Annotated in this window: 55 protein-coding genes, 2 tRNA genes and 1 riboswitch (1 of these 58 only partly in view); of the genes, 31 read left to right on the top strand and 26 right to left on the bottom strand. The window is 55.7% G+C overall.

The annotated features are described in order from the left end of the window. Positions 1 to 529, top strand: partial view of a TfoX/Sxy family DNA transformation protein gene (locus E0L20_RS20285; RefSeq protein WP_131635523.1) — the 3' portion only. Its footprint begins 98 nt before the window's first position; only the last 529 of its 627 coding nucleotides appear in the window; its start codon lies beyond the left edge, outside the window; its stop codon occupies positions 527 to 529. Here E0L20_RS20285 and yccS read toward each other — a convergent pair. Both yccS and E0L20_RS20275 read right to left on the bottom strand, forming a co-directional pair. Next, entirely contained in the window at positions 486 to 2,648 is a 2,163-nt protein-coding gene (yccS, locus tag E0L20_RS20280; protein ID WP_131635522.1) for a YccS family putative transporter, read from the bottom strand. The two genes, E0L20_RS20285 and yccS, sit on opposite strands and share 44 nt — an antisense overlap. 19 nt (positions 2,649 to 2,667) lie before the next feature. Continuing rightward, on the bottom strand, positions 2,668 to 3,114 hold the full coding sequence (locus E0L20_RS20275) for a YccF domain-containing protein (RefSeq protein WP_131635521.1): 447 nt from the start codon (positions 3,112 to 3,114) through the stop codon (positions 2,668 to 2,670). Positions 3,115 to 3,237: 123 nt separating this feature from the next. Between E0L20_RS20275 and helD the strand changes: the two genes are divergently transcribed. Beyond that, positions 3,238 to 5,292 (top strand): DNA helicase IV, encoded by a 2,055-nt coding sequence (helD, locus tag E0L20_RS20270; protein WP_131635520.1) that lies wholly within the window; start codon positions 3,238 to 3,240, stop codon positions 5,290 to 5,292. Between the two features lie 57 nt (positions 5,293 to 5,349). Here helD and mgsA read toward each other — a convergent pair whose 3' ends face one another. Next, positions 5,350 to 5,808 carry a methylglyoxal synthase gene (gene mgsA / locus E0L20_RS20265; RefSeq protein ID WP_131635519.1) on the bottom strand — a complete coding sequence of 153 codons (459 nt, stop codon included), beginning with the start codon at positions 5,806 to 5,808 and terminating at the stop codon, positions 5,350 to 5,352. 80 nt (positions 5,809 to 5,888) lie between these two features. Next, complete coding sequence (gene csgI, locus E0L20_RS20260; RefSeq protein WP_131635518.1) at positions 5,889 to 6,551, bottom strand: curli synthesis inhibitor; 663 nt, start codon at positions 6,549 to 6,551, stop codon at positions 5,889 to 5,891. A gap of 173 nt (positions 6,552 to 6,724) precedes the next feature. On the opposite strand from csgI, the gene E0L20_RS20255 reads away from it, so the two are divergent. After that, on the top strand, positions 6,725 to 7,138 hold the full coding sequence (locus tag E0L20_RS20255) for a CoA-binding protein (protein ID WP_131635517.1): 414 nt from the start codon (positions 6,725 to 6,727) through the stop codon (positions 7,136 to 7,138). A gap of 33 nt (positions 7,139 to 7,171) precedes the next feature. Here the strand turns inward: E0L20_RS20255 and hspQ are convergent, their stop codons facing one another. Next, a complete protein-coding gene (gene hspQ, locus E0L20_RS20250; protein ID WP_010429359.1) occupies positions 7,172 to 7,489 on the bottom strand; it encodes a heat shock protein HspQ in 318 nt (105 codons plus the stop codon). Positions 7,490 to 7,549: 60 nt separating this feature from the next. Continuing rightward, a complete protein-coding gene (gene rlmI / locus E0L20_RS20245; RefSeq protein ID WP_131635516.1) occupies positions 7,550 to 8,740 on the bottom strand; it encodes a 23S rRNA (cytosine(1962)-C(5))-methyltransferase RlmI in 1,191 nt (396 codons plus the stop codon). A 93-nt stretch (positions 8,741 to 8,833) separates the two neighbouring features. Here rlmI and yccX point away from each other — a divergent pair, with 93 nt between their 5' ends. Further along, the gene (yccX, locus tag E0L20_RS20240) at positions 8,834 to 9,115 is read left to right on the top strand and encodes an acylphosphatase (RefSeq protein WP_131635515.1); all 282 of its coding nucleotides are present in this window, start codon (positions 8,834 to 8,836) and stop codon (positions 9,113 to 9,115) included. Here yccX and tusE read toward each other — a convergent pair. The 6 genes from tusE to E0L20_RS20210 form a co-directional block, all read right to left on the bottom strand. After that, on the bottom strand, positions 9,112 to 9,441 hold the full coding sequence (gene tusE, locus E0L20_RS20235) for a sulfurtransferase TusE (RefSeq protein ID WP_008499913.1): 330 nt from the start codon (positions 9,439 to 9,441) through the stop codon (positions 9,112 to 9,114). The genes yccX and tusE overlap by 4 nt on opposite strands. 68 nt (positions 9,442 to 9,509) lie before the next feature. Continuing rightward, positions 9,510 to 10,061 (bottom strand): LuxR C-terminal-related transcriptional regulator, encoded by a 552-nt coding sequence (locus E0L20_RS20230; RefSeq protein ID WP_131635514.1) that lies wholly within the window; start codon positions 10,059 to 10,061, stop codon positions 9,510 to 9,512. Between the two features lie 10 nt (positions 10,062 to 10,071). Beyond that, a complete protein-coding gene (locus E0L20_RS20225) occupies positions 10,072 to 11,229 on the bottom strand; it encodes a CblD like pilus biogenesis initiator family protein (protein WP_131635513.1) in 1,158 nt (385 codons plus the stop codon). 1 nt (position 11,230) lies between these two features. Next, positions 11,231 to 13,948 (bottom strand): TcfC E-set like domain-containing protein, encoded by a 2,718-nt coding sequence (locus E0L20_RS20220; RefSeq protein WP_131635512.1) that lies wholly within the window; start codon positions 13,946 to 13,948, stop codon positions 11,231 to 11,233. A gap of 71 nt (positions 13,949 to 14,019) precedes the next feature. Then, positions 14,020 to 14,526 carry a CS1 type fimbrial major subunit gene (locus E0L20_RS20215; RefSeq protein ID WP_131635511.1) on the bottom strand — a complete coding sequence of 169 codons (507 nt, stop codon included), beginning with the start codon at positions 14,524 to 14,526 and terminating at the stop codon, positions 14,020 to 14,022. A 77-nt stretch (positions 14,527 to 14,603) separates the two neighbouring features. Continuing rightward, the gene (locus E0L20_RS20210; RefSeq protein ID WP_131635510.1) at positions 14,604 to 15,347 is read right to left on the bottom strand and encodes a fimbrial protein; all 744 of its coding nucleotides are present in this window, start codon (positions 15,345 to 15,347) and stop codon (positions 14,604 to 14,606) included. A gap of 308 nt (positions 15,348 to 15,655) precedes the next feature. On the opposite strand from E0L20_RS20210, the gene E0L20_RS20205 reads away from it, so the two are divergent. After that, positions 15,656 to 16,408, top strand: coding sequence for a winged helix-turn-helix domain-containing protein (locus E0L20_RS20205; protein ID WP_131635509.1), 753 nt, complete (start codon positions 15,656 to 15,658; stop codon positions 16,406 to 16,408). Then, positions 16,405 to 16,881 carry a hypothetical protein gene (locus E0L20_RS20200; RefSeq protein WP_131635508.1) on the top strand — a complete coding sequence of 159 codons (477 nt, stop codon included), beginning with the start codon at positions 16,405 to 16,407 and terminating at the stop codon, positions 16,879 to 16,881. The genes E0L20_RS20205 and E0L20_RS20200 overlap by 4 nt, the downstream gene beginning before the upstream one ends. Positions 16,882 to 16,935: 54 nt before the next feature. Here the strand turns inward: E0L20_RS20200 and yccA are convergent, their stop codons facing one another. After that, positions 16,936 to 17,595 (bottom strand): FtsH protease modulator YccA, encoded by a 660-nt coding sequence (yccA, locus tag E0L20_RS20195; RefSeq protein WP_131635507.1) that lies wholly within the window; start codon positions 17,593 to 17,595, stop codon positions 16,936 to 16,938. Positions 17,596 to 17,864: 269 nt separating this feature from the next. Between yccA and E0L20_RS20185 the strand changes: the two genes are divergently transcribed. Then, on the top strand, positions 17,865 to 19,493 hold the full coding sequence (locus E0L20_RS20185; RefSeq protein WP_131635506.1) for an ABC transporter substrate-binding protein: 1,629 nt from the start codon (positions 17,865 to 17,867) through the stop codon (positions 19,491 to 19,493). Between the two features lie 144 nt (positions 19,494 to 19,637). Continuing rightward, positions 19,638 to 19,725: transfer RNA gene (locus E0L20_RS20180), tRNA-Ser, on the top strand. A 43-nt stretch (positions 19,726 to 19,768) separates the two neighbouring features. On the opposite strand, the gene E0L20_RS20175 is transcribed toward E0L20_RS20180, so the two are convergent. The 3 genes from E0L20_RS20175 to E0L20_RS20165 form a co-directional block, all read right to left on the bottom strand. Continuing rightward, complete coding sequence (locus E0L20_RS20175) at positions 19,769 to 20,527, bottom strand: ABC transporter ATP-binding protein (protein ID WP_131635505.1); 759 nt, start codon at positions 20,525 to 20,527, stop codon at positions 19,769 to 19,771. Then, on the bottom strand, positions 20,524 to 21,486 hold the full coding sequence (locus E0L20_RS20170; protein ID WP_242673426.1) for a FecCD family ABC transporter permease: 963 nt from the start codon (positions 21,484 to 21,486) through the stop codon (positions 20,524 to 20,526). Before E0L20_RS20170 ends, E0L20_RS20175 begins: the two co-directional genes overlap by 4 nt. Before the next feature lie 65 nt (positions 21,487 to 21,551). Then, complete coding sequence (locus E0L20_RS20165; RefSeq protein WP_131635503.1) at positions 21,552 to 22,565, bottom strand: ABC transporter substrate-binding protein; 1,014 nt, start codon at positions 22,563 to 22,565, stop codon at positions 21,552 to 21,554. 158 nt (positions 22,566 to 22,723) lie between these two features. Here E0L20_RS20165 and E0L20_RS20160 point away from each other — a divergent pair. Further along, a tRNA-Ser gene (locus E0L20_RS20160) sits at positions 22,724 to 22,811 on the top strand. Between the two features lie 62 nt (positions 22,812 to 22,873). On the opposite strand, the gene E0L20_RS20155 is transcribed toward E0L20_RS20160, so the two are convergent. Then, positions 22,874 to 23,875, bottom strand: coding sequence for a magnesium transporter (locus E0L20_RS20155; RefSeq protein WP_131635502.1), 1,002 nt, complete (start codon positions 23,873 to 23,875; stop codon positions 22,874 to 22,876). Between the two features lie 60 nt (positions 23,876 to 23,935). Beyond that, positions 23,936 to 24,105: riboswitch (M-box (ykoK) riboswitch) on the bottom strand. 159 nt (positions 24,106 to 24,264) lie between these two features. On the opposite strand from E0L20_RS20155, the gene E0L20_RS20150 reads away from it, so the two are divergent. Beyond that, positions 24,265 to 24,768 carry a DedA family protein gene (locus E0L20_RS20150; protein ID WP_131635501.1) on the top strand — a complete coding sequence of 168 codons (504 nt, stop codon included), beginning with the start codon at positions 24,265 to 24,267 and terminating at the stop codon, positions 24,766 to 24,768. A gap of 1 nt (position 24,769) precedes the next feature. On the opposite strand, the gene E0L20_RS20145 is transcribed toward E0L20_RS20150, so the two are convergent. After that, positions 24,770 to 25,519 carry an SDR family oxidoreductase gene (locus E0L20_RS20145; RefSeq protein WP_131635500.1) on the bottom strand — a complete coding sequence of 250 codons (750 nt, stop codon included), beginning with the start codon at positions 25,517 to 25,519 and terminating at the stop codon, positions 24,770 to 24,772. A 100-nt stretch (positions 25,520 to 25,619) separates the two neighbouring features. Here E0L20_RS20145 and E0L20_RS20140 point away from each other — a divergent pair, with 100 nt between their 5' ends. Next, positions 25,620 to 25,979: a winged helix-turn-helix transcriptional regulator gene (locus E0L20_RS20140; RefSeq protein WP_042718861.1), complete on the top strand. Its 360-nt coding sequence runs from the start codon at positions 25,620 to 25,622 to the stop codon at positions 25,977 to 25,979. Between the two features lies 1 nt (position 25,980). On the opposite strand, the gene E0L20_RS20135 is transcribed toward E0L20_RS20140, so the two are convergent. Further along, on the bottom strand, positions 25,981 to 26,775 hold the full coding sequence (locus tag E0L20_RS20135) for an SDR family NAD(P)-dependent oxidoreductase (protein ID WP_131635499.1): 795 nt from the start codon (positions 26,773 to 26,775) through the stop codon (positions 25,981 to 25,983). A 126-nt stretch (positions 26,776 to 26,901) separates the two neighbouring features. Continuing rightward, positions 26,902 to 27,345, bottom strand: a complete 444-nt coding sequence (locus E0L20_RS20130) for a winged helix-turn-helix transcriptional regulator (protein ID WP_131635498.1) — start codon at positions 27,343 to 27,345, stop codon at positions 26,902 to 26,904. A gap of 154 nt (positions 27,346 to 27,499) precedes the next feature. Here E0L20_RS20130 and agp point away from each other — a divergent pair, with 154 nt between their 5' ends. Beyond that, positions 27,500 to 28,741: a bifunctional glucose-1-phosphatase/inositol phosphatase gene (agp, locus tag E0L20_RS20125; RefSeq protein ID WP_131635497.1), complete on the top strand. Its 1,242-nt coding sequence runs from the start codon at positions 27,500 to 27,502 to the stop codon at positions 28,739 to 28,741. A 32-nt stretch (positions 28,742 to 28,773) separates the two neighbouring features. On the opposite strand, the gene E0L20_RS20120 is transcribed toward agp, so the two are convergent. Next, positions 28,774 to 29,001 carry a YccJ family protein gene (locus E0L20_RS20120; RefSeq protein WP_131635496.1) on the bottom strand — a complete coding sequence of 76 codons (228 nt, stop codon included), beginning with the start codon at positions 28,999 to 29,001 and terminating at the stop codon, positions 28,774 to 28,776. 20 nt (positions 29,002 to 29,021) lie between these two features. After that, on the bottom strand, positions 29,022 to 29,618 hold the full coding sequence (gene wrbA, locus E0L20_RS20115) for an NAD(P)H:quinone oxidoreductase (RefSeq protein WP_131635495.1): 597 nt from the start codon (positions 29,616 to 29,618) through the stop codon (positions 29,022 to 29,024). Positions 29,619 to 30,009: 391 nt separating this feature from the next. On the opposite strand from wrbA, the gene E0L20_RS20110 reads away from it, so the two are divergent. The 3 genes from E0L20_RS20110 (at position 30,010) to rutR (ending at position 31,861) form a co-directional block, all read left to right on the top strand. Further along, positions 30,010 to 30,183: a con-10 family general stress protein gene (locus tag E0L20_RS20110; RefSeq protein ID WP_131635494.1), complete on the top strand. Its 174-nt coding sequence runs from the start codon at positions 30,010 to 30,012 to the stop codon at positions 30,181 to 30,183. Positions 30,184 to 30,299: 116 nt separating this feature from the next. Further along, on the top strand, positions 30,300 to 31,226 hold the full coding sequence (locus E0L20_RS20105; protein ID WP_131635493.1) for a DMT family transporter: 927 nt from the start codon (positions 30,300 to 30,302) through the stop codon (positions 31,224 to 31,226). After that, the gene (rutR, locus tag E0L20_RS20100; RefSeq protein ID WP_131635492.1) at positions 31,223 to 31,861 is read left to right on the top strand and encodes an HTH-type transcriptional regulator RutR; all 639 of its coding nucleotides are present in this window, start codon (positions 31,223 to 31,225) and stop codon (positions 31,859 to 31,861) included. The genes E0L20_RS20105 and rutR overlap by 4 nt, the downstream gene beginning before the upstream one ends. A gap of 70 nt (positions 31,862 to 31,931) precedes the next feature. Here the strand turns inward: rutR and E0L20_RS20095 are convergent, their stop codons facing one another. Then, complete coding sequence (locus E0L20_RS20095; protein WP_131635491.1) at positions 31,932 to 32,321, bottom strand: lysozyme inhibitor LprI family protein; 390 nt, start codon at positions 32,319 to 32,321, stop codon at positions 31,932 to 31,934. Positions 32,322 to 32,422: 101 nt separating this feature from the next. Then, positions 32,423 to 36,385, bottom strand: a complete 3,963-nt coding sequence (putA, locus tag E0L20_RS20090; protein WP_131635490.1) for a trifunctional transcriptional regulator/proline dehydrogenase/L-glutamate gamma-semialdehyde dehydrogenase — start codon at positions 36,383 to 36,385, stop codon at positions 32,423 to 32,425. Between the two features lie 423 nt (positions 36,386 to 36,808). Here putA and putP point away from each other — a divergent pair, with 423 nt between their 5' ends. Both putP and E0L20_RS20080 read left to right on the top strand, forming a co-directional pair. Further along, positions 36,809 to 38,317 (top strand): sodium/proline symporter PutP, encoded by a 1,509-nt coding sequence (gene putP, locus E0L20_RS20085; protein WP_131635489.1) that lies wholly within the window; start codon positions 36,809 to 36,811, stop codon positions 38,315 to 38,317. A 115-nt stretch (positions 38,318 to 38,432) separates the two neighbouring features. Then, entirely contained in the window at positions 38,433 to 38,852 is a 420-nt protein-coding gene (locus E0L20_RS20080) for a DUF3574 domain-containing protein (protein ID WP_131635488.1), read from the top strand. Positions 38,853 to 38,933: 81 nt separating this feature from the next. Here the strand turns inward: E0L20_RS20080 and E0L20_RS20075 are convergent, their stop codons facing one another. Beyond that, the gene (locus tag E0L20_RS20075; protein WP_131635487.1) at positions 38,934 to 40,118 is read right to left on the bottom strand and encodes a NupC/NupG family nucleoside CNT transporter; all 1,185 of its coding nucleotides are present in this window, start codon (positions 40,116 to 40,118) and stop codon (positions 38,934 to 38,936) included. 251 nt (positions 40,119 to 40,369) lie between these two features. On the opposite strand from E0L20_RS20075, the gene efeU reads away from it, so the two are divergent. From efeU to E0L20_RS20010, 13 genes are all read left to right on the top strand, one after another. Further along, a complete protein-coding gene (gene efeU, locus E0L20_RS20070) occupies positions 40,370 to 41,203 on the top strand; it encodes an iron uptake transporter permease EfeU (protein ID WP_131635486.1) in 834 nt (277 codons plus the stop codon). A gap of 42 nt (positions 41,204 to 41,245) precedes the next feature. Further along, complete coding sequence (efeO, locus tag E0L20_RS20065; RefSeq protein WP_131635485.1) at positions 41,246 to 42,373, top strand: iron uptake system protein EfeO; 1,128 nt, start codon at positions 41,246 to 41,248, stop codon at positions 42,371 to 42,373. Positions 42,374 to 42,378: 5 nt separating this feature from the next. Next, a complete protein-coding gene (gene efeB, locus E0L20_RS20060; protein ID WP_131635484.1) occupies positions 42,379 to 43,662 on the top strand; it encodes an iron uptake transporter deferrochelatase/peroxidase subunit in 1,284 nt (427 codons plus the stop codon). A gap of 498 nt (positions 43,663 to 44,160) precedes the next feature. After that, complete coding sequence (gene phoH / locus E0L20_RS20055) at positions 44,161 to 44,949, top strand: phosphate starvation-inducible protein PhoH (protein ID WP_024908976.1); 789 nt, start codon at positions 44,161 to 44,163, stop codon at positions 44,947 to 44,949. A gap of 482 nt (positions 44,950 to 45,431) precedes the next feature. Further along, on the top strand, positions 45,432 to 46,001 hold the full coding sequence (locus E0L20_RS20050; protein ID WP_131635482.1) for a fimbrial protein: 570 nt from the start codon (positions 45,432 to 45,434) through the stop codon (positions 45,999 to 46,001). 152 nt (positions 46,002 to 46,153) lie between these two features. Further along, positions 46,154 to 46,849, top strand: a complete 696-nt coding sequence (locus E0L20_RS20045; RefSeq protein ID WP_165500735.1) for a fimbria/pilus periplasmic chaperone — start codon at positions 46,154 to 46,156, stop codon at positions 46,847 to 46,849. A gap of 24 nt (positions 46,850 to 46,873) precedes the next feature. Beyond that, complete coding sequence (locus tag E0L20_RS20040) at positions 46,874 to 49,507, top strand: fimbrial biogenesis usher protein (protein ID WP_131635481.1); 2,634 nt, start codon at positions 46,874 to 46,876, stop codon at positions 49,505 to 49,507. Positions 49,508 to 49,531: 24 nt separating this feature from the next. Continuing rightward, positions 49,532 to 50,554 (top strand): fimbrial protein, encoded by a 1,023-nt coding sequence (locus tag E0L20_RS20035; RefSeq protein WP_131635480.1) that lies wholly within the window; start codon positions 49,532 to 49,534, stop codon positions 50,552 to 50,554. Positions 50,555 to 50,566: 12 nt separating this feature from the next. Then, positions 50,567 to 51,100, top strand: a complete 534-nt coding sequence (locus E0L20_RS20030; protein ID WP_131635479.1) for a fimbrial protein — start codon at positions 50,567 to 50,569, stop codon at positions 51,098 to 51,100. A gap of 8 nt (positions 51,101 to 51,108) precedes the next feature. Next, a complete protein-coding gene (locus E0L20_RS20025; RefSeq protein ID WP_165500733.1) occupies positions 51,109 to 51,636 on the top strand; it encodes a fimbrial protein in 528 nt (175 codons plus the stop codon). Continuing rightward, positions 51,633 to 52,151: a fimbrial protein gene (locus tag E0L20_RS20020; protein WP_131635477.1), complete on the top strand. Its 519-nt coding sequence runs from the start codon at positions 51,633 to 51,635 to the stop codon at positions 52,149 to 52,151. The genes E0L20_RS20025 and E0L20_RS20020 overlap by 4 nt, the downstream gene beginning before the upstream one ends. A 14-nt stretch (positions 52,152 to 52,165) precedes the next feature. Beyond that, positions 52,166 to 52,849: a fimbrial biogenesis chaperone gene (locus E0L20_RS20015; protein WP_131635476.1), complete on the top strand. Its 684-nt coding sequence runs from the start codon at positions 52,166 to 52,168 to the stop codon at positions 52,847 to 52,849. After that, complete coding sequence (locus E0L20_RS20010; RefSeq protein ID WP_131635475.1) at positions 52,839 to 54,554, top strand: O-antigen ligase family protein; 1,716 nt, start codon at positions 52,839 to 52,841, stop codon at positions 54,552 to 54,554. The genes E0L20_RS20015 and E0L20_RS20010 overlap by 11 nt, the downstream gene beginning before the upstream one ends. A gap of 36 nt (positions 54,555 to 54,590) precedes the next feature. Here the strand turns inward: E0L20_RS20010 and E0L20_RS20005 are convergent, their stop codons facing one another. Continuing rightward, entirely contained in the window at positions 54,591 to 55,280 is a 690-nt protein-coding gene (locus tag E0L20_RS20005; RefSeq protein WP_242673424.1) for a helix-turn-helix domain-containing protein, read from the bottom strand. 260 nt (positions 55,281 to 55,540) lie between these two features. Here E0L20_RS20005 and E0L20_RS20000 point away from each other — a divergent pair, with 260 nt between their 5' ends. Then, positions 55,541 to 55,738, top strand: a complete 198-nt coding sequence (locus E0L20_RS20000; protein WP_131635474.1) for a hypothetical protein — start codon at positions 55,541 to 55,543, stop codon at positions 55,736 to 55,738. The last annotated feature ends 215 nt before the right edge of the window (positions 55,739 to 55,953 follow it).

Here is a 55,953-nt window from a genome sequence, read left to right as displayed (position 1 = left end):
GGCCGTGGATGATGCGGTTTTCGCAATGGTGTCAGATGGCGAACTCTACCTGCGAGCCTGCGAAGAAAGCGCAAAATACTGTGTAAAGCATGCTTCCTCTTTCCTGACCCTCATGAAGCGGGGGCGCCCGGTGCTGCTTAATTATTATCGCGTCGATGACGGCCTCTGGCAGGACAGGCAAAGACTGCTTCAGCTTTCGTCATTTGCACTCGATGCGGCAAGAAAAGAGCGCTATCAGCGGCATCAGCGCAATCGGCTCAAAGATCTGCCCAACCTGACGTTTCAACTGGAGGTTTTGCTCTGTGAGGCCGGGATCACCAACGAAGAGACGTTGCGGCAGCTGGGTGCGAGAGAGAGCTGGCTGAAAATGCGGGCAAAAAACAAAGCGCTAAGTATGAAAATTCTGTTTGCGCTTGAGGGGGCAATAGAAGGGCTGCATGAGGCGGCGCTCCCGGCGCTGATTCGCCAGGAGCTAACCGAGTGGCTTAACGCGCTGCCCGATCTGCAGGAAAATCACTCCTCCAGGTAGCGATTTGCTGCTGCAGTCGGCAAATTTCTGGCAGCAGAGCGATAAGCAGGCCAATCTGCTGAAGAACCAGTGGCGCTTTGCTGTCGTTACCCGGATCAAGATGCGCAATGCGTTGTGCCAGTTCATCAAGTGCATGCTGAACGCGCGGCTCGTCGGCTGGCAGATGATGAAGCGCATCATCGACGTAACAGACGGCGTCATCCAACAAGGCGAGAATGCCCGGGTTGGTGAGTTTTTCCCGGTGTGCTCCAAGCGTGGAGATGTAGCTTGTAAACGTATGATTCAGGCAGAGCAGGCGGAAGGCCGTCTCTCGAATGTCTGCTGTAGCACGAGGTTCCGTAGACATGTTAGAGACAACCGACGCCAGTTCAGCATCACTGTTATGGGCATCCCGGCGGGCAATGCGGTACGCCAGGCGGTTATCGCGCCCCTGATGATACTGTTCCAGGATGGCGTCAAGGTATCTGCAGTTGGCATTCATTGCCCGGTCCAGCACGCGCGGTAGATTGCGAAAACGCCAGTCTGGCCAGATAAAGCTTACCGCCGCCCATGCGATCGCGCAGCCGAGCAGCGTATCGATCACTCGGGGAAGAGCGACTTCAAAACCCTCACCTAGCAGATTAAAACAGAGCAAAACCAGAAGCGTGATGAACATCGTTGCATGCGCATACTGGACGTTGCGAAAGGCGAAGAACAGCACGCCGGTAATCACGATCAGGATAAGCTGTCCTTCGATGGACGGCACGAAATAGAGTACCGGTAGCCCGATCGCAACCCCCACCAGCGTACCGATAATACGCAGCGCAAGGCGGTGACGGGTGGCGTTATAGTTTGGCTGGCAGACAAACAGGCTGGTCAGCAAGATCCAGTAGCCGTGATGCAACCCGGTAATCTGGATAAAGGCGTACCCCACGCAGAGCACCAGGGACATTCTTACCGCGTGGCGGAAGAGGGCCGATTCCGGCGTAAAGTTGCGGCTCAAGCGTAACCACATATCGCTAGCGCTGTGCACGCTGTCATCGGCAAGCTGATTTTCCGCATCATTACGCGGAAGTGCCATTGCCTGCTCGGACTCAATGGTAGCCAGCTGAGCGTCTATCGCCCGTAGGTTATTGAGCAGAAAACCCAGCGCTTTGATCTGTTCCGGCGACGTTCCGCTGGCCTGTACGCGGTCGAGCGCTGCATCGAGGTGGCTAAAGGCGCGTTCAAAAAGCGGATCGTGCTGGTAGGGGGTGCGCAGCAGTATTGAACGCGCCAGCTGCTGGCAGGCCTGGGACTGCATGGACAGCAAGCGCTGGAAGCGGAACATGACGTCGCTATAGCGGAACTTTTCGCGCAGAGCGGCATACTGTACATGCGAAGAGCTGGCACGTTCATGAATGTCCTGTGCGGCAAAGTAATAATGCAGCGTTCTTCGCGTGCCGCGCTGGCCGCGATCGCCCCGAAGGCGGGTGAGCAACGAGGCCTTCGTCTGGTTTAGGGTTGCGACCAGCTGGCCGTTTGCCAGGGCCAGATCGTAAAGCGGCGCCTGACTCTCCTCTTCAGAATCCGGGTCAAATAGCCTGGATTTGAGTTCAAGGTAGCGGGCTAGCTGCTCATAGCTGCGTGCGAGATTATCCTGCAGGGGACGCACCGGAAAGATGAGATGGCCGGTTAGCGTCAGCAGGTTATACCAGATAGCGCCCAGCAGCAGCAGAACGGGCTGCTGATACCACTGATCGTAAAGTGAAACCCCCAGCATTGTGTAAATGGCTATCAGCAGGGCCCCAAACGCGATGGTGGCATAGCGCTGCCCAAGGCCACCGAGCAGGATAAATCCGCTGGTGGAAAGCGTCAGGCCTAACGCGAACAGCCAGGGCCAGGGGAAAAGCAGTTCGACAGAAGCGGAAGCAATAAAGAAACAGATGAGGGTAATAACAAGGTTGCGAAGTCGCCCCGCTAAACGATCGTCCAGATCCGCAAGCGCCCCCGCCACCACGCCCAGAGTAAGCGGTATGGTGAGCTTCACGTCATTCAGCCACCATGGCAGGGCGACGGTACCGCATAGTGCAATAAAAATTCTGACGTTATAAAGCCAGGAGCTGTTCCAGGTATAGCGGCGTAGCAGTGGGCTTAGCATAAGCGCGGCCAGTCCTTATTTACTGAAAACGACGGCGAGCGTTCGCTTCTCGCGCCGCCTGTGCCACTTCAACCGGAACAACCCTGCGCCCGACGGGCCACAGCGCAATGGCGGCAATCTTGAAGTTCGCGATCCCCACCGGAATACCAATAATGGTGATGCACTGCGCAATACCGGCCAGAATATGCATCAGGCACAGCCACCAGCCAAAGAAAATCAGCCACAGCACGTTCAGCAGGGTGCCGCCCGTATTCATCAGCGCATTTTTTCTCTCTGGCTCCAGCTCGTCAACGTGGACAGCCTCATTCCCAAAGGGGATAAGCGAGAGTTTGGTGATTTCCCAGCAGGAGCGGGTCAGCGGAAGCGTAAAAATAAGTACGACGCTCACCAGGGTTGCAAAGAGCCAGGAAAGGGTGGTGGCAAAACCGCCCAGGACAAAATTCAAAATATTCAGAACGATACGCATAAACCCTCAGTTCCTTTCGATATGATTAACGCCTGGTGATTGTAACGTTTTTTTAGGCTGGAGCACCTTAAAACTGGCAGTTAAACTATCAGACAAATTATCTCTTCATGGATCCGGCTGGATATGGAACTGAAAGCAACTTCTATGGGCAAACGCCTGGCGCAGCACCCTTACGACAAGGTCGTCCTCCTGAACGCGGGGGTGAAGGTCTCGGGTGAACGCCACGAATACCTCATTCCGTTTAACCAGCTTCTCGCCATTCACTGCAAGCGCGGGCTGGTATGGGGCGAGCTGGAGTTTGTGTTGCCCGCCGATAAAGTTGTGCGCCTCCATGGTACCGAGTGGGCGGAAACGCAGCGCTTCCATCATCATCTGAATACGCTCTGGCAGCAGTGGAGCCATGATATGAGCGTGATTGCCGCGCAGGTACTGCAGCAGGTGCTGGACGATATTGCGCAGAGCAATGCGCAACAAAAATGGCTGACCCGTCAACAGACCGCCGGGCTGCAGCACAAGATCCGCCAGGCGCTTACGGCGTTGCCATTACCCGCAACGCGTCTCAACGAGTTTGATAATTGTCGTGACGCCTGGCAGCGGTGTCAGGCCTGGCTGACCGACATCGATAAGAGCCGTCTGGCGCACAATCAGGCGTGGACCGACGCCATGCTCACCGATTATGCCGATTTCTTCAGCACTGTCGAATCATCGCCGCTCAATCCTGCGCAGGCGCGCGCGGTGGTCAATGGCGAGCAGTCGCTGCTGGTGCTCGCGGGGGCCGGAAGCGGCAAAACGTCGGTGCTGGTCGCGCGCGCGGGCTGGTTACTGACCACCGGCGAGGCCGTTGCCGACCAGATTTTGCTCCTGGCTTTTGGGCGCAAGGCGGCACAGGAGATGGACGAACGTATTCAGGAACGCCTGCACACCCAGGATATTGCCGCCAGAACCTTCCATTCCCTTGCGCTGCATATCATTCAGCAGGGCAGCAAGAAAGTTCCTTCCATAAGCAAACTGGAAAACGATACCCAGGCGCGGCAGGCCCTGTTCATTAAAACGTGGCGGCAGCAGTGCAGTGAAAAAAAGGCGCAGGCAAAAGGGTGGCGTCAGTGGCTCGAGGAGGAGCTTGGCTGGGCGGTACCGGAGGGCAGCTTCTGGCAGGATGAGAAGCTGGCGCGTCGTCTGGGATCGCGCCTTGACCGCTGGGTCAGCCTGATGCGCATGCACGGGGGTTCCCAGGCAGAGATGATCGAAAACGCGCCGGAGGCGATCCGCGATCCGTTTTCAAAGCGCATTAAGCTGATGGCCCCGATGCTGAAAGCCTGGAAAACGGCCCTGAAGGATGAAAATGCCGTCGATTTCTCTGGCCTGATCCATCAGGCCATAATCATTCTCGAAAAAGGCCGCTTCGTCAGCCCGTGGAAACACATTCTGGTGGATGAATTCCAGGATATTTCCCCCCAGCGCGCCGCGCTGCTTTCGGCACTACGGGCGCAAAATAAGCACACGTCGCTGTTTGCCGTGGGCGACGACTGGCAGGCCATCTACCGGTTTAGCGGGGCGCAGCTCTCCCTGACCACTGCGTTTCATCACTATTTTGGTGAGGGGGATCGCAGCGATCTGGATACCACCTACCGTTTCAATTCCCGGATTGGCGAAATTGCCAACCGCTTTATTCAGCAGAATCCGCATCAGCTGGCCAAGCCGCTCAACAGCCTGACGCCGGGGGATAAAAAGGCGGTTACCCTGCTGGCAGAAGATCAGCTCGAGCCGCTGCTGGACAAGCTCAGCGGCTACGCAAAGCCCGATGAACGCATTCTGGTGCTGGCGCGCTATCATCATCTCAAACCGGCCGCGCTGGAAAAGGCCGCCACCCGTTGGCCGAAGCTGCAGCTTGATTTTATGACCATCCACGCCAGCAAAGGCCAGCAGGCGCATTACGTCATTGTGCTGGGACTCAAGGAGGGGAGCGACGGTTTCCCGGCTCCGGCGCGCGAATCAATAATGGAGCAGGCGCTGTTGCCGGCGCCCGAGGATTTCCCGGATGCGGAAGAGCGACGCCTGCTGTACGTGGCGATGACCCGCGCGCGCCATCGCGTCTGGCTGCTGTTCAATAAAGAGGAGCCATCCGTGTTTGTCGATATCCTGAAGAGTATTGATGTGCCGGTAGCGCGTAAACCATAAGGATGTCAGGCAAGATTTTGTAGGCCGGGTAAGGCGAAGCCGCCACCCGGCAAAAAGCTACTTCAGTCTCTCGGAAAGATAACGCTGATAATCCGGAATAAGGATCTCAACCGGGGAGTTAAACTGCGGTGATTCAATGATGAAATCCGCCGTCGACAGGTTCGTCGCCACCGGAATGTTCCAGACCGTAGCAAGACGCAGCAGCGCTTTCACATCCGGATCGTGCGGAACCGCATTCAGCGGGTCCCAGAAGAAAATCAGTACATCAATTTTCCCTTCCGAAATTTGCGCGCCCACCTGCTGGTCGCCACCCATCGGGCCGCTCAGCATGGCGTTAACCTCCAGGCCCGTTTCGCGGTGGATCAGGTTGCCGGTTGTGCCGGTCGCAGAGAGGTTATGTTTTTCCAGCAGCGGCTGATGGCGGCGAACCCAGTTCAGCAGCATCTGTTTACAGTGATCGTGCGCGACCAGCGCAATGTGTTTGCGTTCCGGGAGGGTGCGTGTTGTCAGTTCCATAAGCGTGTCCGTAAGATTAACCCATCACACGATGACGGGAACTGCCTGATGCTGCAAGAGAAAGGAGAAAAAAATGTGGCTTACGACGAAGGTTGTTGCTTTACCCACTGTAAAAAACGGGCTCGCGTATCGGGATCGGCCTGCTGGAACCAGAATTTCAGGCGCTGCTCGGTTAACGTTTGTGACTGAGGCGGTATAACATCCAGCTCGGATACGCCGGATAACAGCGTGCTGTCGTCCGCCATCATGGTGGCAAATTGCGGCAGCGAGGCGCGCTTATTCGCCTTGTTATAGTTTTCCGTATCGGCTTCGTAATTTGTTCCTTTCGGTGATTGGGTTATCGCCAGAATATCCAGCTTCACCGGGATCGGCATTGAATCGCCGTCCAGCAATTCAATGCGAGGAGCGGCGTCAAACGCGACGGCCTCTTTGTCCGTTTCCAGGCGCGGCAGGTTAAAATTGACCTTGTTGATGCGCTGGGTGTTAAAGCTGAGGATCAGCGGCGGGGAAATATACATCCGCTGCTCATGGTTAGCCAGGCGGATGGGTTTTTCGATGCGAAACACGACCTGATGCGGCCCGTTGTCCAGCTCGATGCTGTCCGCGCCGCGCAGTAACGAACTGGAGACTTTTTTTCCGTCCAGCACCAGCAGATCGATATCGGTCGACAGTCGAAGCGTCGTGGCAAAGACGCAAATCGGCATCACTAACGCAATCACAGCAGAGGCAAGGCCGGCTTTCATAGGGTGCTCCTGTCAGGAAAACCTTCTTCGCAATAATGTATCTAAATTTTTCGAAAATCATGTTTACTAACATATAGACATATTTTGCCGTTTTGCCCTCATACATCCGTATGGGATGAATGGTTGAGATGCGCGCTTTGGCGTACACTTTTAAAAAAGCCAGGAGGAAGACCATGAAAGAGAACGATATTGCCGAGATTTTGACGTCCACGCGCACCATTGCGCTGGTGGGGGCGAGCGATAAGCCGGATCGCCCAAGCTACAGGGTAATGAAGTACCTTCTCGATCAGGGCTACCACGTTATCCCTGTTTCACCCAAGGTGGCGGGCAAAACGCTGCTGGGCCAGCAGGGATACGCCACGCTGAATGACGTGCCGGAAAAAGTGGATATGGTGGATGTGTTCCGAAATTCTGAGGCCGCATGGGGAGTGGCGCAGGAAGCCATCGCCATTGGGGCAAAAACGCTGTGGATGCAGCTGGGCGTTATTAACGAGCAGGCCGCCGTGCTGGCGCGCGACGCGGGGTTGAACGTGGTGATGGATCGCTGTCCGGCGATTGATATTCCCCGACTTGGGCTGGCGAAATAAAAAAAGCCCGGTCGTCGGGCTTTTTTTTCACGCTTAGTTCCGCAGGCGAGGCGCCTGTAGCTGTTTGCGGATTGTCTGAGCAAGCTCGTCCATAGTGGGTTGTTCCGGATGCTCATCCTGCAGTTCACTACTCAGCTGCGCTTCGGCAAGATAGGTATGAACAGGCTGACCATCGTCACCTTCCATCACCACATGGTACCAGGGCGCGGCGCGAAGCTCTGCGTCAACCGCCAGCTCGTCTGCTGACGGTTCATCAAGGGAATACTCCGGGTCGATATCCACGACCACACCCAAATACCCAAGCAAGGTGTGGCGGACCTGCTGGCCGATACCGAATTTGCTGGCAATCATAGTCACCTCCCGGGAAACATTACATACACCTTATGTGCGGGCAATATTTCTCATTTCAAGTTACATGACGCGACAGGCAAACCCTTTCAGATACAGCCCTTCCGGGTAGGTAGCGATCACCGGGTGGTCGGCGGCCTGACGGAACTGCTCTATAAATTGTACATCACGACCGGCATCTATTGCGGCATCGGCGATGATTTTTTGGAATAAATCGGTCGTCATGAGGCCGGAGCAGGAGAAGGTCAGCAGCACGCCGCCCGGGTTCAGCAGCTGGATCGCCAGCATGTTGATGTCCTTATAGCCGCGGCAGGCGCCCATCAGCTGGCTTTTGTTTTCCACGAACTTTGGCGGGTCCATGACGATAACGTCGAATTTCTCACCCTGGTCGCGGTATTTACGCAGCAGCTTGAACACGTCATCGCGCACGAACTCCGCTTTGCTCAGATCCAGCCTGTTCAGCTCGACGTTCTGTTTCGCCACGTCCAGCGCTTCCTGGGAGGTGTCCACGCTGACAACCTGAGCGCAGCCGCCCATCAGGGCAGACACCGCAAAACCGCCAGTGTAGGAGAAGCAGTTCAGCACGCGCTTGTCGGCAACGTACTGACGGGTTGCCAGACGGCTGTCGCGCTGATCGAGGTAATAACCGGTTTTATGGCCGCCCTGAATGTCGACCAGCAGCTTCATGCCGTGCTCTTCGATAGGCAGCAGGGCAGGCGGCAGTTCGCCGGTGACCGGCCCCTGCGTCAGCTCCAGCCCCTCTTTTTTACGTACCGCCACGTCGCTGCGGTCGTAAATGGCGCATTCCGGGAAAACGGACTGAAGGGCGCTAATCAGCGCGGCGCGCTGATATTCTGCCCCGGCGCTCAGGAGCTGCAGCACCAGGAAGTTGCCGAAGCGGTCAATCGTCACGCCAGGCATACCGTCTGACTCACCGGCGATCAGGCGGTAGCTGTCCAGCCCGTCACGCTTTGCCAGCCAGTCACGCCACTGGCGGGCCTGCTGCAGGCGGCGAACGAAGAAATCGATGTCGATGGTTTCGTCTTTATCGAAGGTCCAGACGCGGGCGCGGATCTGAGACGCTGGCGAGTATGCGCCGCGCGCTAACCATTTCCCCTGATGGTCAACGATATCAATGGTTTCACCGAGGCTGGCTTTGCCTTCCATACGGGCAACGGCGCCGGAGAACACCCAGGGATGGCGGCGCAACAGTGACTTCTCGCGCCCTTTGGCTAACACTAAACGTACACTCATAATTTGCTATTCTGTCGATTCCAATGAAATGGCCGCCATTTTCCCGAGTTCGGTGGGGAATTGCAACGCGCCAGACGGATAAGGAGAAGGAAGATGTCAAAAGTCTGCACCATTGCCTGGGTTCACGGCGTCGTACAGGGCGTGGGATTTCGTTACAGCACGCAGCGTGAAGCCGTTCAGCTTGGCCTGACGGGATACGCGCGTAACATGGATGACGGCAGCGTGGAGGTGCTGGCGTGTGGTGAAGCGGAGCAGGTTGACAAGCTGGTGGCGTGGCTGAAGGCGGGCGGGCCGCGTAGCGCGCGGGTTGACAAGGTCTTAACGGAACCTCATCAACCCGGCAAGGAATACGTAAACTTCGGTATTCGCTATTAAATGCACTTCACCGGCTTAGGCAGTCCGGCGATTTTGGTCGCCTGTTTTGCCGGGCCTTTCGGGAAGAGGCGATACAGATAGCGGCTGTTGCCTTTCTCTTCGCCGAACTTATTCGCCATCGCCTTGACCAGCATGCGGATGGCGGGAGAGGTATTGAATTCAAGATAGAATTCGCGCACGAAGCGCACCACTTCCCAGTGTTCAGGGGAGAGGGTGATGCCTTCGTTCTCCGCAATTTTCTCCGCCAGCGGTTCGCTCCAGAGCGTCGTATCTTTCAGATAGCCTTCGCTATCGGTCTCAATTTCCTGGCCTGCAAAAATGAACATAATCTTCTGTCGTGTGAAAAATATCGGCCCCAGTGTAGCAAAAAAGGGCCGGGGGGATAAACCGCGACCTACAGGAGCAGCTGCAGCAGGTTGTTGGCGTTGAGTTTTTTCAGGGCATTGCATTTGTGCGTTGAAACCTGTTTTTCCGACATGTGGGTCACGATGGCTATATGGCGCACGGGCAGCCCGTTAAGCATCAGATCAAGCACGTTGAATTCAATCCCGGTCAGGCAGCAGTCAAGACTGCGGACGCGGCGAGGCTCTTTAGCCAGCAAATATGCCGCATCCGCAACGGAGATCCGGTCATCGATGATGTAAATCGGTAGCGTGGCGAAGCGTTTACGCAGGTGCGTGGCCAGCGCCCAGCCTTTTTCGTTACAGACCAGATAAAGGCTGCCCTGCCAGCGGGCGGCTTCCAGCCTGAGCAAGATGTTAATCAGCGCCTGATGCGTGGCCGCAACCGAGAAACGACAGCGGATGACCAGAACGCGCCTGGCGAGCAGCGACGGCTGCCACCTTACGGTGTCGCTCTGCACCTGACGCGGAACGCCACGGCGCAGCAGCGCATAGCGCAATCCTTCGGCGTAAAAACGGTTATTGTCGAGAATAGCGTAGCTCACGGGGACCTCGTTATAGCGTACTGGGGGTATAGATAACGCGCAGCGTGCCGGTGTAATCGCCCGCATTTTTGCTGCTGGCGGCAAACGAAGGCGTCTTCAGGACGATCGGCGCGGGGATGCAAAGCACGCTTTCGCGGCCGCCGGGCAGAATGACCTGGCGCAGATGCTGCGGATCGTTCGTGCCTTGCCATACCAGCGTTTTACCATTGGCAGCGGTTTCCGTTGCGCCGGTGATCGGATTGGTCACAAAAACCTGATAATCAAGACGATCCCGCGCGTCGGTCTGGCTTCCACCGCGACGGCGGATTGAAAACGCCCCCTCGGTCCGGCCAGCCGCGGCGAGCCCGTCGTCCTCAAACCGGAGGTACGCGCGGGTGCTGGCGCTGTTATTGCCGTCGTACAGGCACATATCCACCGTGCTTTCACCCTGGATCTCACTCCCGCCGGGCCGTCCCGGGAAGTTGGACAGGTTGAGGTTTACAATAGGCGTCGAGTGCGGAAATGCGGGCAGGTAAATCTGCTGATTGCCCGGGTCGACCACCTCGATACGCACCGTCGCCTGCCAGGTGGCGATGCTGAGATAGCCAGGGCATCCCACGTTCACATCGTTGAAGTTCCCGCCGCAGTCGGCGCTTCCCCATTGACGCAGGTCCTGCCTCAGCGTGGCGGTCCAGATGCCCGGCTGGGCGAGCTTGTCCAGTTCGCTTCTCACAATGTAGTAATCGAAATAGGGCTCTCTGTTCCAGGCGGTGATATCGCCCGTCCCGCCGGTAACAAAGCTGGCGAAGGTAAAGACTTTACTGTTGATAAACATGTGGTGTTCGCCGTACACCTTGATATCCACCGTTTTTTTGGTGAGGGCATGGGTAAAACGGAGCGAGATGGGATAAGGCGCAGCCGGGTTTGCCGAAAACCAGACCGGGGCAGTCATGCAGGCCCCGTAGGTGGGGTCGGTGCGGGAACGACAGGTCAGGGTATTTCGCCCCCATTTTTGCGGATCGGCGGTATCGTAGCCGCTCGGCTCATGCACCCAGATGTCAAAGCGTGCCGGTGGCGCGGAGCGATCGTAGCTAATTCCCACGCTGGTATTACGCCCGGCAGGGGCGCCCGCCTGCGCCTGGCCTGCCCACAGGATAAAGATCGTTAAAATTAAGAGAGACTTATTCACATCATTTCCCTTTGGTAAGGTTCTCTGTATTCATTGCGGTTGGGCCAGTCGGCACCGAACGTCCGGCAAGCATCAGCTGCGCCTGCTGCTGGACGGCATCCGGCAGGGCAGAGAAGGTCAATTCCCGACAGGGGATCGAACCCACGTAACGCACCACGTCGCGCATGCTTTTCACGTTCAGCGCGCATTGATAAAACTGCTGCTGACGCACCAGGTAGAGGTTATGCAGCAGCGCATCGCTGTGGGCGCTAAACCCACCGTTGCCGAGATCGCTCCAGCCGTTCACGTTCAGCGGCACGCCGCCGATAAACGGCGTATGGCGCTCGTCGGTGAGCTGGCCGAGCCAGGTGTAGCTCGCGGTGGTTTGCACGTCCCGGCGCAGCATTTTGCCCGGCACCATAAACAGCGTTCTACTGCCCGAACCCTGCGTAATTTCACTGCTGACGCCGTGGGAAACATTCAGCGATTCGTTCACCGTCAGCGTGGTTTGCTGATAGCCCGGCACGGCGAACATGGCGCGGCTGTTTGCCGGAATATCCGCGCTGCCGCCGTTGTCCAGCGACACGGCGACGCGAGGGTCCTGCGAATCCTCAGGCGTAGCGACCTGCACGGCGACCGCAGACGCAGGGCGCCCGTCGCTCCAGCGGCCCATCCACAGCCCCGAGCGCGAGAGGGCGAGGGTAGAGCTGTAGTTACCGCTGCTGCTCAGCGTATGCCGCTGCTCCTGACGATCCCAGGCGTCGCTCACCGTCAGGCTTCCGTTGCCGTATCGCCCACCCTGGCGCGTGTAGGCCGAGGTATTGAGCGAATCGCCGTTAATGCCCGAGGCGCTCAGGCCATACTCATTCTCGCCGCGCGCGTCGGCATACCAGTTATGCGCCACGTTATAGCTCAGCTGATTCTTTTCCCGCTGCTGGTGCTGCCAGGTCGCGCCCACAGAGGTATAGCTTGAGGCATCGCCCTGGCGGTTATGCGCCAGCGACACGCTCACGCTCAGGTAGCCGCCTTTGTCCTTGCCCTCGCGGGAATCATCCCGACGCATGAACAGGTTGATGCTGCTGTTGACGTTCAGGCCGCGGGCGCTAAACGCGTTGCTCAGACCGCCCTGCCAGGCCCGCGTGCGGGAGCGGGTCATATAGACCGACTCCCACGGCAGGCCCGCGTCATGGCGATCGTCATTGTCCGGCAGCTCTCGCCGGGAGACGTACCGCCCTTCGTTGCGGTTGTCCGAATACCCCAGGCTGGCATACCAGGAACCGACGGGGACGGAGAACATCACCGACAGGCTGCGATAACAGCCGTTCACCGCGTCGAATCCCGCGCTGCGGGTATTGCAATTGTCCGCCGACAGCGCGTTGCGATAGACGCTCAGGGAAAATCCATCGCTGTAGCTGATTTGCTGAATATTGCCGCGTTGTCCTTCGCTGCCGTAGAGGTAGCTAAACCGGGTGCTTAACACGCCGTCGACGGGGCCCGCATTGAAGCCGCGGCTCCAGTCGAGGGCGTTTTCGATAAAGCGCTGGTTTCTCATCACCGTTGCGCCGCTGGTCAGTGCCAGCGTCGGCGTGACGGGCAGGCGCACGCCCGCCTGCGCGACGGCGCGGCGCTGTTCGTCTGCGTCGCTATTGTCCGTTTCGCCCGCCTGCAGGAACCACTCGACGCGGTCAAACGGCGTAATGCCCGTTCGGGTAAACGGCACCTGCTCGGTGCGCGTCAGCCGGTTATTTTCGTAGATGGACAGCGTCACGGTATAGCTTCCGTCCGGGAACGCGCGGGTATCCAGGTTTTGCGCACCGGCGTTGAGATAAAAGCTCGCCAGCAGCTGGTTGCCCCGGCGTGCGTCAATGCGGGCATCGTGGGAAAGCAGCACGGTGATGGGCGTTCCCTTCGACTGTTGAACCGGGTTGATCCATGCTCTAGTTGAGCCCGTGCGCAGGCCGCGAATTTTACCCAGCGGAAGTTGGCTGAGCGTAATATTCCCCCCGGCGTTGCTGAACAGGTCTCGCGTATCCATCGCGCCCATCTGCACATAATATTGACGCAGTAAATCCTGGCGGAACCAGGCGTTATTGACGGTCATTTCCTGCTGTTGCTCGTGGCGGGAACGCTGGCCCAGCCAGGTCCAGTCCAGATTGAGGTAGCCATCCTGCGTGACGGCCAGCGCGCCGTTGCCCTGAACCGTCGCCGACTGGTAATCCCGGTCGGCGACAAAGTTGATGTTTTGCTGATGTATCAGCGCATTTTCGGTGCCCTGCGTGGGCTGATACCACTGATTCTCCGCCGTCGGTTTTGGCAGGAATTTTTTGTCCAAAAACAGGCTGATACGGGCGTTGTTTTCGTCATAAATAATGGCCGCGCGCCGGGTGTCGATATAATCGCATCCCGTCGCCGAGCCGTTGCTGCTGCAGGCAAGGTTGCCGTTACGGGCAAGCGGAACGGCCAGTGCGGCAGAGACGGTGGCGATCAGGGCAGGGTCGTCATTAAACTGGCGCTTGATGGCCGCGACTACGGTATCCGGCGCGACAAAGCTCACCGTTTCAAGATTAATATCCGTTTCAAAAAGGCCAAGCGATTCGCCGTACAGGCTGACTTCCGTCCACAGGCGCTGCGTTTTTGCGAGATCTTCAAACCCTGCCGGAACGGCCATCTCGGCGCAGGCGAGTTGGATAGATGCGGGTAACAAAGCAACAAAGAGGAGAGTATTTCTGTGAAACGCCATGAACGAGCCTCGACATCATCCTGACGTCAGAGGGTGAATACCCTCTGACGTTATTCCTTAGGTGCTGGGTGTTACGCACCGCCTTCCGTGGTGGTCGCCTGAGTCAGCATCAGGCTAACAACGCCGCTGTACTGGCCGGTTTTCAGAATGCCTTTGGTGGTCTGAGAAATGGTCAGAGGCAGTACCGCAGAACCGTTTTCAATGCTGCCCGGGAACAGTTCAGTTCCGGTAAATTCGGCATCGGCGGTGGTCAGGGTTTTATCACCCAGCTTCACGGTCATAGGTACGGCCTGATCGCCTTCCGTATTGCTCAGCTGTGCAGCGCTTACCAGGCGAACCTTGACGTTGCTGGTGGCGGAGTTTGACCATACCTTGGTATTCACGCGGTAGCTTTCCAGCCCGCGGCCAGGCAGATACTGCATATCGATGCTGGCCGGCAGAGGCGTATTATCGGCCTGGGTCAGGTCCAGCTGCGAATCAACGCTGGCGTTGACGGTAATATCTTTCTGGATCGCCAGGACGCTAACGGACGTGGTCATCGCGGCAGCAATCATCAGAGGTTTAATTAATTTACGCATTGATATCTCCATATTTACAAATGAGCACCTTGGCTCTTTAAACAAACCACACGTGGTTTTTTTACAGTGACGTCGTGTTATTGCACGACGGGTAAATCAGCTTCCTCAGCGGTCTTTTTCACCCAGTTGAAGTAGCGGAATTTATATTTTTGGCCTTTAACCTGCGCGAGCGTTTTTAATTTCCGCTCGGTATCCGGGTAAATCGTGGCGTCTTCTTTCACCCATTTGCAGGTTTCATCCGACTGACAAATACCGATCTCCCTGAGCGGTACGCGCAGCGTGCCGCTGTTCTTTAACGTCCCGCGTGCCGGGTCGATTGACAGCGAAACGAGGCTTTTTTCCGGGGCGAGATGGACGAGCGCGCCCCATATAACGTTGACCCCCAATTTTGCCGTTGCGCCAGATTCTTCTGAATGCCCTGGAATAATGCTGTCAGGCTGCTTCACGCCTTCAAAATAGACCCGCCAGGTACTCTCCTTCGCCGGCGGCGTGAGAGATACCAGACGAACCACGCGCATTGCGCCTGCCGAGAGGGCGAATTTTTCGGGCGTGACCACGACGCCGCCTTCTTTCCACGAAGCCACGTCAATCTCTTTTTCCTGCGGCGTTCCCGGATTAAGAATTTTCTTTTGCCTCACTCGAATGAACTGAATATCATCCGTTTTAGATGCCACTTTTATTTGCGCCGCACCGGAACTGTCCACGTTGAGTTCCATGGGATACACGCTCATATTGGCCATTGTCATTTCCGAGAAAAATGACGCTGACAGCGCGGCGATATAAAAGGCAGTTTTCTTATTCACACTATTTTTCTGTTTCACTTTCGGTCCGCCTGCGTTGAGTTCTTTCCCGGCGCATTCACAACGGGACACCCTCTGCTAACGTATTGCTTCAGGGCAGGGAAACTTTAACCAGAACAGCGGTTTGTGAAAATTTGTATTAATTAACTCGTTATATACAGTTTTTTATCCTGCTTTCCTGGCTTTAAGGTTGTATAGTTAAGCGAAAATACCGCGACCCGGGATGGGGAGAAAACTCCTTCTGATGAAAAAATAATCAGTTCAGGAGGCGATTTTCTTGTCGTTGTATCAGGGATTAAAAAGCATGCGGTAACAGCCGAGAATGAAAGATGTTTTTTATATGCAATAATTCGTTGTTATTCGATCCTGAAGCACATGCAATAAGTATTGTTGGGCAACCCGAGTCTGTATTAACGCTTTCGGCTCCGGCCGTTCGTCTTTTACAGGAATTTATTCGCCATAAAGGGCGCGACCTGAGCCGGGAGGAATTGATCACTCGCGTATGGGAGGAGTTCGGCTTTACGCCATCGGGAAATAACCTCAACAAGGCGGTAAGCGAATTACGCAAAAGTTTCCACGCCCTGGGCGACAGCCACGAGTTTATCGTGACCGTGCCCCGGTTTGGATTCCGCTTTGACGCCGACGTTATTTTTAAGCCCGTAGAGAGCGTTACGCCCGAAGTGCCTCAGCCGTCCGTCGAACAGCCGTCAGGATATAAGCGTTTATCCAAAAAGTGGTGGCTGGTTTTAGCGGTATTAACGACGTCAGCCGTGGGGCTTAGCCTGTTTTTTAGCCGACAGCTTGAGATAACCGTGCCCGCGACCCTAAAACCCGTTAAGGAAAAAATAGCCGGCTGTCGGCTCTGGGTGGTTAACGATCATGGCCGACCGCTGGTGTTATCGAAACTGACCGAGCTGCTGAAGAAAAATAACGTCGCGTGCGAGCGTGAGGAGTACAACATTTATTATTTCAGCGCCCGCTTTTCGCTTGCCGCCGCCGATGAGGTGTTCATCGGTGCCTGCCCGGTAAGTGAAGCCAGCCTGTGTAAAACTATTCGCTATAAAAGCGGGGCGGAAGAATGAAAAACAAACTTCTGTTCGGGCTGGGTGGCGCGGTTATTGGCGGAGCGTTTGCGCTCTTTATCTACACGGGCGGGGCCTTTAAGCGCGATGCGCTGGCCTGCAGCACCGAGTTTAATTTTACGCGCAATGAAGGAAAGGCAAATGAAGTGAAGGTCAACGCCGTTGCCCAGTTCTATTTTCATCGTAACGGCACCGGCCTGACCACCTACAAAGGCGCGGCAAAGGCTGAGGGCCGGAGCCTGATCGTTGACAGGGACGTGGATTTTACGTGGGAGCGACGGGACGATGATAAGGTGATTGTCCTGAGCTACACCAAAACCTGGCGTCGACACAATGACAATACCCCCGATGCCCAGTGGGGAAGCTTCGCCTGGCCGACCGCCCGCTACTATCTCACGATCTCCGAGCTTTCGCCCTCGGTGTGGCTGATTCAGGACCGGCGTTACCCCACCTATATTTGCCGGGGTGATTAAGGCATAAAAAAGGAGAATGCCGGGGCATTCTCCTTTTTATTATTCACGTTCTGCTTAATCGCGGCTTGCGAAGCCCAGGATGCTCAGCAGGCTGACGAAGATGTTGTACAGCGACACGTACAGGCTCACGGTTGCGCGAATGTAGTTCGTCTCGCCGCCGCGAATAATGTTGCTGGTTTCAAACAGGATGGCACCCGATGAAATCAGGATAAACACGGCGCTGATCGCCAGATGCAGAGCAGGCAGCTGCAGGAAGATGTTCGCCACCATACCGACCAGCACCACCACGATACCCGCCATCAGCATCCCGCCGAGGAAGGACATATCCTTACGCGTGGTCAGCACGTAGGCCGAGCAGCAGAAGAACACCAGCGCGGTGCCGCCCAGCGCCATACCGATCAGGTCACCCATTCCGGCAGACAGGTAAGCGTTAAGGATTGGCCCCAGGATATAGCCCAGGAAGCCGGTGAAGGCGAATGCAGACAAAATACCGACCGGTTTGTCAGCGGTTTTATAGGTCAGGAACATCAGGCCATACATGCCGACCAGCGTCAGGATAAGCCCCGGAGACGGCAGCATCAGCACGGTGCTGGCGGTTGCGGTGATTGCGGAAAACGCCAGCGTCAGGCTAAGCATAAAATAGGTATTGCGCAGCACCTTGTGGGTGCTGAGTAGCGATGTGCGGTCGCGTGAAGACGTAATGATACGATCCATGAGTCACTCTCTTATGACAGATGTAATTAACGGCAAGAATAGGAAACGGGACGCCAGACTCAAAATGGTTTTACCCATCTTTACTCAGCACGTTAGCGCTGAAGCTGGTGATTTATTCTAAAGAAATCCTTTTCAACGGTATGAACAGCGGTTTGACGGTTTTATTCAGATCAACCTCTTATAGGTTACTGAAATATATTGCCTTATTTAAGCCCGAGCGCTAAGAGTTATTTCCGGATCGTCATAAAACAGACAATAAGGCGAAGGAAATGAAACCACAAACACGCACTAACTTTACACTCTCTTTGTTAGCCGCCGCCATACTGTGCGCCAGCACGGCAGGTCGGGCGGCTAACGTGCCGGCAGGAACCCCGCTGGCGGACAGGCAGGAACTGGTCAGGAATAACGGCAGTGAGCCCTCATCGCTGGACCCGCATAAAGTCGAAAGCGATGTTGAATTCAATATTATCAGCGATTTATTCGACGGGCTGGTGAGCGTATCCCCGCAGGGCGAGATACAGCCGCGTCTGGCGGAGAAATGGGAGAACAAGGACAACACCGTCTGGACGTTCCATCTGCGCCCGGGCATCACCTGGAGCGACGGCACCGCGATTACCGCCGAGGACATCGTCTGGAGCTGGCAGCGTCTGGTCGATCCTAAAACGGCCTCACCGTACGCCAGCTATCCGGGCAATATGCACATTGTGAACGGGGCGGATATTGCCCAGGGCAAAAAAGCCCCCGACACGCTCGGCGTGAAGGCGGTCAACGACACCACGCTGGAAGTGACGCTCACGCAGCCCAACGCGGCCTTCCTGGCGATGCTGGCGCACCCGTCGCTGGTCCCGGTGGATAAGGTCCTGATTGGTCGCTACGGTGATAAGTGGACCAAACCAGACCATTTTGTCAGCAGCGGCGCGTATAAACTGTCGCAGTGGGTGGTTAACGAGCGCATCGTGGCCGAGCGTAACCCGCGCTACTGGGATAACGAACATACCGTTATCAACAAAGTGACCTATCTGCCCATTACGTCCGAAGCGTCGGACGTCAACCGCTATAAGGCGGGTGAAATCGACATCGTTTATACGGTGCCGATCAACCAGTTTGCCCAGCTGAAGAAAACGCTGGGCAGCGAACTGGACGTTTCTCCGCAGCTTGCCACTTATTATTACGAGTTCAACACCACCCGACCGCCGTTCAACGACGTTCGCGTGCGTAAGGCGCTGAACATGGCGCTGGATAAGGACATCATCGCAGAGAAAGTCCTGGGGCAGGGGCAGCGCCCGGCGTGGCTAATTAGCCAGCCGGATATCGGTGGCGTGAAGTTACAGAACCCGGACTACGCCAGCTGGCCGATGGACAAACGCATCGCCGAGGCGAAAAAGCTGCTGGCCGAGGCCGGATTTAACGCCGATCATCCGCTCAGCTTCAACCTGCTCTATAACACCTCTGAATCGCACCAGCGTATCGCCATTGCCGCCAGCTCGATGTGGAAGAAAAATCTCGGCGTGGACGCGAAGCTGCAAAATCAGGAGTGGAAAACCATGCTGGACACCATGCACACCCACAACTTTGACGCCGTGCGCTATGCCTGGATCGCCGATTACGACGACGCGGCAACCTTCCTGAATAACTTCCGCACCGGCGACAGCGAAAACACCAGCCAGTACAGCAACCCGGACTACGACAAGGCGTTGATGGATGCTGCCAAAGCGAAAACTCCGCAAGAGCGCGGTAAGTTCTACCAGCAGGCAGAAGATCTGCTCGGGCGAGATGTTCCCGCGATCCCGGTTTATCACTATGTTCGCACGCACCTGGTGAAGCCGTGGGTGGGGGGATTCACGCCGGACAAGCTCGGGTACTATTTCACTAAAGATATGTACATCAAAAAGCACTAAGGCTGGACGGTGTATTTTATGCTGAGAAAATGGCCAATATGTTGTCTATTCAACCGATTAAACTCATTTTGTCTATTTTTAAAGCGAACGAATGGGCGTGCTCTTTACAGCACGCGGTGAGGTGTTTATAGTGCGCCTCACTTAGGAAGCGTGGCCGAGCGGTTGAAGGCACCGGTCTTGAAAACCGGCGACCCGAAAGGGTTCTAGAGTTCGAATCTCTACGCTTCCGCCAAATTCGAAAACCCTGCGATAGCAATATCGCAGGGTTTTTTCGTTTACGCCATCTGATACCCAATCGCGATCCGTGCCGCTTCCCGCCTGACCAGGGCTTTGACGTTCCAGGTCATTTCAATTTTCTCCGGGGTCAGGACTTCGTCCGGTTCTCCTGCGGCGGAAACCCGCCCGGATTTCAGAAGCACCAGTCTCTGACAGAAATTTGCCGCCAGGTTAAGGTCGTGCAGTGCGACGACCACCGTGAGCGGGAGGCGAGAAATGAGCCGCATCAGCTCCAGCTGGTGCTGAATGTCCAGGTGGTTTGTCGGTTCATCAAGCAACAGCACGCGCGGCTGCTGGGCCAGCGCGCGGGCGATCTGGGTTCGCTGGCGCTCGCCTCCCGATAATTGCCGCCACCTTTTCTTACGCAGTTCGCACAGCTGCATCTGGATTAAGGATGCATTCACCGCCGCTTCATCCTCGCGGCTGGTGCCCTGAAATGGCCTTTTGTAAGGCGTACGCCCCAGGCGCACAATCTCCTCGACGGACGGATCGCCGTCGACCTCCACGTGTTGAGGGTCAAACGCCATGCAGCGGGCGCGCGCTTTTAGCGGCATTTCCCCCAGCGCCACGTCCCCGATCGCAACGTGATGGGCGTGGCGCGGAAAAAGGCCGGCAAGGCAGCGCAGCAGCGTGGATTTTCCCGAGCCGTTAGGGCCCAGAAGGCCGGTAATTTGCCCGGATGAAAACTCGAGGGTGATATTGTTCAGCACGGTCTGGGCCTGCCGGGTCATCGTCAGTCCGGAAACAGAAATATTCATTTTTTATCCTCCCTGTTGCGATAGAGAAGTATGACGAACGCAGGAGCGCCCACCAGGGCCGTCACCACGCCGATGGGGAGCACCTGGTTTGCGATAAGGGTTCGCGACACAATATCGGCCAGAATCATAAAGTGGGCGCCAGTGAGAAACGTCAGCGGGATGGAATGGCGATGGCCCGATCCGCTCAGCATGCGCGTCGCGTGCGGGATAACCAGCCCAACAAATCCTACGGCTCCGATAGCGCTTACCAGCGTTGCCGTGACCAATGCGCAGACCAGCAGTAGCGCGATGCGCACCAGGGTCACCGGAATACCCAGCGTCGTTGAAACCTCATCCCCAAAGGTGAAGGTATCCAGCGCCCGGGAAAAGATGAACACGGCGAGCAAGCCGGAAAGCGTGACGGCCAGCGCCAGCAGCGCGTCGGGCCAGCGAACGCCGCTCAGGCTTCCCAAAAGCCAGAACATTACGCTACGGGACTGTTCGGCATTGGCGGACGTACTGACGACATACGCCGTCAGGGCGTTGAAAAGCTGCGTACCGGCTATCCCCGCCAGCAAAATCCGTGGCGGACTGGCGGTCATGCCGTTGGTAATCACCATGATAAGCGCAAAAGCGGCGCAGGAGCCGATAAAGGCACCGCTGCTGACGCCCAGCGTGCTGCCGCCGAGCCCCAGGAGCATAACGCACACCGCGCCCAGCGAGGCGCCAGCGGAAATGCCCAGCAGATAGGGTTCCGCCAGCGGGTTGCGCAGTATCGACTGCAGAACCAGACCGCAGAGCGCCAGGCCGCCGCCGCTGCACGCCGCCATCAGGGCCCGACTCATGCGGTATTGCCAGATAATGCCTTCCTCAATCTGCGGCAGGTCGAACGAGGTGAGTCCCAGCCCGTTGAGGATGGCTTTACCCGTACTCGTGAAAGAGATGGTAATATCGCCAATGCTGGCGGCGAAAATCAGCATCAGGGGCAATGCCAGGACGCCAGCCGCCAGCAGCCCGTGCTGGCGGGAAGTGGATGACAATTTTCTCATTGTTCGCGCTGAAACGCTGCCAGCCGCTGGCTGATGTGTTCAACCGCATCGACGTTGCGCAGCGAGGGATTTAGCGACATCGCCGGGACCACGATAATGCGGCCTTTCTGAACGGCTGGAATGTTCTTTGTCACCGGATCGCTTCGCAGAAACGCTTCTTTTACCGCCACGTCGTCGGCCGGATAGAGTCGGCGGGACATATCCGCAATCACGATGACGTCCGGCTGCGACCGGGCGATATGTTCCCAGGTCACGGCGGGCCACTCATCGTGGGAATCGATGACGTTCTGTAAACCGAGCGTGCTGGCGATCCAGCCGGGCGCGCCGTAATTACCCGCAACCCAGGGATCGCCGTTCAGGCGGCTGCTGGAGAACCAAAAGACGACCTTCAGCGGCGTGGAGGAGGCGCGCGCCCGGGCTTTTGCCTTATCAATGCGCGCCGTCAGCTCGCGGTTGAGCTGCTCGCCTCGCGCTGAAACATTAAAAATGGCCGCCAGCTCCGTAACTTCGCGTTTGATTTCCGTCAGCGTAAAGGGTGCGGTGCGCGCCCCGTCAGCGTTCGAATTCTCCGTAACCCCTTTGTTCATGCAGTCGGCAGGGGAGATCCACGTCTTTACTCCCAGCGACGAAAACTGTTCGCGGGTGCCCACTTCACCCTGCGGGCCGATATGCCAGTGATACTGCGCGAGGACGAGGTCGGGTTTCTGCGCCACAACGGATTCAAATGACGGCGAATTATCGGCAAGCTTATGAAGGTTTTTGCCTTTCTCAGCCAGCGCGTCCGGCAGCTTGCCAAACCAAACCGACGTGGCGCTGATGTTGCTTTCCAGGCCTAACGCTAGCAGCAGTTCAGTTTCGTGTTGGCCGACGGTTACGACCCGCTGAGGCGGCTGCGTAAACGTCTCCTTGAGCCCGCAGTTTTCCATAGTTAACGGATAACTTGTTGATGCAAAAGTGATATGCGTAAACGTCAGCAGTGTAGCCAGCAGCAGCGCTTTATTGATAGACACGATCCTGAACTCCAAATTGTTATGTTATAACATAATACATAATTTTATGTTCAGAGCAACAGAGAGCAGTAAAGGGGGATTTCTGACGGAAGACATTCAAATTCCTTCATTTCCCGCTTTACATAGCGCCGAGAGATGTTTATAGTGCGCCTCACTTTGGAAGCGTGGCCGAGCGGTTGAAGGCACCGGTCTTGAAAACCGGCGACCCGAAAGGGTTCTAGAGTTCGAATCTCTACGCTTCCGCCAAATTAGAAAACCCCTGCGATAGCAATATCGCAGGGGTTTTTGCTTTGGGGCGGTGCGGTGGGTTATTCCAGTCCCAGCGTGTACTGGGCAATTTTGAAGTAGATAATCAGCCCGGTGCCGTCAATCAGCGTGGCGATGAACGGCGCGGAGACCACGGCAGGATCGATACGGCAGCGTTTGAGGACCATCGGGATAATGGATGACACAATCGCGCTCCACAGCGTAATGCACACCAGCGTCAGGCTGACGATGAGCGTGATTTCCAGCCCTATACCCATCATCCAGGCGCGAATACAGCCGGCAATGCCCAGCGTAACGGCGATCATTAGCGAGGTGGTCATCTCTTTACGCAGCACGCGCCCGACGTCGCGCAGATGGACTTCGCCCAGCGCCATCGCGCGCACCAGCGTCGAGGTGATCTGCGTGCCGCTGTTCCCGCCCGTGCCAATCAGCAGCGGAATGAAAAACGCCAGCGCAATGGCGGATTCCAGCGCCTCTTCGAAATGCTGGATAACCGAGCTGGTGTAGGCTTCCGCGACAAACAGCAGCAGCAGCCAGACGGAGCGTTTCTTCCACAGACTGTACGGGCTGGTGTCCAGATAGGGCTTCTCCAGCGGCAGCGTCGCCCCCTGAAGCTGGGCGTCTTCGGTGACGTCATCTTCCAGCAGGTGGGCAATTTCACGCTCGGTCAGGCAGCCGACCAGCTTGCCGTGCGTCACCACTGGCACCACATCCGCGCTGCCGTGAGCCAGCAGTCCGGCAACATCGGCACGTTCATCGTCGGGTTTAACCTGGATAAATTCCGATATCATCAGTGCCTTCACCGGCTGTAGCGTATCCGCGGTCTGCAATAATTTGCGCACCGCAATCATGCCCGCCAGGCGTCCGTTATCTTCAATAAAAATATGCGACGGAATATCATCGTCTTTTAATTTTTCGAAAAACTGCTCGCGCGCCAGCGCCACGCATAATGAAATATCGAGGACGATAAAATCGGTATTCATATATTGCGCGACCGCGCTGTCGTTGAATGCCAGATTTTGGTTGTGAATAGCGTAAGACATAGTGAATTCCCTTTGAATAATAACATCTCTCAGGGGCGAGCAAGACAGGGCATGTCGAAGAGGAGATCCCCACGTCCTGGGTTCAGCACTGTACACCGTATCCCGCAAGGGAAGTTATACTGACAAAGCCTTGATTCGACAGTGCCTGTTTTACCCTGTGCCGGTTCTCTCGAACCCACCAGAGCGATAACGTGTATTTGTACAGGAGCCTCGCCATAACGAGATCGTTGTAAAACGAGAGGGATAATACGCTTATTTAATATTGCCGCTCGGGAAATTAAATAATGTTTAAGAACGGTTTAGAAGAATCTTATTAATAAAGCGTTGAGGATTTATTTAAGGTGATTCATTTCTAATGAAGAATTAAATAATCAATGGAGGAGAGGAAAATGACGTGGCTTGATAATTTGCTGAATCATTTTGCGCTCTACCCGGCACATCTTTTCGCGCTGTTATTTGTGATGGCGCTGAGTAAATCGACGGTGCTGATCTCCTCCGTGCTGCCGCCCGCCTCGGTGATGCTGCTGGCGGGCATAACCGTCAGCCAGGCGAGCATGCATCCTGCGCTGGCGTGGCTGGCCGTGGTGTTGGGCGCAGCGGCGGGTTCGGTGCTGAACTACCATATCGGCCAGCTGATGGGGCACTCCCGGCTGGTCACGCGTTTCACCTCAAAGCATGCCGACAAGTTCTTGCGGGTACAGCATCAGCTGCAAAAGAACGGTGTCATCGTGCTGTTTACGTCGCGCTTTCTGGCGGTGTTGCGTTACATCGTCCCGCTGGCGGCGGGGATGCTCAGGCTGAATGTAGCAAAGGCCTACGCCGTCAGCCTGCTTTCCGCCTGCGTATGGGCGGCGCTGTATGTCGGCATCGTCACCGGCATCAGCGCCTTTTGAGTTACAGACTCCCCATTCCGCCGTCCACCAGCAGCTCCGTTCCTAACGTGTAGCTCGACTCGTCGGACGCCAGATAGAGCGCGGCTTTTGCCAGCTCCGTCGTCGAACCCATTCTGCCGAGCGGGACCAGCTTGATGACCTCAGCCATCATCGCGTTAAGCGCCTCGTCGCTCAGGCCCGTCTTCGTAAACGCCGGGGTTTCTACCGGGCCGGGGCTCAGGCCGTTGACGCGGATCCCGCGCGGTAGCAGCTCCGCCGACAGCGTGCGCGCCAGCGACAGCAGGGCGGCCTTGCTCGCGGCATACACGCTGCTGGTGGGCAGGCCAATGCGGGCGCTCACGGAGCCGCAGAGGATCACCGAGGACGGGTTATTCAGCAGCGGCAGCAAAGCCTGAATGAGAAAGAACGGTCCCTTCAGGTTGATGTTCATCAGGCGGTCCCAGGCATCCTCCTGCCAGGCTTCCAGCGGCGCGTGCGTCACGTCGCCCGCGTTGAGAAACACCGCGTCCAGGCGCGGCCAGCGGGCGGCGAGAGTTTCCGCCAGCGCTTTTTGCGAGGTGATATCTCCCGCATCGGTCGGGATCACCCAGGCCTTATCGCCCAGAATGCGCTCTGCTTCGGCAAGGGTATCCGGATTACGTCCGGTAACGGCAACGTGCGCGCCTTCGGCGATAAACGCCTGCGCGGTGGCGAGGCCGATGCCGCTGGTGCCGCCGGTAATCAGCGTATATTTCTCTGTTAAACGACCCATGTTGTTCTCCTGAAATGTCACTGGAGAAAGCACTATAGAAACGTTAGTATCGAAAGGGAACTAGGTACCAAATGGATACTAAAGCGGCAAGAGGTGTGCTATGGCAGAAATGCTGGACGTGTCATGCGAAAAAAAATCTGAGGTTTACACCTGCCCCATGACGCAGTTTGTGAACCTGATTTCCGGTAAATGGGCGATCCCGATCCTCTATCGCCTGATTATCCTCAATACGCCCGTGCGGTTTGGCGAGCTGCTCAGGGCGGCCGCGCCCATCACCCAAAAAGAGTTGACCAAACAGCTTCGCCTGTTTGAACAGCGCGGGCTGGTAACGCGGACGGTCTATCCGGAGATCCCGCCGCGCGTGGAGTATCAGATAACCGACCTGGGGCTAACCCTTCAGGGAGCGCTCTCCCCGCTGGCCGCCTGGGTAAGCGAGTACGGCGACCAGCTGGAGCGTTAGGCTAGCGTTTGACGTAGCGCGGTGCCGGAATGCCGGTGCGCGCGCTGCCAAACAGCTCAAGGCGCGCCGCTTCGTAGCGATCCCACAGGCCGGCGTCGTGCATCGGCGGGATGGTGATGAGCTCGCCCTGATCCAGACCCGCCAGCGACGCGTCGACCATATCGTCGGTGGTCATCACCGACCCTTCCGGCAGATCGTTCACCGTGACGCCTGAATGGCTCCAGATTTCCGTCGCCGTGGCGGCGGGCAGCACGGCCTGAATGCGCACGCTGCTGTCGGCAAATTCTTCCTGTAACCCACGGGTAAAGCTCAGTACCCACGCCTTGGTGGCGCTGTAGAGGGCGCTACCGGCGCGGACGTGTAGCGCTAACACCGAGGCGATATTGATCAGCGTCCCGCGGTTTTTCTGCGCAAGGCGGGGCAGGATAGCGTAGGTTAAGCGCATCAGCGCCGTGGTGTTCAGGGTGTTAATGGCCTGATGCTGCGCCACCTCGCCCGAGAGGAACGGGGCCATTTGCGCCGTGCCCGCGTTGTTGATAAGCGTATCAATCGCGGTATTGCTGCGCAGCTCCTCTTCCACGGCGCGGATCCCGGTCTCGTCGGTGAGATCGGCCACCAGAATATCGACGGCCACACCGTAGCGCGTGCGCAGGTCGGCAGCGAGGGTTTTCAGGCGATCCTCGCGGCGGGCGACCAGCACCAGGTTAGCACCGCGCGCGGCAAGACGATCGGCATAAACGGCACCGATTCCGGAGGAGGCACCCGTGATCAGGGCGGTGGTGATTTGCGTAGTCATCGTGCGTTACCTCAAAGCAAAGTGGGTTATTTGGTTTCAATATGAAACTGAATTAACTCTCTGTCATTTGGTTTTATAATGCAACCATATTGCACGCAATTTTTTACTTTTGCCGGGCGGGGGCGATCAGGAGGGGAGCTTAGGCACGATCTCTTCTGGGGAAAGCTGGCGGCCGTCGTCGGCGATAAGCGCCAGTTTACGCAGGGGTTTACGCTGTTGGGTATCAACCAGCACGGTGCCGCATTCGTTGTCGGCAAACAAAAATTCATTGCCCCACTGCGACAGGGCGACCAGCACCGTTTGCAGGGCGCGGCCTTTGTCGGTCAGGACATACTCCTGCCAGGCGCTGCCGTCGGACGCGGGCTGGAGCGTCAGGATGCCTTCCTCCACCAGCAGCTTCAGGCGCGTGGTCAGCATGTTCTTGGCGATACCGAGGCTTTTTTGAAACTCGCCGAAGCGTTTGATGCCGCGCAGCGCGTCGCGAACAATCAGCAATGACCACCAGTCCCCCACGATATCCAGCGAACGGGCGACGGGGCAGGTGCTCTCTTCAAGGCGGGTACGTTTCACAATACGGTCTCCAGCGGGGGCATGGTTTTATTATAAAACTGTTTTACGCCATCCGTAAGCGAGTTAATCATCAGTTTGAGAAATGCTTCCCGGAAAATTGTCACGGATCTGTCACACTCAGTGCGACATTAAAAAAACGCATGAGGAAAAAGGGATGAGAAAAGCACTACTTGCTGTTGCAGTGGCTGGCAGCCTTTCACTGACGTTTGCCGCACAGGCGCAGGACACGCCGGACGGGTATCAGTTAGAACAGGTCCTGATCATGAGTCGCCACAACCTGCGCGCGCCGCTCGCCAATAACGGCAGCGTGCTGGAGCAGTCCACGCCGAAGCAGTGGCCGGAGTGGGAGGTGCCGGGTGGTCAGCTCACGACCAAAGGCGGCGTGCTGGAGGTCTATATGGGGCACTATATGCGCGAGTGGCTGGCGCAGCAGGGAATGGTGACCAGCGGCGAATGCCCGCCAGCGGATAGCGTTTATGCCTACGCCAACAGCCTGCAGCGTACCGTCGCCACCGCGCAGTTCTTTATCACCGGCGCGTTCCCGGGGTGTGACATTCCCGTCCATCACCAGGAAAAAATGGGCACCATGGACCCAACCTTCAATCCGGTGATCACCGACAATTCGCCGGAATTCCGCGAAAAAGCGCTCAAGGCGATGGAGTCCGAGCGGCAGAAAATGCAGCTTGATGAGAGCTACAGGCTGCTGGAACAGCTGACGAATTACGCCGACTCGCCGTCCTGCAAGGAGAAAAAAGTCTGCTCCCTGACGGAGGCGAAAGATACCTTCAGCGCCGACTATGAAAAAGAGCCCGGCGTTTCCGGGCCGCTCAAGGTGGGGAACTCGCTGGTGGATGCCTTCACCCTGCAGTATTACGAAGGCTTCCCTACGGACCAGGTGGCCTGGGGCGAAATCAAAACCGACCAGCAGTGGCGCGTGCTGTCTAAGCTGAAAAACGGCTATCAGGATTCGCTGTTCACCTCCACCGACGTGGCGCAAAACGTCGCCAAACCGCTGGTGAAGTATATCGACAAAGCGCTGGTGACCGAGCAGGCTAAAGCGCCAAAAATCACTCTTCTGGCCGGGCATGATTCGAACATCGCCTCGCTGCTCACCGCGCTGGACTTCAAAACTTACCAGCTGCATGACCAGCAGGAGCGCACGCCGATTGGGGGCAAAATTGTCTTCCAGCGCTGGCATGACAAAAACGCCAACCGCGAGCTGATGAAGATTGAGTATGTTTACCAAAGCTCGGAACAGCTGCGAAACGCCAGCGTGCTGTCGCTGGAATCCCCGGCACAGCGCGTGACGCTGGAGCTAAAAGGGTGCCCGATTGATGCAAACGGCTTCTGCCCAATCGATAAATTCAATGCGGTGATGAACGACGCGGCGAAATAGAAGAAAACCCCCCGCTGCGGCGGGGGGGAACGTTAGACGTTTTTACGTTCGATGGTTTGCTCACCCCAGAAGAGCGAGTCTTTGTCCGTTTTTTCAAAGGCGCGGATCAGCACCTCATCGCTGCCTTCTTCCCAAATCTGCTCTGCCAGCTTTTCGTCATATTTCGCGACTTCAAAGATAGCCTCGGCAATTTCCGGTGAAGTATTACGTAAGCTTGCCCATTCGCCCACGTGGTGAGCTTTAGATTCTTGCGTTGGCATACTTGTCCTCCTGTTGGGGTTTAGCCGTGCAGTTTTTTGGCAATACCCGCGACGTGTTCACCCTGATAGCGGGCGATAGCCAGTTCTTCTTCACTTGGCTGGCGCGAGCCGTCGCCACCGGCAATGGTGGTTGCACCGTACGGCGTACCGCCGCGCACCTGAGAAACATCAAACAGTTCCTGTGCGCCGTAGCCAATCGGCACAATGACCATCCCATGATGTGCAAGGGTAGTCCAGGTTGAGGTGATCGTCTGCTCCTGGCCGCCGCCGGTGCCGGTAGAGCTGAATACGCTGGCGACCTTGCCGTACAGCGCGCCAGAGGCCCAGAGTCCGCCCGTCTGGTCGAGGAAGGTTCGCATCTGGCCGGACATATTGCCAAAGCGGGTAGGGGTGCCGAAGATGATGGCATCGTAGTCAGCCAGTTCCTGCGGAGTTGCCTGAGGTGCGTTTTGCGTTTTACCGCCCGCTTTTAAGAACGCCTCGGCATTCATGGTTTCCGGTACGCGTTTCACCACCACCTCAACGCCGTCCACCCGGTTTGCGCCTTCGGCAACGGCGTGAGCCATGGTTTCAATGTGTCCATACATGGAATAATAGAGCACCAGAACTTTTGCCATTTTGCATCACTCCTCGTTTGTTTTTTCTGGCAGCGAATCGCTGCGTTCATTTAAAGATAAGTCGTGATAGCCAGACTGCAAATTTTAACGCCACTTCTTTGATTTATAACAATATGTTAACGATTGTGCCTTGTAGCAATATGAAACATATTCACCGGGTGAATTTTTCAGAATGATAAGAAAGACTTATGGATAATCTCTTGCTGCGTGTCTCCAAATCACGCGGATGTTATTGCAGAATATTACCTTCGGCTTGCCGGATGGCCTCATTCCACTAAGCTTAGTTTCACGCGGCGCAGTTAAAGGTACTGAACTTTTGTCGCGAGGTGAAAGAATCCTCTTTTACTGAATGCAGTATGATGTCTAATGTTTCACATTCTGGAGGTTAGAGATGGCAAACCATCGTGGTGGTTCCGGTAATTTCGCTGAAGACCGTGACAGAGCATCAGAAGCAGGTCGTAAAGGTGGCCAGCATAGCGGAGGTAACTTCAAGAATGATCCGCAACGTGCATCAGAAGCTGGCAAAAAAGGGGGTAAAAACAGCCATGGCAGCAATAGCAAGTAATACGCCGGGCTAACTCCCTGCCGCCGGGTCTCCCGGCGGTTTTTTTATTTCTGCAACATTGAACTGTAACCAAAGGCATCGCACACTACAGGATTGTTTCTTAGTGCTGGTGTCTCATGTCTCTCTCCCGTTTCAAATTCTCCGTCAAACCTCAGGAAGCGATCCTTATTCTGATCACCATGTTCTGGGGCGGAACCTTCCTTGCCGTCCAGTATGCGGTTACGCTGAGCGATCCCTTCTTCTTTGTCGGCCTGCGCTTTGCGACGGCGGCGATTGCCGTGGCCTTAATCTCGCTAAAAACCCTGCGCGGATTAACCCTCAGGGAGCTGAAGGCCGGGGTGGCGATTGGCGTTGCGATTGCGATGGGCTACAGCCTGCAGACGTGGGGACTACAGACCATCTCCAGCAGCAAATCGGCGTTTATCACCGCCATGTATGTGCCGCTGGTGCCGCTCCTGCAGTGGCTGTGTCTGGGAAGAATGCCGGGTTTGATGTCCTGTATCGGTATCGTGCTGGCGTTTATCGGGCTGATTTTACTGGCCGGGCCGGAAAACAACCTGCTGGCGCTGGGGCCTGGCGAAATGATCACCCTGGTGGGGGCGATCGCCATTGCGGCGGAAATTATTCTGATCAGCGCCTGGGCGGGAAAAGTTGACGTCAAGCGCGTCACGGTCGTGCAGCTGGCGACGGCGTCGCTGGTAGCCTTTGCCGCTATGGTTCCCGCAGGGGAATCAGTGCCGCCGATGTCCACCGGGCTGGTGGTGGTGGCTCTCGGGCTTGGGATCTTCAGCGCCATTATTCAGGTCACCATGAACTGGGCGCAGCGCAGCGTATCCCCGACCCGGGCAACGGTCATCTACACCGGCGAGCCGGTGTGGGCCGGTATCTTCGGACGCATTGCCGGGGAGCGCTTGCCGCTGCTGGCGCTGGTTGGGGCGGCGTTTATCGTTGCCGGGGTGCTGGTGAGCGAGCTAAAGCTCAAGCGGAAGAAAAAAACGCTGCCGGAGAATGACGGCGCGGTGGCCTATGGAGAGCAGGAATGACGCAAGGCGCGGTGAAAGTACCCGGCAAACGTTCGCGGGCGGTAAGCGCCAAAAAGCAGGCGATCCTCAGCGCGGCGCTGGAGACCTTTTCGCAGTTTGGCATTCACGGCACGCGCCTTGAGCAGGTCGCGGAGCAGGCCGGCGTGTCGAAAACCAATCTCCTCTATTACTATCCCTCAAAAGAGGCGCTTTATGTGGCGGTGATGCAGCAGATCCTCGATATCTGGCTGGCGCCGTTAAAAGCGTTCCGCGAAGAGCTGGCTCCGCTGGTGGCAATCGAGGAGTACATCCGTCTGAAGCTTGAGGTATCGCGCGATTACCCGCAGGCGTCGCGGCTGTTCTGTCTGGAGATGCTGCAGGGCGCGCCGCTGCTGCAGGAAGCGCTGACCGGCGATCTAAAACAGCTGGTGGAAGATAAGTCGGCCATTATTGCCGGATGGGTCGCCAGCGGAAAATTGGCTCCCGTCGACCCGCATCATCTGATCTTTATGATTTGGGCCGCAACGCAGCATTACGCTGACTTTGCGGCCCAGGTTGAAGCGGTGACCGGTAAAACCTTGCAGGATGAAGCGTTTTTCCAGAGTACGCTGGACAACGTGCAGCGGATGATTATCGAAGGGATCCGCGTGCGCTAGTTCCCCTCACCCTAACCCTCTCCCCAAAGGGGAGAGGGTACTGTTCTGTGCTGTCTTTTCTCCCTTGCCCCTATGGGGAGAGGGGACAGCTTAAATTGCCCTCTTCACATTGCATCAGGGAGGCCAGAAAGGCTTCGCGCTCCACCGTTTTCTCCGCCAGGCACTGGTTGATAATCATCGGCTGAACGGTGCCGCCTTCGGTTCCTGAACCCATCAACTTACAGTCCGCATCACGCAGGGCGATCCACGACTGCTGCGCCTTTTTCAGCAGGTCGCGCTGCGGGGCAGCCGCGCGCTTCATAGCCGCCTGGTAGGTCTGGTTAAGCTTTTTATCCGCAGCCTGGTACTGCCCCGCCGCGCAGGCGTTAAGCTCCGACTGGGTGCTGGCCTTAGCGCATCCATCGGCCAGCGCGTTTACGCTCATAAGCAGGGCTGCACCTGCGATCAGACAGTATTTCATCATCCCCTCCATGTAAAAAAGCCGGATGCGCTGCGCATATCCGGCCTACGGTTGTTGCGTAGCCCCGATAAGCGTAGCGCCACCGGGGAGAATTTACACGATTAGCCGATGGTCATCAGGCTGGCGTTACCGCCCGCCGCCGCGGTGTTGACGCTGAGCGAGCGCTCCACGTACAGACGCTCCAGCAGCAGGTTGGTTTCCCCGCACGCAAAGCCCTGCACCGAAACGATCGCGCCGCTGCGGGCCGCCACCTGCTCGCACAGTTCGCGCAGCTGGTCGGAATCACCGTGATAGATCGCCGCGTCGAACGGCTGATCCATGAGGGCATCGGCCTTCGCAAAGTGAATGCGGGCAGAAACGGCTTTCGGCAGCTGTTTTGCCAGGTCACGATGCAGACCGTCTTCCGGCCACAGCACCTCACAGCCCGCGGCGGCGGCGGCGGCCAGCTGCACCAGCGCGTCCTGTTCGTTATCCGCCACGCACAGTACGCGCTCGCGCGGCATCAGCGTCCAGGTGTTGCGCTCGCCGGTTGGCCCCGGCAGCAGACGCTGCGTACCGGCCTGAGCCAGCTCGCCGTACTGCTCTGCAACGGCACGCAGTTCCGGGCGCTTATCTGCCCACTTGATGAGTGCGTTCAGCGGCTGGGTCAGCACGGCTTTCACCTGCGTATCCACCGGATAATCCGCGTCCTGACGCGCCAGCGTCACGCCCAGCGCGTTTTCCGGACGGTTCGCCAACAGGCGGTACAGGTAGAGCGGGCCGCCCGCCTTCGGACCGGTGCCGGAGAGGCCTTCGCCGCCGAACGGCTGCACGCCAACCACGGCGCCGACCATGTTGCGGTTGACGTACAGGTTGCCCACTTTGGCGCTACCGGTCACGTGTGCAATGGTTTCGTCGATGCGGGTATGCACGCCGAGCGTCAGGCCGTAGCCGGAGGCGTTGATCTGCTCAATCAGCTCGTTGAGGTTGTTACGGTTATAGCGCACCACGTGCAGCACCGGGCCGAAGACCTCTTTTTTCAGCTCGTCAAAGCTCGCCAGCTCAATCAGCGTTGGCGGTACAAAGGTGCCGGACTGCCATTCGCGGGCGTCTTCGCTGTTCTCACGCACCGCCTGGAATACCGGACGGCCCTTGGCGCGCATGGTCTGAATGTGATTTTCAATATTCGCTTTGGCTTCCGCGTCGATCACCGGCCCGATGTCGGTGGTGAGACGGCCCGGGTTGCCCATGCGGCATTCGCCCATCGCGCCGCGCAGCATCTTCAGGGTGTGATCCGCCACGTCGTCCTGCAGGCACAGCACGCGCAGGGCGGAGCAGCGCTGGCCGGCGCTGTCGAACGCCGAGGCCAGCACGTCAACCACTACCTGCTCGGTGAGCGCGGAGGAGTCCACGATCATGGCGTTCATGCCGCCGGTTTCCGCGATGAGCGGGGTTGGGCGTCCCTGGGCATCCAGGCGGGTAGCGATGTTGCGCTGCAGCAGGGAGGCTACCTCGGTTGAGCCGGTAAACATCACGCCGCGCACGCGGTTATCGGAGGTCAGTTTGGCACCGACCGTTTCACCGCGGCCCGGCAGCAGCTGAATAACGCCCGCCGGCACGCCGGCTTCCAGCAGAATGTTGATGCCCTGTGCGGCAATCAGCGGGGTCTGCTCGGCAGGTTTTGCAAGCACGCTGTTGCCTGCGGCAAGGGCGGCGGCAATCTGGCCGGAGAAGATCGCCAGCGGGAAGTTCCACGGGCTGATACAGACGACAGGGCCGAGCGGACGGTGCGTTTCATTATCGAAATCATCACGAACCTGGCCGGCGTAGTAGTGCAGGAAGTCAACGGCCTCGCGCACTTCGGCAATGGCGTTGCTGAAGGTTTTACCCGCTTCGCGCACCAGGATGCCGATGAGCTGCTGCATCTGATCTTCCATCAGCACCGCCGCGCGCTCCAGAATGGCGGCACGCTCCTGCGGCGGGGTGGCGAACCAGATTGGCGCGTTGTTCACCGCGTTGTCCAGCGCCTGGTCCACTTCCGCTTCCGTGGCCTCACGCACGTAGCCGACGATATCCTTCGGCTCCGCCGGGTTGATCACCGGCTGCATCTCGCCGTCCTCGACGGGCTGCTCAAGAATCGGTTTGGCCTGCCACTTCTGCAGTGCGCTGTTGAGCAGAGCAGAGGAGAGGGAGGCCAGACGGTGCTCGTTCGACAGGTCCAGACCCGCAGAGTTGACGCGGCCTGCGCCGTACAGCTCGCGCGGCAGGGCAATCTTCGGATGCGGCAGGCCGATCTGACCCTCCTGCGCCGCCATCTTCTCAACGGCCTGCACCGGATCGGCCACCAGCTCGTCCAGCGGCAGCGTGGTGTCGGCAATGCGGTTAACGAAGGAGGTGTTCGCCCCGTTTTCCAGCAGACGACGCACCAGATACGCCAGCAGGGTTTCGTGAGTGCCCACCGGAGCATAGATACGGCACGGGCGGTTCAGCTTGCCGTCCGCCACTTTCCCGGTCACCTGCTCGTACAGCGGTTCACCCATGCCGTGCAGGCACTGGAACTCGTACTGGCCCGGATAGTAGTTCTGACCCGCCAGGCTGTAGATCGCCGCCAGAGTGTGGGCGTTGTGGGTCGCAAACTGCGGATAGATCAGGTTCGGCACGCCGAGCAGCTTTTTCGCACAGGCGAGGTAGGAGACGTCGGTGTAAACCTTGCGGGTGTAGACCGGATAGCCTTCCAGACCTTCCATCTGGGCGCGTTTGATTTCGCTGTCCCAGTAGGCGCCCTTCACCAGGCGGATCATCAGGCGACGGCGGCTGCGGCTTGCCAGGTCAATCAGGTAGTCGATGACGAACGGGCAGCGCTTCTGGTAGGCCTGGATCACGAAGCCGATGCCGTTCCAGCCCGCCAGCTCCGGCTCGAAGCACAGCTTTTCCAGCAGATCGAGGGAGATCTCCAGGCGGTCGGCCTCTTCGGCGTCGATGTTAATACCGATGTCGTACTGGCGCGCCAGCAGGGTCAGGGACTTCAGGCGCGGGTAGAGTTCTTCCATTACGCGGTCATACTGCGCGCGGCTGTAGCGCGGGTGCAGGGCGGAGAGCTTAATGGAGATGCCCGGGCCTTCATAAATCCCGCGGCCGTTAGAGGCTTTGCCGATGGCGTGGATCGCCTGCTGGTAAGAGACCATATAGGCCTGCGCGTCGGCGGCGGTCAGCGCCGCTTCGCCCAGCATGTCGTAGGAGTAGCGGAAGCCTTTGTCTTCCAGCTTGCGGGCGTTCGCCAGCGCTTCGGCAATGGTTTCGCCGGTGACGAACTGCTCGCCCATCAGGCGCATCGCCATGTCCACGCCCTTGCGGATCAGCGGCTCGCCGCTCTTGCCGATGATGCGGTTCAGGGAGCGCGACAGATTGGCTTCGTTGTGGGTAGAGACCAGCTTGCCGGTAAACAGCAGGCCCCAGGTTGCGGCGTTCACAAACAGCGACGGGCTGCGGCCAATGTGGGAATGCCAGTTACCGTTGCTGATCTTGTCGCGGATCAGCGCGTCGCGGGTGGCTTTGTCGGGAATGCGCAGCAGCGCTTCCGCGAGGCACATCAGCGCCACGCCTTCCTGTGAGGAGAGGGAAAACTCCTGCAGCAGCCCCTGCACCATCCCGGCGCGGCCGGATGCGGTTTTCTGGTTGCGCAGCTTGTCGGCTAACTGATAGGCCAGGCTATGCGCCTGTGCGGCAATGGCGTCCGGCAGGCGGGCCTGCTCCAGCAGCATCGGCACGGCGTCGGTTTCGGCACGGCGGTAGGCGCCGGTGATGGCGGCACGGCTGACGGACTGGGGCAGGATCTGCTCGGCGAAGTCGAGGAACGGCTGGTGGTTCTCTTCGGCAGCGGCTGTCGCTTCTTCGCTCTCATTGGCGGCACCCGCCAGCAGGGCAGGCAGCTCCGGCAGACCTTCGTCGCTCTCCAGTCTTTCCAGATAGTTAAAAATCGCCTGTTTGATTAGCCAGTGCGGCGTGCGGTCAATTCGGGTGGCTGCGGACTTAATCCGTTCGCGCGTTGCGTCATCCAGCTTAACCCCCATGGTGGTCATCCCCATGCCAAAACTCCTGTTGTTCTTTAATTACGTTTGGTCGTTAGCGTGAAATATCCACCATGTTGCAACTTTGTGCAACCGTGTTAAATGTGACCTGGTCTGCAAGCTGGGAAATGAATGGATTGTTAACGAATAGTTAGCTGGAAAAAATAGCGGGCTTCTGCATGTGAGGCCTGTTTTTATGCGGAACTTAACACTTTTAAAAGGTGCAACCCGTAAAAGCGTGAGCGAGTGCAACCTATAGGAAAGTCGTATCAAACCGGGGATGAATTTGATGTAAATGCAGTGTTAAATCGTTTGTCAGCGCGATGCGCATACGGCAGGATAGCGCGCCCAACAGAAACACAAGATACATTCACCTCGTTCCGGTGATCATATAACAAGGCAGCCCGGACGGTTGTCGCTCGACACATTTGGAGAATTTAAATGGCTATTAGCACACCGATGCTGGTGACATTTCTCGTTTATATATTTGGCATGATCCTGATAGGGTTTTTGGCATGGCGTTCAACGAAGAACTTTGACGACTACATCCTGGGCGGCCGCAGCCTGGGCCCAATGGTGACCGCACTCTCTGCGGGCGCATCCGACATGAGCGGCTGGCTGCTGATGGGGCTGCCGGGCGCGATTTTCATCTCTGGTATTTCCGAAAGCTGGATTGCCATCGGCCTGACCGTGGGCGCGTGGGTCAACTGGAAGCTGGTGGCAGGCCGTCTGCGCGTGCACACCGAAGCCAACAACAACGCCCTGACGCTGCCGGACTACTTCACCGGTCGCTTCGAAGATAACAGCCGCGTTCTGCGCATTATCTCTGCGGTCGTTATTCTTCTGTTCTTCACCATCTACTGTGCCTCCGGCATCGTGGCGGGGGCGCGCCTGTTCGAAAGCACCTTCGGCATGAGCTATGAAACGGCGCTGTGGGCCGGTGCGGCGGCAACCATTCTGTATACCTTCGTGGGCGGCTTCCTGGCGGTGAGCTGGACCGACACCGTGCAGGCGAGCCTGATGATTTTCGCCCTGATCCTGACGCCGGTGATTGTGATTTTCACCGTCGGCGGCTTTGGCGATTCGCTGGAAGTGATCAAGCAGAAGAGCATCGAAAACGTCGACATGCTGAAGGGGCTGAACTTCGTTGCCATCGTCTCCCTGATGGGCTGGGGGCTGGGCTACTTTGGTCAGCCGCACATTCTGGCGCGCTTCATGGCGGCGGATTCTCACCACACCATCGTTCACGCGCGTCGCATCAGCATGACGTGGATGATCCTGTGCCTGGCGGGCGCGTGTGCGGTCGGCTTCTTCGGCATCGCCTACTTCAACAACAACCCGGCGCAGGCGGGTGCGGTGAACCAGAACGCCGAGCGCGTGTTCATCGAGCTGGCGCAGATCCTGTTCAACCCGTGGATTGCCGGTATCCTGCTCTCCGCGATCCTGGCGGCGGTCATGTCCACCCTGAGCTGCCAGCTGCTGGTCTGCTCCAGCGCAATCACCGAAGATCTCTACAAGGCCTTCCTGCGTAAAAACGCGAGCCAGAAAGAGCTGGTATGGGTAGGGCGCTTTATGGTGCTGGTGGTGGCGCTGATTGCCATCGCGCTGGCGGCCAACCCGGAAAACCGCGTGCTGGGACTGGTGAGCTACGCGTGGGCGGGCTTTGGTGCGGCGTTTGGTCCTGTCGTTCTGTTCTCCGTCATGTGGTCACGTATGACCCGTAACGGCGCGCTGGCGGGCATGATCATCGGTGCGGTGACCGTCATCGTCTGGAAGCAGTTCGCGTGGCTGGGCCTGTACGAAATCATCCCGGGCTTCATCTTCGGCAGCATTGGTATCGTGGTGTTCAGCCTGCTGGGTAAAGCGCCTTCTGCCTCCATGCAGAAACGCTTTGCGGAAGCGGACGCGCATTACCACTCCGCACCTCCGTCTAAGCTGCAGCCGGAATAATTTTCCCACGTAACACCATAGGCCGGGTAAGCGTTAGCGCCACCCGGCTTTTTCTTGCAAATTTTCCAGAATTACGTTGATATCGCTACACTTATAACAATGAGGATAGCGAAGCATGACAATCAAAACAGGGTTGATGGCGGCGGCATTTTTGATGCTGGCTGGCTGTACTGCGCCATCGCAGCACGCGGCGGTAGAGAGCTGCAGGGCGGATAACCAGATGCAGCAGACCACGCTCTATTTCGGCTTGAATCGTCCGGCCGGGGCACAAATCACAGGCAACGAATGGCAGCAGTTTGTTGACCAGGACGTGACGCCGCGCTTCCGCGATGGCTTAACGGTGTTTGACGCGCGCGGGCAGTGGCTGGGGAACGACGGGAAAGTGGCGCGCGAGCCGAGCAAAGCGCTGATGCTGATCCACGGTAAAGATGCCCAGAGCGAGAAGAACATCGAAGCGCTGCGCGGGATCTATAAGTCGCGCTTCGCGCAGGAGTCGGTGATGCGGGTCGACCAGCCGGTGTGCGTGCAGTTTTAATGAAAACGGCGGGATAACCCGCCGTTATTGTATCGTAGGCCCGTGCAAGCGAAGCGCCGCCGGGCACAAACGGCACAAAACTTACAACACCAACCCCGCAAAGCTCGCCGACAGCAGGCTCACCAGCGTCGCGCCGTACACCAGACGCAGGCCAAACCGCGACACCACGTTGCCCTGCTGCTCGTTCAGGCCCTTAATCGCCCCGGCCACAATGCCGATGGAGGCAAAGTTAGCGAACGACACCAGGAAGATGGATAAAATCCCCAGCCCGCGCGGTGACATCTGATGGGCAATTTTTTGCAGCTCGATCATCGACACAAATTCATTCGCCACCAGCTTGGTCGCCATAATGCTGCCCGCGTTCAGGGCATCGCTCAGCGGAATACCCACCAGCCACGCCAGCGGATAAAACACATAGCCCAAAATCTGCTGGAAGCTCATGCCGAACAGGCTGGAGAAAAGGGCGTTCACGGCGCTAATAAGGGCGATAAAGCCGATCAGCATTGCCAGAATAATCATCGCCACCTTGAAGCCGGCCAGAATATACTCGCCCAGCATTTCAAAGAAGCTCTGGGACTCGTGCAGTTTTTCCAGCTTGATATCCGGCTCCGCCTCCGGGCGCACAGGGTTAATGACGGAGAGAATAATAAAGGTGCTGAACATGTTCAGGATCAGCGCCGCCACGACAAATTTGGCGTCCAGCATCGTCATGTAGGCACCGACAATCGACAGGGAGACGGTCGACATCGCCGTAGCGGCCATGGTGAACAGACGGCGCGAGGAGAGATCCCCCAGCACGCCCTTGTAGGCAATGAAGTTTTCCGACTGGCCAAGGATCAGCGAGCTTACCGCATTGAAGGATTCCAGCTTGCCCATGCCGTTCAGTTTTGACAGCAGCGTGCCAATTACCCGAATAAAGATCGGCAGAATTCGCCAGTGCTGAAGAATACCGATCAGTGCGGAAATAAAAATAATCGGACACAGTACGCCGAGGAAAATGAACGCCAGCCCTTTTTCAGCCATTCCGCCAAAGACAAAATTGGTCCCTTCGGCGGCAAATTTAAGCAGCGACTCAAAGAAGCCGGAAACATATTTAATAATGAACAGGCCGCTTTCGGCGTGCAGGAAAAAGAACGCCAGCGCAATTTCAATAACAATCAGCTGGAGAATAAAGCGAATGCGAATTTTTCGGCGGTCGAAACTCACCAGCCAGGCGAGCGCGAGGATGATCACCAGCGCCAGCAGGAAATGGACAATCTTGAACATGGTTTATTTTCGGTTGGTTTTCGAGGCGGATATTTAGCCACAGCGCCGCTTAACCGTAAACGGGCATTTTCGTTATAACTTATAAACTTAACGGTTACGATCGCAACTATTACCTCGCGATGCGTTTACATCTCGTCATTAAAACACCACACATTTCGCTTGTTTTTCTTACTGCCGTAATGATAATCACTATCACAAGAATTTACCTTTCTTTGCATCACTTGACCGCGTTAAACATTTAAGGTGTCGGCATGTTTGTTCCATTTCTCATTATGTTACGTGAAGGCCTCGAAGCGGCCCTGATTGTCAGCCTTATCGCCAGCTATCTGAAGCGAACCCAGCGCGGGCGCTGGATTGGGGTGATGTGGATTGGGGTGTTTCTTCCCGCGGCGCTCTGCCTGGGCCTGGGTATCCTCATCAATGAAACTACCGGCGAATTCCCGCAGAAGGAGCAAGAGCTGTTTGAGGGCATCGTCGCCGTGATTGCGGTGGTGATACTCACCTGGATGGTGTTCTGGATGCGCAAAGTCTCCCGCAACGTGAAGGTGCAGCTGGAGCAGGCGGTCGATAATGCCCTGCAGAAAGGCAATAACCACGGCTGGGCGCTGATCCTGATGGTGTTTTTTGCCGTGGCGCGCGAGGGGCTGGAATCGGTCTTCTTCCTGCTGGCCGCGTTCCAGCAGGACGTGGGCATCTGGCCGCCAATCGGCGCAATGCTGGGGCTGGCAACCGCCGTTGTTCTGGGCTTCCTCCTCTACTGGGGCGGCATTCGTCTTAACCTCGGGGCGTTCTTCAAGTGGACCAGCCTGTTCATTCTGCTGGTGGCGGCCGGGCTGGCGGCGGGCGCAATCCGCGCCTTCCATGAAGCGGGCCTGTGGAACCACTTCCAGGACGTGGCGTTCGATCTCAGCAACGTTCTCACCACCCATTCACTGACCGGCACCCTGCTCGAAGGTATCTTCGGCTATCAGGAAACGCCGAGCGTTAGCGAAGTGGCGATGTACTTTATTTATCTGATTCCGGCGCTGGTGCTGTTCTTTATGCCATCGCGCCCCAGCGCTCAGCCGTCGCGTACTGCGCCCTGAAGTGCTCATTGTAGTTACAACATACTTTTAAAGGGAAGGGTCATGACAATTCAATTCCGTCGTAGTGCGTTACAGGCTGGCGTGGCAGCGCTGATTGCATCTGCCTTCGCCGCTCAGGCTGCCGATGTTCCTCAGGTGAAAGTCACCGTCAATGATAAACAGTGTGAACCGATGACCCTCACGGTCAACAGCGGTAAAACCCAGTTCATTATCCAGAACCACAGCCAGAAGGCGCTGGAGTGGGAAATCCTCAAAGGCGTGATGGTGGTGGAAGAGCGTGAAAACATCGCCCCCGGCTTCAGCCAGAAGATGACCGCCAACCTGCAGCCGGGTGAATATGAGATGACCTGCGGCCTGCTGACCAACCCGAAAGGCAAGCTGATTGTGAAAGGCGAAGCCACGAAGGATGCCGCGAAGGGCGAAGCGCTGCTCAGCCTGGGCGAGGCCATCACCGCCTATAAAGCCTACGTCACCAAAGAGACGGCGGACCTGGTCGCGGGCACCAAAGCCTTTACCGACGCGGTGAAAGCGGGGGATCTCGAAAAGGCGAAATCCTTGTACGCGCCAACTCGTCAGCACTACGAGCGCATCGAGCCGATTGCCGAGCTGTTCTCTGACCTTGATGGCAGCATCGATGCCCGTGAGGACGATTACGAGCAGAAGGCCGCCGATCCGAAATTCACCGGCTTCCACCGTCTGGAAAAAGCCCTGTTTGGCGACAACTCGACCAAAGGGATGGAGAAGTACGCCGAGCAGCTGAACGGCGACGTGCTGGAGCTGCAGAAGCGCATCAGCGAGCTGGCGTTCCCGCCGTCGAAAGTGGTGGGCGGCGCGGCAGGCCTGATTGAAGAAGTGGCCGCGAGCAAAATCAGCGGTGAAGAAGATCGCTACAGCCACACCGACCTGTGGGACTTCCAGGCCAACGTCGACGGCGCGCAGAAAATTGTCGACCTGCTGCGCCCTCAGCTGCAAAAAGAGAACGGTGAACTGCTGGCGAAAGTCGATGCCAACTTCAAGAAAGTCGACACCATTCTGGCGAAGTACCGCACCAAAGACGGCTTCGAAACCTACGACAAGCTGACCGATGCCGACCGTAACGCGCTGAAAGGGCCGATTACCACGCTGGCGGAAGATCTGGCTCAGCTGCGCGGCGTTCTGGGTCTGGACTAAGCACAATGAACAAGCATGACGAGCACGACGTGGCGGAACCATCCCGACGTCGTTTGTTAAAAGGGGTAGGGGCGCTGGGCGGCGCGCTTGCCCTGGCCGGTGGCTGTCCGGTGGCGCATGCGGCTAAGCCGCAGAGCGCGCCCGGCACGCTGTCGCCGGATGCCCGCATGGAGACGCAGCCGTTTTATGGCGAGCACCAGTCGGGCATTCTGACCCCGCAGCAGGCCGCTATGATGCTGGTGGCGTTTGATTCGCTCGCGAGCGATAAGGCCGATCTGGAGCGCCTCTTCCGCCTGCTGACGGCGCGTATTGCGTTTCTGACGGCGGGCGGCCCGGCGCCGGATACGCCGAACCCGCGCCTGCCGCCGAGGGATTCCGGTATCCTGGGCGCGTTTATCGCGCCGGATAATCTGACCATTACCGTCTCACTCGGAGAATCGCTGTTTGACGCGCGCTACGGCCTGGCACAGCACAAGCCGAAAGCGCTGCAAAAAATGTCGCGCTTCCCGAATGATTCTCTGGACGCGGCGCTGTGTCACGGCGATCTGCTCCTGCAGATATGCGCCAACACGCAGGACACGGTGATCCACGCCCTGCGCGATATCATCAAGCACACGCCGGATCTGCTCAGCGTGCGCTGGAAGCGGGAAGGGTTTATCTCTGACCACGCGGCCCGCAGCAAAGGGAAAGAGACGCCAGTTAACCTGCTGGGCTTTAAGGACGGCACGGCCAACCCGGACAGCAGCGACGCGGCCCTGATGAAAGACGTGGTGTGGGTGACGGCGAACCAGGGCGAACCGGCATGGGCGGTAGGCGGCAGCTACCAGGCGGTACGGATTATTCAGTTCCACGTCGAGTTCTGGGACCGCACGCCGCTGAAAGAGCAGCAGACCATATTCGGCCGCGACAAGCAGAGCGGGGCACCGCTGGGCATGAAGCACGAGCACGATGTGCCGGACTACGCGAACGATCCTGACGGGAACACCATCGCGCTCGACAGCCACATTCGCCTTGCCAACCCGCGCACCAAAGAGACGCAGTCGAGCCTGATGATGCGTCGTGGCTACAGCTATTCGCTGGGCGTGACCAACTCCGGCCAGCTTGATATGGGGCTGCTGTTCGTCTGCTATCAGCACGATCTGGAGAAGGGCTTCCTGACCGTGCAGAAGCGGCTCAACGGCGAAGCGCTGGAAGAGTACATTAAGCCCATCGGCGGCGGCTACTTCTTCGCCCTGCCGGGCCCGCGCGATCGGAACGCGTACCTCGCTCAGGGGCTGATCGAAGCCTGATAATCGTCCCTGCGACCGTTCGCGGGGACATTATTTTTTCATATGACTATCCTGTTGTTATATTTCTGTAATATTTCTATATAAGACTGAATTCACTGCAGGTGCAGTCTGAAAAGTTGCATCCAGGTAAAATAAATGTTGCATTTATGATAAACCCTGATGTACTTAAGATAAGACAGCGGTAGTTCCCGGCAGTGATGCTCGTCACTATGGAGATCGCGAATGGTTGCGTCCTGTACTGGACAAGGTAAACACAAAAACCGCAGCACCCGGCGCGGAGGCCCAGACTCCGGCAGCGATTTCCTCACCACTAAATTCTCCCCCCTTCCTCAAGAATCTGATTCGACCGACGTGCAGAACGGTGCGCGTAGCTGTTCCGTATCGTCATCCGATAAAGCAAGCAATGGCTTACAAGGAAGCCAACCCTCTGATGTTCGTGCGCATAATCGTGCCGAAGTCGGCGCGTGTGATGAATACCAACAACTCAAGGTGCTATCCATGGGAAGACAAAAAGCAGTGATCAAAGCTCGTCGCGAAGCAAAACGTGTGCTGAGACGGGATTCACGTAGCCATAAACAGCGTGAAGAAGAATCGGTCACCTCGCTTGTGCAGATGAGTGGCGTAGAAGCAATTGGCATGGCCCGAGACAGCCGTGATAATTCTCCAATTGTGGCGCGCAATGAGGCTCAGGCGCACTACCTGAATGCTATCGAGAGTAAACAGCTCATCTTTGCAACCGGTGAAGCCGGATGCGGGAAAACCTGGATCAGTGCAGCCAAAGCGGCGGAAGCATTGATCCATAAGGACGTGGAGAGAATTATCGTCACCCGTCCGGTACTGCAAGCTGATGAAGATCTTGGCTTCTTGCCCGGAGATATTTCGGAGAAGTTTGCCCCGTACTTCAGGCCCGTTTATGACGTGCTGGTGAAGCGACTGGGTGCATCCTTTATGCAGTACTGCCTGCGACCAGAGATTGGCAAGGTGGAAATCGCGCCGTTCGCCTATATGCGCGGACGTACATTTGAAAATGCGGTCGTCATTCTTGACGAGGCTCAGAACGTGACCGCTGCGCAAATGAAGATGTTTTTAACGCGCCTCGGGGAGAACGTGACGGTCATCGTTAACGGCGATATTACCCAGTGCGACCTGCCGTCCGGCGTGAAATCCGGGCTCAGCGACGCCATGTCACGTTTTGAGGAAGATGAAATGATCGGGGTGGTCCGCTTCACCAAAGAGGACTGCGTGCGTTCGGCGCTCTGTCAGCGCACGCTGCAGGCGTACTACTGAGTTTGCTGTGTTGTTCAAGGCCCGGGAAACCGGGCTTTGTTATTTACAGGGTTTAAATCTTGTGACAAGCACGGCGGAATACCCTCGCGCTTTTTATTATTTTTAGAAGAGTCGGAATCGAAAAGCATTAATGTCTCAAAACTGTATTCACGTGGTTTATTAGTTGCTGTTATCATGTGCAGAATTAATGCTTTTTAACATTGAGTGGATTTTTGTTTCATTTTCACAAATATCGTTAAAGTAAAAATAGTCGTAAAAACATTGCGTTATTAAATAATTTGCTGGTTAACACGTTTGTGTTCCTGTTTCAAGTATCTAATGTTGGAATAATATTTAGCTATCGCCCACCATTCGTATTTTGGATAATTGCCGCAGCCTGACAGGGATGATTTATTTCGATAAGTCGAGGTAGATACAAATGTATATTTTGTTTATAGGCGGAGCAGGGATGATATTAAATTTCTAATATAAAGGTACGAGTAATGAATAAGTTCGCAGTTAAGGGGTTAACGCTGGCATTAATGATGGCTGGAGGCTCTGCGATGGCCGCTCTCCCTAGCGGTGCAACGGGCACGACGGTTTCTGGCGGATCTGTTCATTTTACGGGCTCTGTCGTGGATGCAGCCTGCGCCGTGTCGCAGGATTCAGTGAATAAAGAAGTTCCACTGGATCAGGTGCGCCTTGCCGCATTTGGTACTACCCCGGGTGCGGGTGTGGCGGCGGGTCAGAAAAAGGCATTTTCGATTACTCTGGCCGACTGTGATAGCACCGTAAGCTCTCAGGCTGCAGTAACTTTTAACGGGACTGAACCTCAGGGTCTTCCGGGCGCGCTGGATAACACTGCCGGGGCGGGTGGCGCGCAGGGTATCGGTATCCAGATCTATGATGCCGATGGCAGCGCATTACCGTTAGGCCAGGAGTCCAAAGCGACAACGCTGATTGATGGCACGAACAACCTCAATTTTACCGCCGACTATATTACCACCTCGGATACTGCGCCAACGGCCGGGACAGTTGACGCAACCGCAACCTTCAACGTGACCTATCAGTAAGTTATCAGGATAACGCTGTGCCAGGGAAGGTGCGCTTAACGGGGGCAGAGATGAAACTGAAAAGCATAGCGTTCAGCATGGCGATGCTCGCCGCTGCCGGTTGTTCTGGTGGCACAATTTTAATAAGGCAAATCATGTTTACTCTTACCCGTATGGGCTCATTATGCGGAGCCATGGCCCTTGCCGGGCTGGGATTATTTTCTTCTGCAGCCCAGGCCGCCGGCTATGGTGGTATTGCGCTTGGCGCAACGCGCGTTATCTATCCTCAGGGCAGCAATCAGATTTCTTTGCCGGTCAATAACACCGATCGTGCTTCTGTATTTCTCATCCAGTCGTGGGTAGAGAATGCAGCCGGGCAGAAAAGCAACGACTTTGTGGTCACGCCACCGCTTTTCGTTATTAAGCCTGAAAAAGAGAATACCCTAAGAATTATCTATGCCGGTGATAATACTCTGCCAAAAGACAGGGAGAGCCTGTACTGGATGAATGTCAAAGCCATCCCTGCGGCCAACAAAGATATTCAGAATAAAAATACGCTGCAGATCGCGGTATTAAACAGAATTAAATTATTCGTCCGCCCGAAGAATTTATCCATGCAGTCCGTTGATGCGCCTGCTCAGCTGCGGTTCCACCAAAATGGTAATGCGCTGATCGTTAAAAATCCGACGCCTTATTTTATCACCCTGGTGAAGCTCCATGAGGGGAGCACCGATCTGCCTGCAGTTATGGTTCCTCCAATGGATCAAGCCCATGTCGCGTTACCGAAAGGCGCGCAGGGGAAAATTATGTTCCAGACGGTGAGTGACTACGGAGCGGATACGCCATCACAGAATGCCGTAATGGATTGATATTGATAAGGTGTCGGCAGCGTAATGACTATTCGAATTAAAAATATTGCCCTGGCAGTAAACAGGGTGATAGCGAATAACCCGCACAAAATATTCACAATTATTTTGCCGACAGTGATGGGTTTTTCACCCTTCAGCGGTCATGCAGAAAATTACTTTAACCCCGCGTTTTTGTCAGGCGATGCCTCTGCGGTAGCGGATCTATCCCGCTTCGAAAATAACAACGGGCAGATACCGGGAAAATACAGGGTCGATATTTATCTGAATAACCGCTTTGTGTCGACGGAGGACGTCAATTTTAAGGCCGCGAAGAATAGCAAGGACGATTCCGGCTTAGCGCCGTGCTTCACGCTTGCGCGCATGGAAGCGATGGGGCTGAATGCTAAAGCCTTCCCCGCGCTGGCTAAGCTTGCGCCTGAGCAGTGCGTTCCCTTTCAGGCGATACCGGAGTCTGGCACTGAGTTTGATTTTGAACATCAGCAACTGAACCTCAGTATTCCTCAGGCGGGTCTGCAACAAAGCGCCAGGGGCTATATTCCCCCTGAGCAGTGGGATCAGGGGGTGAATGCCCTGATGACCAGCTACGATTTCTCCGGCAGCAACAGCGGCGGTGAAACGCATGAAGACAGTTATTACCTGAATTTGCAAAGTGGTCTGAACCTGGGCACCTGGCGCCTGCGCGACTATTCGACGTGGAACTACACCCGCGGTGAGGGGAGTTCGCAGAGCGAATGGGAGCATGTTAGCACCTACGCCGAAAGGACGATTGCCCCGCTCAGGGTGGAGCTGACGGCAGGGGAGAGTTATACCCCAGCCGACGTTTTTGATTCGCTAAGCTTTCGGGGCGTACAGATCGCCTCCGATGACAATATGCTGCCCGATAGCCTGAAGGGGTTTGCGCCGACGGTGCGTGGGATTGCGAAAAGTAACGCAAAAGTCACCATTAAGCAGAACGGCTACGTCATCTATCAAACCTATGTATCGCCGGGCGCATTTGTTATTAGCGATCTGTACCCCACGTCATCCAGCGGCGATCTGCAGGTTGTGGTGAAGGAAACTGACGGCAGCGAAAATACCTACGTCGTGCCTTATTCCGCCGTTCCTCTGCTGCAGCGTGAAGGACGGTTGAAATATGCGGCGACGGTAGGCCGGTATCGCAGCAGCAACGATCAGCAGGATGACGTCGGTTTCGGACAAGCGACGCTGATCCGGGGGCTGGCGCACGGCATGACCGCCTATGGCGGCACGCAGGTTTCCGATGCCTATCATGCATTTGCCGTCGGCATAGGGCTGAATATGGGGGACTTCGGGGCGATATCCCTGGATGTTACCCAGGCAAACAGCACGCTGGTGGACGGCAGCCAGCACGATGGTCAATCCGTTCGCTTTTTGTATGCCAAGGCCCTGAATGAACTCGGCGCCAACTTCCAGCTGCTGGGCTACCGCTATTCCACACAGGGGTTTTATACCCTGGATGAAACGACGTATAAGCATATGGACGGCTATATTGGCGACGATCGCTCGAAGGACGACGACCATGATGGGAAGCCGGATGAGCCTGTCTGGAGCGACTTTTATAATCTCTACTATACGAAGAAGGGCAAAATACAGGCCAACGTCTCGCAGACGCTGGGAGACAAAAATTCGCTTTTCATTACCGCGTCAGAGCAAAGCTACTGGCATACGGGCGAAACGGATAAGCTGCTGCAAATTGGTTACAACGGAAACTGGCACGATATTTCCTACAGCCTGACGTGGAATTACGATCGTTCTCCCGGTGAAGATGAGGCGAATGAAACGCTCGCCTTTACGGTTTCTCTGCCCGTTGGCCAGTGGCTGGCAGGCCATGATAATTCGGATATTTATCATGCCGCCAATACGATGAATGCGTCGTACAGCATGAACAGCGATCGTCATGGGCAAACGTCACAAACCACCGGCATAAATGGCACCCTGCTTGACGATAATAATTTGAGTTACAACGTTCAGGAAAGTTACGGCAATCATGGAGTGGGCGACAGCGGTAATACCAGCCTGAATTATCAGGGAACCTACGGCAATGTAAAAGCCGGGTATAACTACAGTGACGGATATCATCAGACGAATTATGGCCTGAGCGGAGGCATTGTCGTACACGGTGATGGTGTCACCCTCAGCCAGCCGCTAGGGGACACCAATATTCTGGTGGAGGCGCCGGGAGCGGCGGGCGTAGCGCTGGAGAACAGCACCGGAATTAAAACTGACTGGCGCGGCTACGCGGTTATTCCCTATGCCACCACCTATCGAGAAAACCGCGTGGCATTAAATACCAACTCTTTGGAAGAGGATGTCGATATTGAAGATGCGGTCACCAATGTTGTCCCCACGCAGGGGGCAATGGTTCGCGCGAAATTCGATGCCCATGTCGGTCTGCGCTCGCTAATGACCTTATTCCATAACGGTAAGCCCGTGCCGTTTGGGGCGACGGTTTCTCTTAATAAAAGCCATGAAGAGAGTCTGGTCGGTGATGACGGACAAGCCTATTTGTCAGGATTATCGCCAGAAGGCCAATTACGCGTTCAATGGGGCAAGGATGCCGATCAGCATTGTGCGGCACCGTATCGACTACAGGATACCGATCGACATTCAATTATAAAAATGAACCTTACCTGTAGCTAAGAAAATAAACTCACGGGTGACAAAATGAATTTACCGATAAACAACGCCGTTGGCATCGTTTTATTTACGCTGCTTTTTTCTGGATGCAGTTATGCCGACTCCTCATTGACGACCTGTACTAACAGTACGGGAACGGCGGGGATTGAAAACTTTGATTTCACGTCAACGTTGACCAGCGATCAAAACGTCGCCGGAAAGACGGTTCAGCTGGTGCTGTCGGGCGGAGTCGGGGTCGAGGCCGTATGTCCGAAGGACAGCTCGAATGATGATAATTCAACCTACCGATCTTATGTCACACGATTTCCCGTCGATGAAAAAGATGGCAGCTGGCAGTACGTTAAGCTGAACCCCTATTTAGACGGGGCGGTGAAAGTGGTCGACAGTACCGCGGGCGATATCTATCCGCCGGTAAACTACGTTCACATGGGGGTGGATTCAAACGTATCAAAGGGGCGTAATTTTCCTGTCGATGATAGCGACGTGACTCTTCAATTAAAAGTTATTCAGCCGTTCATTGGTTCGTTAACTATTCCGCAAACGCTTATGGATGACGTATATGTTACGCGCGACAATACGACGCCCCTGACGGAGCCAGTCTACGCATTGTCATTTAGCGGTGTAATTACCGTGCCTCAAACCTGCACGGTGAACAGCGATCAGGTTATATCCGTAGATTTTGGCAATATTAACAGCAGCGCATTTATCAACAAGGGGCAAATCGCTGCGGGCGTTAACCCTGTGACCAAATCAGTGCCCGTTAAATGTTCTGGCGGCGTGTCTGCAACGGCTAATTTGAGCTTTCGTTTTCAGGCAACGGCTGATGCGAATGAGCCCACCGCTGTTGCCAGCGACAACGCTGATATAGGCGTCCAGTTTGCTGATACTCAGGGAAATGTCATCACCCCGAATACGGGTACGCTTCCGTTCCAGCTAAATAATGATGAGGCAACCGTCTCCTTTATGGTTTATCCGGTCAGTACGACAGGTAAAGAACCCACGCCTGGGGTATTCCATTCTCAGGCTTACATTGTTGTGGATTTTTATTAAAAGGCGTTCTGGATGAATTATCGAACTCTTTTGAGAATAGTTGCGGGGGGATTATATATGCTCATAAGCGGCACTGCCTGTTCATCGGGTAATGGTGTTGAAATTGACGTCAGTGGAACCGTTGTTGCAAGCGGGTGTGATGTAAGCAGTACATCACAATCCGTTCCCGTTGGCGATTTCAGCAGCGCTACGTTTAAATCGGTAAATGATACCTCTGCTGAAAAGGAATTACCGATAACATTAACCAACTGTAGTAGCGATATTTCCGGCGCTGCGGTGACATTTTCTGGCACGGCGGACGCCGACAATGCGGATTTGCTGGCGCTGTCCGACACCTCTGGCACCGGGGGGATGGCGTCCGGGGTGGGTATCGAAATTCTGGATCCCAATAAAAAGCCTGTGGCGTTAAATTCGCTCAGTGACGAAATTCCCTTAACCGCGGGCGATAATGCGCTGACGTTCTATCTGCGTTACAAGGCCACCCAAATACCGGTTAGCCCGGGAAATGCCTCATCGATTATGTATTTTGACCTGGTATATCAGTGAGCGCGATGATGAAAATACACTATGCCTGGATGATTGTTGGTTTGCTTAGCATTCTTCCTGACGTGGGGATTGCCCATGACGGCACGGTTAATATCACCGGGTCAATTTACGCCAGCAGCTGCGACGTTGACAGCAGCAGCCAGTCTCTGCCTGTCGATATGGGGGATTTTTCGTCCAGCGGCTTTAGCGCGGTAGGCGATGTTCAGGGAAAGAAAAAATTGAGTATCAATTTGTCAAACTGCACCACCGGCATAGAGGGGGCGACAATTACGTTTACGGGTGATAGCGACAGTACGAACACCGCGTTATTGGCTCTGAGCGATACCAGCGGCGGTGGCGGAATGGCCGGCGGAGTGGGGATTGAGATCCTCGATAAAGATTCGGCTCAGCTGGCCATTAATACCCTCAGCAAACAATACGCGATAGCAGCGGGCAATAACGAGCTTGATTTTTACCTGAGTTACATGGCGACAAAAATCCCGGTAACCGCAGGTAATGCCTCTTCTGTTATGTATTTTGATTTGAGCTATCAATGATGACCAGATTTATATGGCTTGCTGCGGTCCTGCTTCTGTATTGTGCCGTGACTTCTGCACATGATGGCAGCATTAATGTGAGCGGGGCTATCAAGGACAATACCTGCACGGTCGCGCTGAGTTCGTTGTCATTATCCGTTCCTTTAGGGGATATTGCCTCCAAAGCCTTTACGGCAAAGGGGACGGGGTCATCGCCGGTTTCTTTTACGGTTGACCTGCAAAAATGTGGGGCGGCGGCATCCGGGGTGAGCTTTACCTTTATCGGGCAAGGAGACATGCATGATAATTCGCTGCTTGCGCTGGATCTGCTTAATCGCGCTAAAGGCATTGGTATTGAAATCCAGAATGAAAACCATGACAGGCTGCCGTTAAACCAGCCAACGCCAGATTATCCAATTAATCCTACGCTGGTGGATAATAAATATATTTTTTACGCTCGCTACATTGCAACGACAGATCGCGTCACAAGTGGTAAAGCGACGGCAACAACGGTATTTACGTTAACCTGGCAGTAAAACGAGAGTGAGTAATGTTTAAAGAATATGTCCTGGCTGGGGTAGGGTTAATATTAACCTCCATGGCCGCGCATGCTGGCGTTGTCATCGGCGGAACGCGCTTTATTTTCGATCAAAAGAAATCGAGCATTACCTTTGAGGTGAAAAATACGTCGCAGACGCGTTTCCTGGTAATGTCAAAAGTGCTTGATGAGAATGGAATGGCATCAGATAAGGTGCCTTTTATGATCACTCCGCCACTGTTTACGCTCAGCCACGGGCGTAGCAACCTAATCCGTATCCTGCGAACGGGCGGGGATCTTCCAGACGATCGGGAAAGTTTGTTCTGGCTCAGCGTGGCGAGCATTCCAGAAACGCAGGGGAAACAGCCCGAAAACACGCTACAGGTCGCCATTCGCAGCCGGATGAAATTATTTCATCGCCCCTCGGGATTACAAGGCAAAGAAGAGGATGCTTATAAAAGCGTCTCCTGGTCAAAGCAAGGCAACCATTTACGTGCAGCAAACCCGACGCCTTATTATGTCACGCTCTTTAATTTGCGGGTCGATGGCCACAGCATCGAACGGGCCGGAATGCTGTCGCCCTTTTCCTCTCGGGAAATCGCGGGTTATCAGAGTGACGCGTTGAGTGCGGTACGGTGGCAGAGCATTAATGATTATGGCCGGGTAATGCCTGCCCGGCTGAGCCATGTCAATTAATCCGGTCCGGTCGATAATGAGCCTACATTCCAAAGCCTTACCCAACTTTGTCGTCACCGCGCTGGGAGGGATCTACCTTCTGGCAATGCATGTCGTTTTACCTAATAACGGCGGAAGCGGTGCCGATCTGCCCGAGTCGCTGCTAGTCTGGAGCCTGATGCTGCTGATGACGGCCATCGGATTCCTGTTTTTTCTCCGAAAACCGGTTTACCTCAGCTCGACGCTGAAGTGCATTATCCTTGCGGCCTCCTTAATGACGTTTCCGCTGGCATGGAGTTCCCATCGCGACTGGCTCTTCGACTCCCTTGCGCAGTTTGGCGGGCTGTGGGCCGGGGTATTGCTCTACGCGATGCTCATAAACTGTCGTTTTGGCGATGTGCAGATCAAATGGCTACTCTACATAATTGCGCTGGCGGCTGTGGTTCAGGCCCTCTACGGCCTGGCCGGACTCTCTTATCCTGCGCTTCTGCCTGATTTTGAACAGCGGGTATTGCAGGTTGTTCCAACGAACGTAGGGATTTTCCAGCAGCGTAACGTCACGGCTTCGTTTCTTGCCGTGGGCGGGGGGAGCCTGCTTTTTATCCTGGGATCGTCTTTCTTTATCTGCAGGTCCCGGCAGCGCGAATTGATGCGAAAAGCAGTTGTCTTTTCAGGGATTGTCATTATCTATTACGCCCTGACGGACCTCCAGTCGCGCATTGGATGGCTGAGCGGTTGTTGTGTTTTTATGGGAATGCTGTTGCTTTACGGGCGTAAAGAAACACCGCTTGCCACGAGATTTTTGCTTTTACTTGCTCCCGTTATCGGCGTGATCTGGTGCGTGCTGGTGATGAACGGAACGCTGCTTGAGGCGTTGCACCAGCATGATGGCTCTAACCTGCAGCGGTTGATGATACTGCATGAGACATGGCGTATGATCCTCCTTCATCCCTTAAAGGGGTGGGGATACGGGAGCTACATCTGGAGCTTTTCACATTTTATCGCCGACAGGGCACAGCCCATTGATAATGGCGCCTCTGTCGTCTCTTATCCTCACAACGAGTTCCTTTACTGGTGGATAGAAGGGGGGATAGTCGCGCTATCCGGCCTGTTCGTAGTCTGCTTTGCGGGTATGCGATTGCTGTTTCGTTCGACCGAAAAAAACAAACTGGCATTTTTTATCTGTCTCCTGCCGCTCCTGCTGCATACCCAGGTCGAATATCCGTTTTATCAATCGGCGATACACTGGCTCAGTTTTATACTGCTGCTCAGCCTGATTGACCGACGGGGTGACGATAAGGACGCTGCTGCCGGTGGCGCGATGAGCCTGAATATCAGTACGATTTACCTATCTGCTTTTTTGCTTTTCATGGCCATGATTGTCATTATTTCACTGCGAAATGAGTTAATTCTGACCAGGTTTGAATCGCAACCGGATGATTTCTATCATGAGGTATTATCCCTGCCTGAAACCGGCGTAGGCACCGAGAGGTTAAGACGTCTCAACGCTGAAGCGCTGATAATTGATTATAAGCATAACAATGATGTGAGAGCGTTGCGGCAGTTCAGCGCGGCAGCGTCACGATGGTTGGAAACCTGGGGGGATGCAGACATGTACGATAATCTGATTGAGGTTAACTATTTTCTGGGAAACAAGCAAACCGGCGACAGTCTTAAGAGAGAAGCCAGTCGATTATTTATGCAGGATGACCGTTTTAAGCATTAAAATCGGTCATGGTTTCCAGTGATATATGTAATTGACTCAGAAGGCTTCCGGTAATTTTGACAGTGACATAAGTATGCCGGATTCTATTTGTATGTAGTCGCCTTTTTTGAGTTCAGCAAGGATGCCCAAAATTCGGCTTTTTGAGGCCCGGGTTCTGTGGTGAATAAATGATGCGACGGTGATTTGCTTCCTTATTTCTTCGGGGTAGGTCCATATTTCGGCTAACAGCGTTTTTATCTTGCAATATATATCATTACCCGTGAGCTCAGTATCTCGGGAGCACATAATCATAAGACGTTGCGCGAGAATTTTAGCGATATCGCGCCAGAGATTGAGTTCATCAGATTTTTGTAAAAAGATATCAACGGGGACAAGCCATCCGGTACACAAGGTTTCGGCCTGAATGTAATGCTGCGGCCTTCCTTTTACGTTGTGAAAGTAACTGTATCCGTCAATAAGGCCGAATATGGCAGGTGCAAACGATGTTCCAATGTGAAGGTTGGTACGTCGGTGGCAGAAGGAAAAACAGCCTTTTTCTACCAGAACAATGAAGAAGTTATCTTTTGAACTGGAGAGTAACAACTTTTTGTTCGCGGGTAGAATGAAGGGCCGACCATAGGATATTAGTTCATTATGGATTCTAATAATGGCTTCTATGGGCTTGGTTTCGATGCTGAATCTAAATGCGCTCTCCTGCTCGGAAGCAGCGTCTGAAGGTAATAGCATATTGCTCTCGGTTATGTAATATTTATTTTGTACTATAACAGTATTGCGGGATGATCCCAGAAATAACCGGTGCTATGATCTTATTTTGTGATGGGATTCTATTTTTCCCCTTGCTCATTAATATTTATTTACGTCTTGTTGTATTCTTTTTTTGAATGTGAATTTCAAAAATATAATCGGCGACAGGCTAATTGATTCTTTTTTACATTGGATTTAATACGTTACGCACTAATAATTCTGCTGATGTTCAGGAGGTTTCGATGCTGAAAACATACTATTTAAATACAACCACTCTCGACACCGGTGAGCATGAACTGCATGTTGCTGAATGCGAGGAATTATCAACGACTGTACAACCTCGCGAGCTGGGCGTGTATTTCGACGTTGAGAGCGCCGTGAATGCAGCTAATATCATGGGATATGATTGCGTGGTGTGCTGCAAATGCTGCGGGGAATAGCGTTGTCGTACGCCCAAAGGCGTGCAATATGCGAAAAAAAAGCCCGTACTTTCGTACGGGCTTTTTCTTAAATATGGCGGTGAGGGGGGGATTGACTCGCTTCGCTCGCCCTGCGGGCAGCCTGTTCGCTGCGCGCTCAGTCTGTCCAACTGGCTGTCGCCAGTTGTCGAACCCCGGTCGGGGGGTCTCATCCCCCCAGAAACGTGCAACATGCA

The organism is Enterobacter wuhouensis, from assembly GCF_004331265.1.
In the GTDB taxonomy this organism is placed as follows: Bacteria; Pseudomonadota; Gammaproteobacteria; order Enterobacterales; family Enterobacteriaceae; genus Enterobacter; species Enterobacter wuhouensis.
This window is presented reverse-complemented; position numbering and strand designations above follow the sequence as displayed.

What these genes read in the sequence shown, in the direction of transcription:
- yccS (WP_131635522.1), bottom strand. Translation starts at nt 2,648, where the DNA reads ATGCTAAGCCCACTGCTACGCCGCTATACCTGGAACAGCTCCTGGCTT.
- E0L20_RS20275 (WP_131635521.1), bottom strand. Translation starts at nt 3,114, where the DNA reads ATGCGTATCGTTCTGAATATTTTGAATTTTGTCCTGGGCGGTTTTGCC.
- helD (WP_131635520.1), top strand. Translation starts at nt 3,238, where the DNA reads ATGGAACTGAAAGCAACTTCTATGGGCAAACGCCTGGCGCAGCACCCT.
- mgsA (WP_131635519.1), bottom strand. Translation starts at nt 5,808, where the DNA reads ATGGAACTGACAACACGCACCCTCCCGGAACGCAAACACATTGCGCTG.
- csgI (WP_131635518.1), bottom strand. Translation starts at nt 6,551, where the DNA reads ATGAAAGCCGGCCTTGCCTCTGCTGTGATTGCGTTAGTGATGCCGATT.
- E0L20_RS20255 (WP_131635517.1), top strand. Translation starts at nt 6,725, where the DNA reads ATGAAAGAGAACGATATTGCCGAGATTTTGACGTCCACGCGCACCATT.
- hspQ (WP_010429359.1), bottom strand. Translation starts at nt 7,489, where the DNA reads ATGATTGCCAGCAAATTCGGTATCGGCCAGCAGGTCCGCCACACCTTG.
- rlmI (WP_131635516.1), bottom strand. Translation starts at nt 8,740, where the DNA reads ATGAGTGTACGTTTAGTGTTAGCCAAAGGGCGCGAGAAGTCACTGTTG.
- yccX (WP_131635515.1), top strand. Translation starts at nt 8,834, where the DNA reads ATGTCAAAAGTCTGCACCATTGCCTGGGTTCACGGCGTCGTACAGGGC.
- tusE (WP_008499913.1), bottom strand. Translation starts at nt 9,441, where the DNA reads ATGTTCATTTTTGCAGGCCAGGAAATTGAGACCGATAGCGAAGGCTAT.
- E0L20_RS20220 (WP_131635512.1), bottom strand. Translation starts at nt 13,948, where the DNA reads ATGGCGTTTCACAGAAATACTCTCCTCTTTGTTGCTTTGTTACCCGCA.
- E0L20_RS20215 (WP_131635511.1), bottom strand. Translation starts at nt 14,526, where the DNA reads ATGCGTAAATTAATTAAACCTCTGATGATTGCTGCCGCGATGACCACG.
- E0L20_RS20205 (WP_131635509.1), top strand. Translation starts at nt 15,656, where the DNA reads ATGTTTTTTATATGCAATAATTCGTTGTTATTCGATCCTGAAGCACAT.
- E0L20_RS20200 (WP_131635508.1), top strand. Translation starts at nt 16,405, where the DNA reads ATGAAAAACAAACTTCTGTTCGGGCTGGGTGGCGCGGTTATTGGCGGA.
- yccA (WP_131635507.1), bottom strand. Translation starts at nt 17,595, where the DNA reads ATGGATCGTATCATTACGTCTTCACGCGACCGCACATCGCTACTCAGC.
- E0L20_RS20185 (WP_131635506.1), top strand. Translation starts at nt 17,865, where the DNA reads ATGAAACCACAAACACGCACTAACTTTACACTCTCTTTGTTAGCCGCC.
- E0L20_RS20175 (WP_131635505.1), bottom strand. Translation starts at nt 20,527, where the DNA reads ATGAATATTTCTGTTTCCGGACTGACGATGACCCGGCAGGCCCAGACC.
- E0L20_RS20170 (WP_242673426.1), bottom strand. Translation starts at nt 21,486, where the DNA reads ATGCTGATTTTCGCCGCCAGCATTGGCGATATTACCATCTCTTTCACG.
- E0L20_RS20155 (WP_131635502.1), bottom strand. Translation starts at nt 23,875, where the DNA reads ATGTCTTACGCTATTCACAACCAAAATCTGGCATTCAACGACAGCGCG.
- E0L20_RS20150 (WP_131635501.1), top strand. Translation starts at nt 24,265, where the DNA reads ATGACGTGGCTTGATAATTTGCTGAATCATTTTGCGCTCTACCCGGCA.
- E0L20_RS20145 (WP_131635500.1), bottom strand. Translation starts at nt 25,519, where the DNA reads ATGGGTCGTTTAACAGAGAAATATACGCTGATTACCGGCGGCACCAGC.
- E0L20_RS20140 (WP_042718861.1), top strand. Translation starts at nt 25,620, where the DNA reads ATGGCAGAAATGCTGGACGTGTCATGCGAAAAAAAATCTGAGGTTTAC.
- E0L20_RS20135 (WP_131635499.1), bottom strand. Translation starts at nt 26,775, where the DNA reads ATGACTACGCAAATCACCACCGCCCTGATCACGGGTGCCTCCTCCGGA.
- agp (WP_131635497.1), top strand. Translation starts at nt 27,500, where the DNA reads ATGAGAAAAGCACTACTTGCTGTTGCAGTGGCTGGCAGCCTTTCACTG.
- E0L20_RS20120 (WP_131635496.1), bottom strand. Translation starts at nt 29,001, where the DNA reads ATGCCAACGCAAGAATCTAAAGCTCACCACGTGGGCGAATGGGCAAGC.
- wrbA (WP_131635495.1), bottom strand. Translation starts at nt 29,618, where the DNA reads ATGGCAAAAGTTCTGGTGCTCTATTATTCCATGTATGGACACATTGAA.
- E0L20_RS20110 (WP_131635494.1), top strand. Translation starts at nt 30,010, where the DNA reads ATGGCAAACCATCGTGGTGGTTCCGGTAATTTCGCTGAAGACCGTGAC.
- E0L20_RS20105 (WP_131635493.1), top strand. Translation starts at nt 30,300, where the DNA reads ATGTCTCTCTCCCGTTTCAAATTCTCCGTCAAACCTCAGGAAGCGATC.
- rutR (WP_131635492.1), top strand. Translation starts at nt 31,223, where the DNA reads ATGACGCAAGGCGCGGTGAAAGTACCCGGCAAACGTTCGCGGGCGGTA.
- E0L20_RS20095 (WP_131635491.1), bottom strand. Translation starts at nt 32,321, where the DNA reads ATGAAATACTGTCTGATCGCAGGTGCAGCCCTGCTTATGAGCGTAAAC.
- putA (WP_131635490.1), bottom strand. Translation starts at nt 36,385, where the DNA reads ATGGGGATGACCACCATGGGGGTTAAGCTGGATGACGCAACGCGCGAA.
- putP (WP_131635489.1), top strand. Translation starts at nt 36,809, where the DNA reads ATGGCTATTAGCACACCGATGCTGGTGACATTTCTCGTTTATATATTT.
- E0L20_RS20080 (WP_131635488.1), top strand. Translation starts at nt 38,433, where the DNA reads ATGACAATCAAAACAGGGTTGATGGCGGCGGCATTTTTGATGCTGGCT.
- E0L20_RS20075 (WP_131635487.1), bottom strand. Translation starts at nt 40,118, where the DNA reads ATGTTCAAGATTGTCCATTTCCTGCTGGCGCTGGTGATCATCCTCGCG.
- efeU (WP_131635486.1), top strand. Translation starts at nt 40,370, where the DNA reads ATGTTTGTTCCATTTCTCATTATGTTACGTGAAGGCCTCGAAGCGGCC.
- efeO (WP_131635485.1), top strand. Translation starts at nt 41,246, where the DNA reads ATGACAATTCAATTCCGTCGTAGTGCGTTACAGGCTGGCGTGGCAGCG.
- efeB (WP_131635484.1), top strand. Translation starts at nt 42,379, where the DNA reads ATGAACAAGCATGACGAGCACGACGTGGCGGAACCATCCCGACGTCGT.
- phoH (WP_024908976.1), top strand. Translation starts at nt 44,161, where the DNA reads ATGGGAAGACAAAAAGCAGTGATCAAAGCTCGTCGCGAAGCAAAACGT.
- E0L20_RS20050 (WP_131635482.1), top strand. Translation starts at nt 45,432, where the DNA reads ATGAATAAGTTCGCAGTTAAGGGGTTAACGCTGGCATTAATGATGGCT.
- E0L20_RS20045 (WP_165500735.1), top strand. Translation starts at nt 46,154, where the DNA reads ATGGGCTCATTATGCGGAGCCATGGCCCTTGCCGGGCTGGGATTATTT.
- E0L20_RS20040 (WP_131635481.1), top strand. Translation starts at nt 46,874, where the DNA reads ATGACTATTCGAATTAAAAATATTGCCCTGGCAGTAAACAGGGTGATA.
- E0L20_RS20035 (WP_131635480.1), top strand. Translation starts at nt 49,532, where the DNA reads ATGAATTTACCGATAAACAACGCCGTTGGCATCGTTTTATTTACGCTG.
- E0L20_RS20030 (WP_131635479.1), top strand. Translation starts at nt 50,567, where the DNA reads ATGAATTATCGAACTCTTTTGAGAATAGTTGCGGGGGGATTATATATG.
- E0L20_RS20025 (WP_165500733.1), top strand. Translation starts at nt 51,109, where the DNA reads ATGAAAATACACTATGCCTGGATGATTGTTGGTTTGCTTAGCATTCTT.
- E0L20_RS20020 (WP_131635477.1), top strand. Translation starts at nt 51,633, where the DNA reads ATGATGACCAGATTTATATGGCTTGCTGCGGTCCTGCTTCTGTATTGT.
- E0L20_RS20015 (WP_131635476.1), top strand. Translation starts at nt 52,166, where the DNA reads ATGTTTAAAGAATATGTCCTGGCTGGGGTAGGGTTAATATTAACCTCC.
- E0L20_RS20010 (WP_131635475.1), top strand. Translation starts at nt 52,839, where the DNA reads ATGTCAATTAATCCGGTCCGGTCGATAATGAGCCTACATTCCAAAGCC.
- E0L20_RS20005 (WP_242673424.1), bottom strand. Translation starts at nt 55,280, where the DNA reads ATGCTATTACCTTCAGACGCTGCTTCCGAGCAGGAGAGCGCATTTAGA.
- E0L20_RS20000 (WP_131635474.1), top strand. Translation starts at nt 55,541, where the DNA reads ATGCTGAAAACATACTATTTAAATACAACCACTCTCGACACCGGTGAG.